A 47,753-nucleotide genomic window follows, 5' to 3' on the forward strand; every position below is an offset into this window, starting at 1 on the left:
CGCTGGTTCGTGGCGCCGGCCGCGTGGTCCGTCAGGTACGCGGTCGTGGCCGAGGCCGCGATCGTGTTCAGGAGGGCCGTGCCGATGGCGCCGCCGACCTGCTGCGAGGTGTTGACCATCGCGGAGGCGACGCCCGCGTCCCGCGCCTCGACGCCGAGCGTCGCGAGCGACATGGCAGGCATGAACGCCGTACCCATGCCAAGGCCGAGCAGCAGTTCGGCGGGCAGGATCAGGCCGGCGTACGAGGTGTCCACCGAGAGCTGCGTCAGGAGCAGCATGCCGAGCGCCGCGAGCAGGAAGCCGGGGCCCATCAGCAGCCGGGGACGTACGCGGGTCATCAGGCGGGCGCCGATCTGCGTGGAGCCCGTGATCATGCCCGCGATCATCGGCAGGAACGCGAAGCCGGTCTTGACCGGCGAGTACCCCTTCACGATCTGCAGGTAGTAGGTCAGGAAGAGGAACAGGCCGAACATGCCGATCACGGCGAGGCCGAGCGAGGCGTAGACACCGCCGCGGTTGCGGTCGGCGACGACGCGCAGCGGCAGCAGCGGGTGCTTGACCCTGGCCTCGACGACGACGAAGGAGACCAGCAGGACGGCCGCGGCGACGAACATGCCGAGGGTGGTGGCGTCCGACCAGCCGTTGGTCTCGGCGCGCGTGAAGCCGTAGACGAGCGAGACCAGGCCGAGCGTGGAAAGCAGCACGCCGGGAACGTCGAGCGGCGAGCGGTTGCGGCCACCGGCCGGCTCACGGATGACGAAGTACGCGCCGGCGGCGGCGATGATCGCGAACGGGATGTTCACGAAGAACGTCCAGCGCCAGTTCAGGTACTCGGTGAGGAAGCCGCCGAGGATCAGGCCGACGGCGCCACCGCCACCGGCGATCGCACCGTAGATGCCGAACGCCTTGGCGCGCTCCTTGGCGTCGGTGAACATGACGGCAAGCAGCGACAGGGCGGCGGGCGCCAGCAGCGCGCCGAACAGGCCCTGCAGCGCACGGGCGCCGAACATCATGGCCTCGCCCCCGGCCGCGCCGCCGAGCGCCGAGGCGAGGGCGAAGCCGATCAGGCCGGTGACGAAGGTGCGCTTTCGGCCCCAGAGGTCCGCGATGCGTCCGCCGAAGAGCAGCAGGCCACCGAAGGCGAGCGCGTAGGCCGTGATGACCCACTGCTTGTTGCCGTCGGATATGCCGAGGTCCTGCTGTGCGGCGGGCAGGGCGATGTTCACGATGGTGGCGTCGAGGACCACCATCAGCTGGGCGAGCGCGATGAAGGCGAGTGCCTTCCAGCGCCGTGAATCAGGTGCCGTATTCGGCAAGGGGGTACCCACAGCGGGACTCCAAGTCGTGAATAAGCGTGAGAAATCGGGTTGGTACGAAGCTGGGTGTTCTACGAAGAGGTGGAGGGGGCCGGACGTCAGTCCTGGCGGAGGTCCTCCAAGGTCGCGGGCGCGCCCGGGAGTTCCGAGCGGGCGGGTGCCATCAGACCGTCGAGGAACAGCTGCAGATGACGGTGGACGTACCGGTCGAAGTCCAGACAGCCGGTGCCGGGCAGCGGACGGGTGAGCTGGGAGAGGGCGATCATCAGGTCCCCGACGCCGACGTCGGGGCGCAACTCACCGGCCGTACGGGCCCGTTCGGTGAGCTGCTCGACGGCCCCGGTGAGCCGGTCGCGGGAGGCGATCAGCTCCGGATGGTCCTGGTCGAAGGTGGCATTGAGCATCGGGCACAGCGCGCCGATCCGCTCCTCGGCCGCGGCGTGCACGAACGTCCGCAGCGCGCCGAAAGCGGTCGCCTCGCCGGCGTCCTCGGCGGCGAGGCCCCGTTCCGCGTGCCCCGTGATGGTGTCGGTGACCGTGAGGACCACGTGGTGCATGAGCTCACCGCGGTCCTTGAAGTTCCGGTACAGCGTGGCGTTGCCGACGCCGGCCCGGCGCGCGACCTCGTCGAGCGGCAGGACCGGGCCGTGCTCCACGAGCAGCTCGCGCGCGGCGGCGACGATCCGCTCCCGGTTGCGCACAGCGTCGGCCCGCGGGCGCGGGACGCGGCGCTGCGGCTTCTCGGTCGCGGTGGTCACGGCGGTCTCCTTCACGGGTCTGTGTGCAACGGGACTGTGTGCAACGGGTCTGTGTGCACGGGCTCCGGGTGAAGCGGGGAGCTGGTCCCCGGTTCGTGCGGACACGGGTCTAAACGGGGAGACCATCCCCGGTTATTTCCCAGCCCCCATGTGACCTGCCTCACACGCCCCTGACCTCGGAAACCCACGATCGGCGCACCCAGCGAGCGGCCCGCCACGCCTCGACACAGGGTGATCGAAAGGGATCCGAGCGTGAGGCGGTGCGGATGCGAGTGCGTCGGATAGGCAGGGGCCGGCGGGGTGTGCTGCTCGCCGCGAGCACGGCCGTGGCGCTCACCGTGACGATGACCGCGAGCACCGGCAGGCTCCTCGACGACTCGACGACCGCGGCCGGTCCCGTCGCCGTCTCGCGTACGACCTCCCTGGCCCCCTGCATGATCCGCGGCTCGTTCGGCGTCCAGATGTCGGAGGGCCTGCCCACCGCCCCCGGCTACGCCCGCTCCACCGGCACCGTGCGGGCCCTCAACCTCATGGTCGACTTCCCGGACGCGCCGGGCCAGGGCTCCGCGAAGGACCGGCTCGGCGAGTTCTTCCCGCAGACGCAGAACTGGTTCCGCACCGGCAGTTACGGAAAGCTCGACTACGTTCCCGAGGCCCCGGTCGACCACTGGCTGCGGATGCCCAAGCCGTTCACCGCGTACGGGATAGACCGCGGCGCCCCCTTCGACCCCGGCTACCGCAAGCTCGCCGACGACATCGCGGCGGCGGCCGACCCCGAAGTGGACTTCCGCCGGTACGACGTGGTGAACATCCTGGTCACCCCGAACGCGGGGCCCTCCGCGCTGGACACGGTGCTGTCCGTGACGTTCGCGGGCAACCACGAGGCGCCGGTCGCGGACGGGGTGCCGCTCTCCAACGCCTCGTTCGTGTACTCGCGGCAGGACGACGGCTCCGGGTCGTACGCGAAGACCGGATACCGGGTGCTGCCGCACGAGAACGGGCACGTGTTCGGGCTGCCTGACCTCTACACGCAGGACGGCGGTGCGGCCGCCGGGCACTGGGACATCATGAGCGAGGACTGGGGGGCCGGGAACGACCTGCTGGGCTGGCACAAGTGGAAGCTCGGGTGGCTCGACGACAGTCAGGTCGGCTGCGCCGCGCAGCCCGGCACGACCGAGTACCGGCTGTCGCCGCTGGCCCGGAACGACGGCGGGTCGAAGCTGGTGTTCGTGCCCCTGACCCGGAAGACGGGGTACGCGATCGAGGTGCGTACGCAGGAGGGCAACGACGAGGCGGTGTGCCGGGCCGGGGTGCTGGTCTACAAGGTCGACGCGGATGTGGACACGGGTCAGGGGCCCATCAAGGTCGAGGATGCGACGCCGGACAGTGGGGGGTGCACGCGGCAGCCCAACGTCCATGCGGAGCTCTCCGATGCGGCGTACCAGTCGGGTGACGTCTTCCGCGACAAATCCGCGGGTGTGCGGGTGACGGTTGGCGGGATCAGTGGTTCCGGCGCCTACCAGGTCTACGTCACCCGCAGTTGACGCCACGGGGCTCCGCCCCGGACCCCGCTGGCGGAGCCCCGGTCTTTTACGACCCGCCGGGGAACGTTGCGCGCAGCTCTCGCTTCAGGACCTTTCCCGTCGCGTTGCGGGGGAGTTCGGATTCCTGGAGGAGCACGTGTGCCGGGACCTTGAAGGCCGCCAGGGACTTCGCCGTGAAGGTGCGGATGTCGTCCGGGGTGACCGTGGAGCCGGGGCGGGTGCGCAGGACCGCCGCGACCTCCTCGCCGAGGACAGGGTGCGGGACGCCGACGACCGCCGCCTCCAGGACGTCGGGGTGGTCGTGGAGGATCGCCTCCACCTCGACACAGTGGACGTTCTCGCCACCCCGGATCACCAGATCCTTGATCCGGTCGACCACACTGACCCGCCCCTCGGAGCACACCGCCAGGTCCCCCGTCCGGAACCACCCGTCCGCCGTGAACACCGCCCCGGTGGCCTCCGGAGCGTTCCAGTAACCACGGATCATCGGCTGGCCCCGCAGACAGAGCTCGCCCACCTCCCCGTCGGGCAACGGCTCGCCGAGCGGATCCGCGATCCGTACCTCCACGGCGGGCGCCGGACGGCCCACGCTCCCCGGCCAACTCCGGTACTCCTCACCGGCGTTGGAGAGCACCCCGCCGAGCGTCTCGGTGAGCCCGTACCCGTTGCGGGGCTCGATGCGCTCGCCGTACCGGTCGGTGAGGCGGGCGACGATGCCGGGAGGGGCCGCGGCGCCGCCCGTGCTGAACCCCGTAAGAGAGGGGAGTTCGTCACCCAACTCCTTTGCGCGTTCCAGGAGTTGGAGGGCCGTGGCCGGAACGCCGCCGAAGCTGGTGATGCCGTGTTCACGGATCATGGCGAGCGCGACGTCCGGGTCCCACTTGCGCAGCACCACGATCGTGCCGCCCACCCCCATCGCCGCGTAGAAGCCGGTGAACGCCGCGACGTGGAAGAAGGGGAAGGTCAGGAGGCCGATGGGGGTCGGACCCTGGCCGGGCACGATGCCGCGGGCCAGCGCCGTGCGGGCCGCGGCGTAGCGGGGTCCCGTGACGGCGCCCATGTGGGCGTGGTGGGTGGCGACGGCGCCCTTGGGGCGGCCCGTCGTACCGGAGGTGTAGAGGATCGTGGCATCGGCGGACGGGTCGATGTCCACGTCGGGCGGGCCGAGTTGGGGGTCGGGCGTGGGCAGATCCGCGTACCGCTCGACCCGGTCACCGCTCGCCTCCCGGCCCTCCTCGTGGCAGACCAGGGTCCAGGGGCGGGGCTCCCGCGCCTCGGACAGCCACGGCAGGACCCGCTCGTAACGCTCCCCGTCGACGACCAGCACCGCGGGCCCGCAGTCGTCGAGGGCGAACGCGAACTCGTCGGCGGTCCACCACGCGTTCAGCGGCACCGCCACCAGGCCCGCCAACTGCGCGGCCCAGAAGGCGACCTGCCACTCCGGGTGGTTGCGCATCGCGATGACGGCGCGGTCGCCCGGCCGCAGCCCGTAGCCGCCCGCGCTCTCGTCGTCGGCGAAGCGGCGGGCCAGCGCGCACGCCGCCGCGAAGAACTCCCCGTAGGTCATGCGCCCGTTCTCGGAGATGACGAAGGGGGTGTCGCCGAACGCCCACGTCGTCTCGCAGAACTCGCGCAGCGTACGGGGCCCGTCGGCATAGGAAAGGCGCCCGTCCTCGCCGCGTACGACGGCGAAGGGGGCGCCCGGAGCGGTCAGCAGCGCTTCCACGGAATCCACGGCATCAGCGTCCATGGTCGGACGGTACGTCCGTCGGACCGACCCCCGTCAAGGTACGTGCACCGGCCAACGGCCGGACAGGGCACCCGCACAACGCGACGGAACGCGACTCCGCGGCTACTCCGCGGCCTTCGCGTGCTCCGCCACCCGCTTACGGGTCAGGAACCAGCCGATCACAAGGCCGACCACGATCAGCGGCGAGCAGTACACCGAGACCGCCGAGTCACCGCCGCCGACCACCATCAACACCACGACCGCGACCAGGAAGACCATCGTCAGCCAGCTCGTGAAGGGCGCGCCCGGCAGCCGGAACGCGGGGCGCTCCACCTCGCCGCGCAGGGCCTTACGGCGCAGCACCATCTGGCAGACCATGATCATGGCCCAAGTGCCGATCATGGTGATCGCGGAGAAGTTGATGACGATCGAGAACGCCCGCTCGGGCACGATGTAGTTGAGGATGATGCCCGCGATGTAGCAGGTCGCCGTCAGCAGCACGCCACCGTAGGGCACGCCCCTCTTGTTCATCTTCGTGGTGAACGCGGGCGCGGATCCCGCAAGGCCCATCGAGCGCAGCACGCGACCGGTCGAGTAGAGGCCGGAGTTGCAGCTGGACAGGGCGGCCGTGAGGATCACGAAGTTCATGATGCCGCTGATGCCGGGCACGCCCAGCTTGCCGAGCAGCGTCACGAACGGCGACTCGCCGGCCTTGTACGCGCTCCACGGCAGCAGCAGCACGAGCAGCAGCACCGACCCGACGTAGAACAGCACGATGCGCCACGACACGGAGTTGATGGCGCGCGGGATCACCTTGCGCGGATTCTCGGTCTCGCCGGCGGCGATGCCGACCATCTCGATCGCCGCGTACGCGAAGACGACACCCTGGATCAGGACGATCGCCGGGAGCAGCCCGTTCGGCAGCATGCCGCCGTGGTCGGTGATCAGCTGCGGGCCCGTGCTGTGGCCGTCGACGGGGTGGCGGCTCGCGAGCAACCAGCAGCCGATGGCGAGGAAGCCGAGGATCGCGGCGACCTTGATGATCGAGAACCAGAACTCGAACTCGCCGAACCAGCGCACCGAGATCAGGTTGGCGCCGAGCACCACGAGCAGCGCCACCAGGGCGAGCGTCCACTGGGGGATGTCGCGGAAGGCGGCCCAGTAGTGCAGGTACATCGCCACCGCGGTGATCTCCGCGATGCCGCTGCACACCCAGTGCAGGAAGTAGACCCAACCCGCCGTGTACGCGGCCTTCTCACCGAGGAACTCACGCGAGTACGAGACGAACGAGCCCGAGCTCGGCCGGTGCATCACCAGCTCGCCCATGGCGCGCGCGATGAAGAAGGCGAACAGTCCCGTGATGGCGAAGATGATCACCAGGGACGGGCCCGCGGTGTGCAGCCGCTCCCCCGCACCGAGGAAGAGGCCGGTGCCGATGGCGCCGCCGACCGCGATCATCTGGACCTGACGGTTGCGCAGGCCGGCCGAGTAACCCCCCTCACGGAGGGCTCCCGTCGTGGCCTTGCCGCCCGTGGTCACACTGCCCTCGGTCGCAGCCGCAGGGGCGGTCGCGGGCCGAGTCGTCTCCGACTCGGCTTCTGCTGTGTGCTCCATGGTTCTCCGACGTACGTGCAAAACGGCATGCCGCACACACGCGAGCGCGAAGACGCGCAGGCGTGTGCGACGTACCTGTTGGACAGGACTGGTCCGCCGGATCCGGCGAACACCGAGATCGGAACGGATCCCGGTGGAGTGTGCCGCGGCAGTAACGCGCGACGACACGCCACCTTAAACCGTTCGCGGGGGCAACTAATCCACGAGGCCCGAGTCGAGCTCCGAGCCGAGCCCGAGCAGCGAACCGGCGTACTGGGCACCGGACTCGGCCAGCACCTCGTCGAGGGACTGCGCGGACCGCACGGGGGCGAAGGTCACATCGCCCGCTTCCGCCCCACCCTCATCTCGGACATATCCATACACAGCGGGACGAGGAAGGCTGTTGTAGTGGAAGTGAGTTGAGAAGTAGTACGCGCCGGTGTCGTACAGCGCGACGAGATCGCCGGGCGCCAGCTCGGGCAGCTCCCGGCCGCGCGCCACGAGGTCGCCCGCGAAGCAGCAGGGCCCGGCCACGTCCTGCACCAGCGGCGCGCCCGTCCGCGGCCGGCCCTCGGCGTCGTACGCCCCGACCCGCAGCGGCCACGACTCGGGCGCGAAGACGGTACGGGTCGCCACCTGCGCGCCCGCGTGCGTCACGGCGATCCGGCGGCCGCCGGAGGTCTTGGTGTACTCGACGTGCGCGGCGATGAACCCCTGCTTGGCGAGGAGCGAGCGCCCGAACTCGGTGACGAGCGTGTACCGGCCGTCGAAGAGCCCGGGAACGGTTCGGCGCAGGATGCTCGCGTACTCCTCGAAGCCGGGTGTGACGTCGTCCGACTCGAAGTTCACCGGCAGTCCGCCGCCGATGTCGAGGGTGTCGATCTGCTGCCGCCCGACATGCGCGTTGATCTTCTCGGCCAGGTCGTACGCGGCCCGTACCCCCTCGGCCATCAGCTCCAGGGCGACGCCCTGGGAACCGGTGTGGGTGTGCAGGCGGGTCATCCACGGCCGCGCCTTGTACGCGCCGAGGACCCACTGCTCCGCGCCCTCGTCACGCAGGGCGACACCGAACTTCGAGGTGGCGGTCGCGGTGCTCATCGCGCCGATCGACCCGCTGCCGACCTGCGGGTTCACGCGCAGCCCGACGGGCGAGGCGGTGGGGTTCGCCGCGAACTCGGCGACGATCTCGTCGATCCGGTCCAGCTCCTGCGGGTTGTCGGCGTTCACGGCGATGCCTGCCGCGAGCGCGTCCCGCAGCTCCCCGACCGTCTTGGCGGGCGAGTCGAAGACGATCCGCTCCGCGGGCACCCCGGCCGCCCGCGCGAGCGCCAGCTCACCGGGGCTCGCGACCTCCGCGCCGATGCCCTCCTCGTTCAGGAGCGCGAGCACGGGGACGAGCGAGGCCGCCTTCACGGCGAAGGTGTGCCGCGCGTCGACCCCCTCGAACGCCGCCTTGAGCGCACGCGCCGCCTCCCGGACCCCGGCAACGTCGAGCAGCCCGAGCACGGGGGCGTCGGGCCCGACGAGCCCCTGCCCGACGGCGGCCCGCAGGGCGGCGTCGCGGCGGGCGGCGGAGACGTGGGCGGAGGCGGCGGGCTGCGGCATCGGGGGGTGTCCTGCCTTTGGCTTCGTATGGCTTCGTACGGGGTGGTGCGCGGGGCACTCGTGCACTCGTCACTGTGCAGCGCGGCGGGGCGGCGTGTCTGCGTGCGCCGACACGAAGTACGGCGGGTGGACGCTGTGGCCAGGCACAAGGAGCGGCAGGCGACGGCGCCCGCGTAGTGCGTACGCACGAAGACCACCCGCCCGACATGGTGGCGGCGCACCACCCACCGTCAGGTCACCGCAGCGGAATCAGCCCGGCCCGCCGCAGCCCGAGCTCGACGACGAGACGTACGTCGGGGTCCGCCAGGTCGAATCCGCCCAACTCGCGGGCCCTGCGCAACCGGTACCGCAACGTATTCACGTGGATCCCCAGATACCGGGCGGTGGCCCCGGCGTCCCCGAAGAACGCCAGATGCGCGGCCACGGTGCGCGGCAGATCCGTCCCGTGCCGCTCGTCGTGCGCGAGGAGCGCCGCCACGGCGTCCCCGACCGAGGGCACCTGCGCGGCGACGGCGTCCGACACCCGCAGCGCGTCCAACGCGAACCGCACGTCGTCGGCGCCCGCCACCTCGGGCTCCCCGCGCTCGCACAGCACCCGCAACACCTCGACGGCCCCGACCCGGGAGTCCACCACGTCCTTCAGGCCACCGACGACCGGCCCCACCGCGACCAACGGCTCGACCCCGGCGCCCCGCAATACGGCCGCGAGATCCCGACCGAGCCGCTCGGCGGCGTCGGACCGGGTGTCAGCAATCAACACGTCGAACCGGTCACCAAATTCAGCCCCGCCGGCGCTCGCATCTCCAGCCCCGCCGACGCTCGCATTTCCAGCCCCGCCGGCGATTGAGGCGCGGGGTCCGGGGCGGAGCCCCGCGTCCTGGGCACGGGCTGCCGCCCCACCGACGCCTGCATCTCCAGCCCCGCCGACGTTCGCATTTCCAGCCCCTCCGGCGATTGAGGAGCGGGGTCCGGGGCGGAGCCCCGCGTCCTGGGCACGGGCTGCCGCCCCACGCGCCTGGGCCAAACCACCCTCCACCCGGTAGGCAAACGCGGGCACGCCAGCCGCAGCAACCCGCAACACCCCCGCCCGCACCGCCCTCTCCCGCACCTCCGCCGCCACAACCCCCACAACCCCCACGGCAAGCACCGCACACGGCCGACCCGGATCCACACCAAGCGCGGCAGCCGCCGCACCCACATCAGGCGCCCCGTCCTCGAACAACGCCCGCACCGCATGCCGACGCCGCCCCTCCGCGGACCGCGACCGCAACCGGTGATGCAGCAGATGCGGCACCGCAATGGTGGCGGCCTGCCGCAACGCCTCCCGCGCCCCCTCCGGCAACGGCTCCCCGTCGGCGGCGGCCCACAGCGACCCGAGAACCTCCTCCCCTGCCCGTACGGCAACAGCCAGCCGCTCAGGAAACCGCCCATCAGCCGGCCGATGCACAACGTCCCCCGCCCACAACGCGGCGAGGAACCCGCTCTCCGCGAGCTCGGCGACCCGCCACCGCGGCACCCGCCGCCCGAGGATGGTGAGCCGCCGCAGCGGATCGGCGGTATCGGCGGTCGGCGAGTACGCCAGCACGTTGGACTCGGGGTCCTCGACGGTGATCGCACCCCCGACGAGCGCGGCGAGCGCGGACGCCAGGGCCGGCAGATCCCCGAGCCCCACGTCGACCCCGGGCTCCGGCACCCGCGCCCCACCGGCCGCGAGCGCGGCCCGCAGCAACCCGATCAGCTCGCCCCAGTCGACCCAGGGGGCACGGGCGAGCAGCGCGGTGGACACACCGTCGGCCACTTCCCCGAGCAGCGGCGCGACCCCTTCGGCCCCCCGCCGCACCACGAGCGCCGCGGCCCCCGCCCGGTCGGCGGCCCGCAACACCTCAGCAGCAGCCGGATCGGACGTATCGACCCCCACCGCGATAAGCACCCGCCCCCGCTCCTGCAGGCTCTCCCCCGCGTCGAACACCCCGACCCCGCCCACGGTCAGGTCCGTCCCGCACGGCGCCCGTACGACCTGGACGATGTCCCGCCCAACGACGTCGACGACCTGCGCCAACGTGGGGCCCCCGCCCGAAGCGGGATTCTCGGGCTGCGGCCTGCCGGACGCGGAAAACTCCATGCCCCCAGTCTCACCGATCACGTAGACCCCACCGATGCGACGAGGGGTGTGACGAACAAGTCACCACAAACAGGGCGCTTGTGAGCAACAGCACCCACCAGTCACCGCCAATCGCCCGCCTTCGCCCATACGTTGGACGGATGTCCCCTCTTGCCCGGGTGAGCGAGGCGTACGGTCCGCGCTTCGCCGAATTCGCCTTCGAGCCCGCCTTCCTGGCCGCGGTGGACCAGCATGTGGCGGAGGTCCGCGACCGCCTGGAGGCCGGCTCGGCCGCGCTGCACCCGCCGGCACCCGACGCCGAGGCCCTCGGCGACTACGCGCTCGGCTTCATCGACGCGCTCTCCGAGACCGGCTGGCTCGAACCCGTGGGCCACGACTACGCGGTGTGCCGCCTCACCGCCATCAGCTGGCTGGTGAGACGGCACGACCTGCTGGACCTGGTGTAGCTCACGGGCTCACGGGCTCACGGGCTCACGGGCTCACGGGCTCACGGGCTCACGGGCTCACTGATTGTCGAACCGCTCCCGCTCCTGCACGGGCTGATGGGTCAAGGCATCCTCACGCCCCGCCTGATAAGCGGTTGCGCCCGCGCCACCGTTCCCGACCTTCCCCTTCGCCTTGGCGGTCTCCTCCTCGGCCGTGTTCAGCCACCGCTCCCAGCGCTGTCGCATCGGCCCGATGAGCCCGCCGCCGACACCGACGACCAGGATCCCGGCCGCGGCCGCGAGAGCGGCGATGAGCACCGGCTGCGTGACGGTCGTGGCGATACCCGCCTGCCCGAGCGCGGCGAAGGCGCCCAGGACCACGATGCAGGCCCACACGATGGTGCCGATGGTCTTCCCGTACGAGACGGAGGACAGGGCGTTGGTGATGATGTCGCGCACCAGGTTGGCGACGGCCATGGCCACCACGATCAGGACCACCGCGACGATGCCGCGCGGCAACCAGGCGACGATGGCGTTGATCATGTCCGACACGGGGTTGGGGCCGAAGACCCCGAAGCCGAGCTGGAGCACGATCAGCATCAGGGCGACGTAGACGACCTTGCAGAGGATCGCGGTCGTGTCGTACTTCGACCCTTCGAGCATCTTCGCCGAACCGGCCCGTTCGGCGAGCTTCTCCGACCCGATCTTCCGAAGGCCCCGGTCGAGGAGCTTGGTGATCATCTTGGCCACGAACCAGCCGATGACCATGACGACGATGAAGCCGAGCAGCTTCGGTACGAACTGGGCGACCTTCGACCACGCGTCGTTCAGCCCTTGAGTGAAGTTGACGGCCAGGATGCTTGCGCCGTCCGGAGAACTGAGATTCTGGATCATGAGTGGACCTCCACTCGTGGGGCCGGACGCCGCGAGGCCGCGCCCGACGAGACGTGTCCCCCCTCGTTTTCCTGCGTCCCTCCGGCTTAACAGCCCCAGCCGCCCCCGGCCGCCCTACGTCCCCCATTGGCGTGACCCACGCCCCGAACCCGATCCGCTACGCTGTTCACGCGCCTTCGTAGCTCAGGGGATAGAGCACCGCTCTCCTAAAGCGGGTGTCGCAGGTTCGAATCCTGCCGGGGGCACCAGTTCAGAAGGGCCCCACCTCCGGATTTCCGGAGGTGGGGCCCTTCTGACATCACATCCAGACCTGACCTCACCGACGCAGCGTCCCCCTGAGTGTCAGCCGTGGAGCGGCTGACGCCCCCACGGGGCGGTCAAGCACATGACCGACGTCGACTCTGTCGGGTGCGGGTCCGCGGGTGGTCGCGATGGTCAGGCAAGCGACGACCGGATCCGGCCGATGACACGCAGAACCTCATTCCTGTTCTTCGCACTCTTGATCCAGGTTGGTAGCCGAGCGACGAGCGTCATCTTCTTGACTTGCGCATCCCAAGGGGCTCGCTCCCGCAACGGCGCCTGCACGAACTGCCGGATCAACTCCAGGTGCTCCGGGCCATAAGCCCACAGCCGGCCATGTCGCGTCTCCGCCTGCAACCACAGCGGCAAGCGGAAGTAGGGATCTGTCGCTTCACCTCGCCCCCGATAGAGACTGAACCCACCTCCGGCCGCATCTCGCGACAGACCGCACGACCGACAGACAAAGCGTCGACGCGCGAACACCGAAATACCCGCGTCCTGCGCCGCTGGCACCACCGGGGCAACATGAGCAATTCCAGTGCACTTCGGACAGCGCACGAGAATATGATCAATGAAGTGGTACTTCGTGTGCCGGGCGTCTCGAAACCTCTGCGGCGAGGGCATGACGCCAGTATGCGACCCCTCCGCCTGCCCCTACTCGGATCAGCCGTGCCACATCCGTGCCGGATGGACGAGGGGCCACGGGGAACAGTAGGTACGAAGTCGGCCACATCGAGGAGCCGTTAAGACGCTCTCTCGCAGGTCAGACTCCCAACTCCCCCTAGATCAACTGCGTTTCCCAGGCTTGGAGCGTGAGTCGGGCTCCCTCACCCGTTGGGCGCTCTAGGGTCAAGGCATGGATCATGACCCGATGCGGCAGGTCGCCGAATTCCGCGAAGTGTTCGACGGTGAGGCCAAGGCCGAAAGCCCCGAACTGCCGGCACACCGAAGGACGTTGCTGGTCGAAGAAGCACACGAAGCCGCCGAGGCCCTCGCCAACCTTGCTGAGGCTCTGCAGACCGACGATGACCCGCTCACTGCGTACCAGGCGGTGGCCAAGGAACTGGCAGACGTCCTCTACGTCACTTATGGCGCCGCTGATGCGCTGAAGATCGATCTGCCGTCCGTCTTCACAGAAGTCCATCGGTCCAACATGAGCAAGCTGGACGCGGATGGCCGGGTCCTTCGCCGAGCCGACGGCAAGGTACTCAAAGGCCCCAGCTATCAGCCACCGGTCCTCGACGGCATCGTGGGGTGGCCGCCTACCGGCTCGATTTCAGAACCGGGCGGACAGCAGTGAACGGTATGGGCACCACATAGAGCTACGGAACAGATGCTGTCTCCTGAAGCGGGTGTCGCAGGTTCGAATCTGCCGGGGCACAACGCCAAGGGCCGGGCCACAGGGGCAATCCCCCTCCGACCCGGCCCTTCGCTCTGACCACAGCCCGCTCCTACAGGCCCCTCCACGGAACGTCATTTGGTCGACGGAGCCTCCGTGGCAGGCGTGCCCTCAGAGATTTCCGAGACATGGATGTCGACCTCGCACCCCTTGGGCATCTTGTCGGCGGAGGTCGCGCACTTCGACGGATCGACCTCGGGCTTGGCCCTGCCCGACGGGTGCTGACTCGAATTCTCCTCGGCCGGTGTCGAGCTTCCGGTCGACGGAGCGCTCTCGGAGGACGCTGAGCAGCCCGCCGAGCCCAACACGGCGCACAGGACCAGAACGGCAGAGGCCACGGCGGTGCGAGTACGCATGAAAGCCCTCCTTGCACGGACGCCGGAACGTCCGGCTCGCCAGTCGATCCACATGCGTACAGGGGGAATCCGGCATTCAGCAGGGTTCGGAGCGACAACCATGCCGACGATCCCAGCGCCCAGAATCCCCGTTGTTGCGACCGATGGCCGCCTACTTCGGTGGCCGGGAGTAGCGCTCCACCACGGCCCTTGCCGTCGACGTGTCGAGCAGCCGCAGTTCCCACGGGCCCGTGTTCACGTCGAAGTCCTTGCCGAAGCCGACCCACTTGCCGGCCATCCGGCGCCCGGTCGGCTCGATGAGCATTTGGATCGCTCCGTGGTAGCGGGCGCCCCGGTAGTAGCCATCGGTGGCCGTCTGCTCGATCCAGGACCCGGTGACGATGTTCCGGTCCGTCGTGAGGTCGAGGTGCAGAGGGCTGTCGGGGTTGCTGGACGCACCTGGCAGCGACTCCGCCGTGAGCCGGTTGCCCCGGTGTACGACGAGGACGTGGTGTTGGCCCTCGTACGTGGTGTCACGGCCCGACGAGTAGAACTCCTAGCGGCTCAGCCAGATCCCCGAGTAGTCCACCTCCTGAGCATCCGGCGCCGTCTCGGGCGCTCCGGACGCCTCCGCGACACCGGACGCCCCGGCTTCCATGTCGTGGCCGCCTGCGCCGTCCTCGTGGACGCGGGAGGACTGCACGGCGAGCGCGAACCCGAGCGACTCAATGGGGGCGGCCCGTGACGGCCGAGGCCGCCACGTTCGACGTTGTGCTGTCCATCTTCGGCGCGGTCTGGTTCATGGACCCCGACGAGCTGCTGCCCCTCGTACGGGCCCGCCTCAATGACGGCGACGCGCTCGCCTTCTCCCACCTTCCGGCCGCCGGCCAGGAACTCGAGCCGGGCAAAGCGGGTATGCGTCACGACCACACAGCCGACGAGTGGACCGGGTTGCTGCACGACTACGGGTTCCGGGACGTTCAGGCCGAGATCATCGAACCCCCCGAGGGGCAGAACGTCGGCACGATGCTCGTCCGCGCGACGACGTGACACCAAGCGTCAACCGTGTCTCGGCAGTCGGGTACGGGTAAGGCACACGTCACGCTGCGGAGCCTTCCAGGTCAGCCCCCTCGTCGGTGGCCCGCGCGACCTCGTCCATACGGTCCGGGAACAGATGGCCGTGCGTATCGAACGTCAAGGTCGCGGGCTCGTGAAGCTTCCGCAACACTCTGAGCGCCATCTGAGTCCGAGCCGATACGGTGCGGCGTGCCTGAGTTCACGAAGCAATTGCCCGCGCTGATCGGCGTGGTGATCGGAGCCCTGGGTTCGTACGCGGCGGTCATGCACGGCGAGCGGGTGCGGTTCCGCCGTGAGCGCACCATCCGTTGGGAGGACCGACGCCTTGCCACGTATCAGGCTTACGCCCGGTCGGTGAAGATGACCGTCAGTCTCCTGTTCAGAGTCGCTGCCCACGTCGGCAACGACAGCAACCCCAATCCGCTGTCACCGCAGGAAGCGGGTCATCGACTGGGCGACGCCTCGGAGGCCCGCGACCTGGCCTGGGAGGAGATGCTGTTACTCGGCTCCCTGGAGGTAGTGGAAGCGGGCCGTGCCTGGGCAGAGACAGTCGCCACGATGGAGCGGTTTGTCCGAGACCGGACCCACGATCCGATCGCATGGTCGGCTCTTGTCGGAAACCAGCGCGCGTCACGCGAGGCGTACTACGCGGCGACTCGACGAGATGTGACGCTCGGGCCCGGCCACTCGGGCCGATGGCAGCGCGGCTCCTTGTGAGTGGTCCACAGCCTGAGCTGGGAGTCCTCGCTTCCAAAGGCGACGGCCACTCCCGCGCCGGAGCTCCTGTGCTGCGGGGGATCCGCCGGCCCGGGGCCGGGGTGGTCGCATCGGGGTGGCCCGCGGGTCAGCGCGTGTGAGGGACGACCACGATCTGGACATCGTCTTCGTAGATCACGCGCCCCGGGTCGGTCGACTTCACCTCGTGACACTCCACGTCATGCGTGGCCAGAATCTCCAGGTAACCCGCCACACGCTCCACGAGATGAGCCGCCGAGGGCTTGAACCAGGCCGTGGCCCCGGGATTCACAGCTGGGTCGTACACGCTCGGGTCGACGGTGGACGGGTCCGTGTACGCGGCGTCGTACCAAGCGTTGCTCTCGCTTCGGAACCGTTCCTGGTCAGCCGTCAGTCGTCCGTCGCGGGCAAGGTTGTTGACCAGCCCGAACACGCCCTTGAACTGATTCCGCTCGTCGGGCAAGGCCGACTGAAACCGCACGTACTCGTTCGCCATCACGCGATATTGCCACGCACTTCCCGAGGTCGGGAGGTCTCCTCGGAGCTGTGCCGCAAGCGCTCAGCCGCGTCATGGGCTCGGCCTCGTCGGCAACCACGCTCGGAGAACCACGTAGCACCTCGCAGCACACCTCGCTATCGTGGTCAGAATGCCGGCGCAGCCCGAGGTCACTCAGCGCGATCTGCGCACTCGCTCCAAAGAGATCATGGACGCCGTCCAGGGAGGACAGGCGTTCACCGTCACCCGCGACGGGCATCGTGTCGGCGAGCTGATCCCGCTCCGTAGCCGTCGCCGCTTCGTTCCCCGTGCCGAGTTCGCGGCCATGTCACGCACTGCCCCTGACATCTCGCCGGACGCCTTCCGCGAGGACCCGTAGGCCCGTTGAGCACAGGCAAGGCCTGCTCGACCAGGCGCCGTTGGTACGCCCACCAAAAGATCGCCCGGGCCGACGTCATCCGAGCGGGTGTCGGTCGGGGGCCACGGGCCCGGCGCCCAGGTGAGCTGCGATGCGCGCGACGGTCCGTGTGTTGTCCTCGAACAGATGCGCCTGCATACCGGCGGCCCGGGCCGCGTCGACATTGACTGCGAGATCGTCGATGAACAGACAGTTCTCCGGGCGCACGGCCAAGTCGGCACATGCGGTCTCGAACGCTCGCGAGTCGGGCTTCTCGATGCCGATCTCGTGTGAGTAGACGATCTGTTCCACCAGTTCGTCGAAGTGGTAGAGCGCCGTCTCCCGTTCCCGGGCGCCGACGAAGCTGTTGCTCAGGATGCCGAGCCTGCAGGTTCCACGCAGCCCTCGCACATAATTGATGAGCTCATCGTTCGACGTCCCCAGATACTCCGCCCAGAAATCCGCCATGAAGGCTTCGCCCAGCGAGGCGTCGAGCCCCAAGCGAGCCGACACCTGCTGGTGCACCTCTCGCTCGCCGATGCTCCCGACATTCCCGGCCCGCCACACGTCGCGCATCCGCTCATGAACAGTGCCCTGCGGCAACTCCAGCCGCTGTTCCCACCGTTGCGCCCACCCCGTCTCCGGAGTGATTTCCAGTACGCCGCCGATATCGAGAATGACGCAGGAATCAGTCACGCAAGCTCCCCCTCCTCAGGTGTCCACCCCCACTCTTCCAACGAGCCGGAGCTACGGCCGCCGGAAGTACACAGCCACCGGATTGGGAGTGCACCCGACCTGTTCGTACAGGGCCCTGGCGCGCTGCAGCTCAGCAAGAAGTAGCCGAGGCAAGAAGCAGCCCCCAGCCGGAACACCCGCCTACGGCCTCTGTCGCAGTGAGCCCACCGTCCGTAGCAGGCGGTCCGCCCGTTCCCGGAGTTCCGGGTGGGCGAGCACCGTGTTGCGGAGGCCGCGGACCGGGCGGCGCCAGAGGCGGTGGGCGGTCGCGGCCGGGTGGGGGCGGGTCGCGAAGCCCTCGGAGACCCGGAGTTCGCGGGTCTTGAGCCAGTCCTTGTACTCCTTCTCGCCGCGGCCCCAGTCCATCAGCCGGATCCCCTGGCGGCCCGCCGCCTCGACCATCCGCAGATGCATGAGGAGGCCGGGCGAGTAGTAGCTGAACTCCGGGTCATACGCGGTGAACCAGGCCGCGAAGACGGTCTTGGACGTCGGGCCGAAGTGGGCCGCCACCGGGCGGTCACCCGCGTAGATCACCGAGAGGACGCCGGTGAAGTGGTCCTCGCGGACCTTGAACAGGTGGTCGGTCAGGTGCACGATCCACGGGCGGGCGAACCGGTCCATGCGGCCGGTGCGGCGGTACTGGGCCGATTTCCAGCGCATCAGCTGGCGCAGGACCGCCGGGTCGCGCTCGTCGTAGACGAAACGCATCTCCCCGACGTTGCGGGTCAGGCGGCGTTCCTTCTTGAGCGTCGTCTTGGCCTGGCCCGGGTACGTCGCCTTCAGCCATTCCTCGTACGTCTCGTGGCTGCCGTCCTTCAGGTCGAGGACGGGAGAGGCGAAGGTTCCTGTGACGTAGCGGCCGAAGGGTCTCTGTTCCTCGACGAGGTGGTCGAACTCGAAGACCGACAGGCCGCAGGCGCGCAGGAGTTGCCGCGTGTCCCAGGTGACCCCGGGCCGGTGCACCAGGGCCTGGCAGTCGGACAGGCCCATGCCGATGGCACGGCCGATGCCCGCGGGCCCCTTCTCGTACGGGAAGAAGCCGACGGGTTCGGTGCCCTCGCGCAACACCGCCACGTGCGCGCGGCCCCTGAACCTGGCGACGCCCGCCGCGAACTCCGGTGACAGGAACGGGTTCTGGAAGTCCGGAGCGTGCTCCATCGTCTCGTGCCAGGCCGTACGCAGGGACGTGCTGAGCTCATCGGCTCTGTACGTCGTGATGTTCAACGTCGGTTCGACCGCCCTTCGCCGCAGGTGCATGGGCCGGCGCTCGGACCGGTAACCGGACAGGTGCGTTGATACGCGAGCATGCAGCTCATGGGCCCCCCTCTTCCCCCATGGGGCTCAAAGGTCGCGAAACAGTACGCACGCTGTCAAGAGTCCTTCGGGCAGTTCGGGCACTCAACATGGGGATTTGGTCTACGAGTTGATCCGGACGTGCACATGCATGTCGTGCCAGCCGTCCGTGTGCAGCGCCGAGCTGCGGCGGGTGCCCTCCAGCGGGTAACCGGACTTGAGTGCCACCCGGCACGAGGGTTCGTTGCGGGTGGAGTGCTGGAGGTCGAGGCGGTGGAAGCCCAGGGCGAACGCCCAGTCCGTGAGCGCTTCCAGGGCCCTGGGCGCCACGGACACACCACGGGCCTCGGGCATCACCCAGTAGGCGACCTCGGCCACCCCGTCCAGGAAGTTGAGCTCGCGCAGCGCCATCCGGCCGAGCGGGGCGTCGTCGCTGGCCCGCGCCACGATCCACTGGGCCGTCTTCTCCTCCCGCCAGCCCGTGTGCGTCGCCCCGATCCAGTCGCGCGCTTCCTCCAGGGACTCCATGCTGCGGCTGTGCCAGTAGCGCAGGGCCGGGTCCTGGAAGGCGTCGTGGACGGCCCGGGCGTCGCCGAACTCCGCGGTGCGGAGGCGAAGTTCGCCGTCGGATGAGTGGAGCGTCGGTTGTGGGGCCGAGGACAGGGAGCCGGGCTCGATGGCGGGTTTGGTGTCGAAGGGCATGGTCCGCATCATGACCGGATCCGGATGTGTCGTGCATCTGGATTCCCATGCCATGGGCACAGGCAGGGCAGGTGTTGCAGCATATGCACGTCTGTTGCGTAGCTGCTGTTACTGTTCCTCGTGGCCCCAGTGGGGTGCCAACGAACGTCATGGGAAGGGCGGCGAATGTCCGGCAAGACTGTCTGCCTCGGCGAGACGATGGCGCAGGTCACCCCCGCCGACGGCGAAGGACTCGAGCGGAGCCGCGAGCTGCGGCTCACGGTCGCCGGTGCCGAGTCGACCGTGGCGCAATACCTCGCGGACCTCGGGCACGAGACCGCCTGGGTGAGCCGGGTCGGGGACGATCCGTTCGGGCGGCGGATCGTCGCGGCGGTCGCCTCGCGCGGCGTACGCGTCGACGGGGTGCGCGCCGATCCGGCCGCCCCCACCGGCGTGTACTTCAAGGATCCGGGCCCCGACGGCACGCGCGTGCACTACTACCGGGCGGGCTCGGCCGCGTCCCGGATGACGTCGGCCGACGCGGACCGCGTCGACCTGACGGACGTACGGCTGCTGCACCTCACCGGGATCACCCCGGCCCTGTCGGACAGCTGCGCCGCGCTCGTGGACACCCTCGTGCAGCGGGCCGCGGCCGGCGGGACGCTGGTGTCGTTCGACGTCAACTACCGTCCCGCGCTGTGGAGTTCGCGTGAGGCGGCGGCAGATGCACTGCTGGCACTCGCCCGCCGCGCCGACGTCGTGCTCGTCGGGCGCGACGAGGCCGAGACGCTGTGGGACACCGCCACCGCCGAGGACGTACGGGACCACCTCGCGCCGCGAGCGACGCGAACGCCACGAGCGCCACGAGCGACGCGAACGTCGCGCGGCATCCTCGTGGTCAAGGACGGGGACGTGGGGGCGACCGAATTCGCCGATGGGGGAAGCGAGTTCGTGGCGGCGCCCGCCGTCGACGTCGTCGAGGCCGTCGGTGCCGGTGACGCCTTCGCTGCCGGATACCTGAGCGGGCTGCTGGGCGGAGTCGCCCCGGCCGAGCGGCTCGCGCTCGGTCACCGGCTCGCCGGGCGGACGCTGCGCAGCATCGAGGACTACGTCCCCGCCACCGACCCCGGCACCCGCCCCGACACGACCGGCGAAGGGCGCTGATCCCATGTCACAGACCGTCCGGCGCGCCATCGACATCCTTGAGTTCATCGCCCGCCGCCCGCGCACCCAGACCGAGGTCGGCGAGCACCTCGGCGTGCACCGCTCGACCGCGCTGCGCATCCTGGAGTCCCTGACCGACGGCGGCCTCGCCCGCCGGCTCCCCGACGGCCGGTACGCGGTCGGGCACCGGCTGGCCGGGCTCGCCCATCTCGCGCTGGAACAGTTCGGTCTGAAGGACGTCGCGGACGAACATCTGCGGCTGCTCGGCGAGCGCTGCGGGCACACCGTGCACCTCGCCGCCCTGGAGCGCGAGGGGATCGTGTACGTCGACAAGGTCGACCCCGTCGACGGGGTGCGCCTCTACTCGCAGATCGGCCGCCCGGTCACCCTGCACACCGCCGGAGTCGCCAAGGCGATCCTCGCGCACGTACCGCGCGAACGGGCCGACACGCTGCTCGCCGACTGCGGCTTCGCTCCGCACACCGGCACGACGATCACCTCCGCCCGCGCCTACCGCAAGGCCCTCGATACGACCAGGGCCCGCGGCTGGGCCGTCGACGACGGCGAGTACGAGGACTACGTGAACTGCGTCGCCGTACCCGTACGGGACAGCAGCGGCGAGGTCGTCGCCGCGGTGTCCGTGACCGCGCTCAAGGCCAAGGCGGACCTGGGCGCGCTCGAATCCGACGTGCTGCCCGACCTCATGACCACCGCCGACACGATCTCCAAGGAGCTGGGATGGCGCCCGTAACGTTCGATGAGCTGTTCGCCGGGGTGCCGGTGATGGCGATCCTGCGCGGCCTGCCGGCCGACAAGTCCGTCGAACTGGCCGTACGCGCATGGGACCTGGGCATCGAGTGCGTCGAGGTTCCCGTGCAGACGGAGGAGGCGGCGCGGGTCCTTGGCGCCGTCGTCGCCGCGGGGGCCGAGCGCGGGAAGCCGGTCGGCGCGGGCACGGTCACCTCCGGTGAGCGGCTCGGGTGGGCGGTGGACGCGGGCGCCGCGTTCACGGTGGCCCCTGGGTTGGACGTGTCGGTGGCGCGGGCCAGCGTGGCGGCGGGGCTGCCGCACCTGCCGGGTGTGGCCACGGCCACGGATGTGCAGGCGGCGCGGGCGAGCGGGCTCACGTGGTTGAAGGCGTTTCCGGCGAGTGTGCTGGGGGTGGAGTGGTTCCGGGCGATGCGGGGGCCGTTTCCGGAGGTGCCGTTCGTTGCCACGGGGGGGATGTCGGCGAGGAACGCGGCGGAGTATTTGGAGGCCGGGGCGGGGGTCGTCGCGGTGGGCTCCGCGTTGGAGGACCCGGCGCAGCTCTCTTTGCTGGCGGACCTGTTGCGCCCACAGTTCTGAACGCCTCGGGGCTCCGCCCCGGACCCCGCGCCTCAAACGCCGGCGGGGCTTGATAGACCAACTCCCCGCGGGGCTTGGTATTTCAAGCCCCTGCGGCGATTGAGCAGCGGGGTCCGGGGCGGAGCCCCGAGGCCGCGGCCCGCTGGGCCGTCTACTCAATCGCCGCGGGGCTTGAAAGGCCTGCTCAATCGCCGCACGGGCTGAAAGGGCCTACCCCGTGAGTTCCTCCGGGCACGGTGTGCCCCGGGGGAGCTGGTACGGCGCCGCGAGGCGGTACGTGCCGGCCTTCGGCGCGAACAACTCCGTCCACGCGTCCCCATCCGCATCCTTCTCCGCCCCACTCAAACACCCATGCACATTGGCGAACCGCTTCGGCACCCCGTCGTCCGCCTCCCGCGCCCGCTTCGACGCCTCGGTCTCCTTGGGCGCACCCAGGCTCTTGCCCTCGGCGTCGACGACCGACAGCCACGGCGAGTACGGGACGCGGATCAGCACCCGCCCCGGCCGGGTCACCTCGATCGTCAGCTCGCCCTGTTCGGCCGCGTCCACGACCGCGTGCGGCTCGGCGAGCGGCGTCGGGTCCGTGACGGCGAACAGCTGCCAGTTGGCGTCGCCCCACACCTGCTTGAGATACGGCAGGCCGCGCCGCACCAGCTGCCGCTCGCGCTCCGCGCCCTTGCCGTCCGGCTCCCCCTTGGGCAGCACCACGTAGTGCACGGCCCAACGCCGCAGCCACTCGCGGTAGTTCGCCGAGTTGAGGGTGTCGTCGTAGAAGAGCGGGTTGCGTTCCATGTCGGCCTGCCGGTTCCAGCCGCGCGCCAGGTTCACGTACGGGGCGAGCGCGGAGGCCTCGCGGTGCGAACGCGCGGGCACCACTTCGACGCGGCCGTGCTCGGCCTTGACCTCCTGCAACTCGTTGACGAGCGGCGCCAGTTCGCGGGCCCAGGAGGCGGCCGGTGTCGTCCGCACGACATCGTCGACCGACTTGAAGCCGATCCACGCGTTGAAGGCGACGAACGCGACCACGAGGACGTACCACTTGCGCGAGCGCTTCACCGTGAACGGCAGCGCCGCGAGCAGCGCGACGCCCGCGAACAGCATCGGGAGCCGGGTGATGTTGGAACCGATCTGCGAACTGATCAGCCACACCAGGAGTACGGCCAGGGCGTAGACGGCGGACGTGATCCGCACCGTCACCCACCCCTTGGGTACGAGGACGCACACGACGACGCCATACACCATCGGCAGCAGCGCCGACCAGAACGACATCGGCTGCGTACCGGAGAACGGGAACAGCCACGCCGAAAGACCGACGACGGCGGCGGGCGCGAGCCCCAGCGCGTACGCCCCGGGCCGCCGCTTCTGAAGGAACAGGGCCACGGCGACGAGCCCCACGAACAGGCCCGCCACCGGTGAGCACGCCGTCGCGATCCCGGCCAACGGCGCCGCCACGGCCGCCTTCGCCCAGCGCTTGTAGCGCCAGCGGTACGGCCAGCAGAACACCGCGGCCGTCGCCGCGAGCCCGAACATCATGCCGAGGCCGAACGTGACGCGTCCCGACGCGGCGTTGCAGAGCAGCGCGAAGACGCCCGCGAGGGCCGGCCACAGGGGCTTCGCGACCACCCGCGTCCGGATCAGGATCATGGTCAGCAGCGCCGCCGAGAGCGTGCCCGCGCCCATCATCGTCGTGCGCACGCCGAACACCGACATCAGATACGGCGAGACCACGCTGTACGAGACCGGGTGCATGCCGCCGTACCAGGCGAGGTTGTACGCGGAATCGGGGTGCCGGCCGACGAACTCGGCCCAGGCGTCCTGCGCCGCGAGGTCTCCACCGCTGTTCGCGAAGGTGAAGAACCAGATGAGGTGGACGAGCGCGGCGGCGACCGTGGCGAGGGTGACGGGGTGCCGGACGAAACGGTTCAGGCGCGTACCGGTGGGTGGGGTGTCGGTGCTAGAAACTCCTGCGGACTGCTCGGGGAACCGTATCCGGGGGCGACCCCCGCCCGACCCGGGCTTCGCGTCGTCGGCGCGCGTCGGCCTCGCTGTGGCCACTCCCTACACTCCCGTTTACCCGTGTGCCGTTGTGAATGAACGGGTGGGCGTCCCCCGCCTGCCCGGTCTCGCGACGCTAGCACGGCGTGCGCGGACGGGCGCCGTGGGAGACCGACGGGCATCGGCCTCCCACGAGCGGAACCCGGGAGCGGTCCCGGGGCCGGTCAGCCGACGCGGGTCAGCTTCGCGCCGAATCCGGGTTCGGTGAGGCCCTTCTGGAGGGCCACCGGCACCTCCACGGCGCCGCCCTCGCCGTCGCCGACCTCGAGCACGCCGACCGTCTCCCCCGCCTTGCCCGTGTGCGGCACGGACTTGCCGTCCTGGTCCGCGAGTTGCAGGTGGACGGTCTTGCCGGCCCAGCCGACGGCCTTGACGTCCTTCGTGACCGTGACCGGGGTGCGGCCGCCGAGCTGATCGTCGACGTAGCCGACGACGTCACCCTTCTTCAGGACCGTCGACGAGGTGACGGCGTCCTGCGCGGCGAGCATCGCGGTCTTGCTGACCGCGTTGACCGTGTCGATGATCGGCGCCTTGTGCTGGCCGAGGACCGCGCCGACGACCGTGACGGTCGAGCCGCCCGCGTCCTTGGTGGCGGCGAAGAGCAGGTTGCCGCCGGCCTTGGTGGTCGTGCCGGTCTTGATGCCGATGGCGCCGTCGTAGGGCACGAGGCGGTTGTAGTTGGTCCACTTCTTGCCGGACGGGTCGGTCCAGGTGGGCAGCTTGGTGATGTCGGTGAGGGCCGGAATCTGTACCAGCTCATTCCCCAGCTTCACCTGGTCCTCGGCGGTGGAGACGGTCGTCTCCTTCAGCCCGGACGGATCGGTGTACGTGGTGTTCTTCATCCCGAGCTTCTTCGCGGTGGCGTTCATCTTCTTGACGAACGCCTCCTCGGAGCCGGCGTCCCAACGGGCCAGCAGGCGCGCAATGTTGTTCGCGGACGGGATCATGACCGCCGCGAGCGCGTCCTTCTGGGAGATCTTGTCGCCCTCCTTGACGGTGTTGAGCGTCGACTCGTTCTGCCCGTCCGCGTCGTAGCCGCCTTCCTTCTCGGCGGTGGCGTCGACGGTGATGCCGGGGCCGTCGGCACCCGCCTTCAGCGGGTGGTCCTTCAGCACGATGTACGCGGTCATGGACTTGGCGACGGAGCCGATCGGCACGGGCGTCTGCTTGCCGAAGTTGTCCATCGTCCCGATGCCCTGGACGTCCATCCAGCCCTGGCCCTCGCCGGGCCACGGCAGGGACGCCTTGTCGCCGTCGAAGCTGTACGTGGCGTCGGTGGTGAGCGAGAGGGACGGTGTCGGCAGCGGGCGGACGGCCTGGATGACCCCGAACACGATGATCAACAGGATCACGAGCGGCGTCCACACCTTGACCCGGCGCACCGCGGTACGGACCCGGGTCTCGGCGGGCGGCGGGGTGTTGGTCAGCTCGGCGAGCAGGTCCAGCGGGGGCTTCGGCGGCAACGGCTGCTGGGTCGTCCGCTCGGCCGGCTCGACGGTGGGCTGCTCGGCCTCGGGCGGCAGCTCCTTGCCCGTGACCTTCCCTTCCTCAAGCCCCTTGAGCGGCACGAACTTGCTGCTCTTGGCGGTCCCGGCGGCCTTGAGCGTGGTGGTCGGCTGATCCACGGGCTGCGACACGGCCTTGAAGACAGCGGTCTCCTGATCAACAGGCCCACCTCCCTCACGCCGGACACCGGGGCCACTCTTGGCGTCCGACTTGGCGTCGGCCTTGGCGTCGGCGTCGGCGTCCGACGTGCCGTCCGACTTGGCGTCGGCCGCGACATCGGCCGCGGCGCCACTCTTGGCGTCCGGCTTGGCATCGGCCTTGGCACCGCTCTTGGCGTCCGGCTTGACGTCGCCCTCGGCGTGCGGCTTGGCGTCGCCCTCGGCGCCACTCTTGCCGTCCGGCTTGGCGCCACTCTTGGCATCCGGCTTGGCGTCGGCTTCAGCGTTCGGCTTGGCGTCGGCCTCAGCGTCCGACTCGGCACCGGCCTCGGCGTCCGGCTCGGCGCCGTTCCTGCCGTCCGGCCTGGCGCCAACTACCGCGCCACTCTTGGCGTCAGCCTCAGCGGCCGGCTTCGCGTCCGGCTTGGCGTCGGTGTGGCCGTCCGGCTTGGCGTCGGTCTGGCCGTCCGACTTGGCGTCGGCCTCAGCGTCCGACTCGGCACCGGCCTCGGCGTCCGGCTTGGCGCCGGTCCTACCGTCCGGCCTGGCGCCGACTACAACGCCACTCTTGGCGTCAGCCTCGGCGTCCGACTTGGCGTCGGCCTCAGCGTCCGACTCGGCACCGGCCTCGGCGTCCGGCTCGGCGCCAACTACCGCGCCACTCTTGGCGTCAGCCTCAGCGGCCGGCTTCGCGTCCGGCTTGGCGTCGGTCTGGCCGTCCGGCTTGGCGTCGGCTTCAGCGTCCGGCTCGGCGTCCGCCGTGCCGTCACCCTTGGCGTCCGAGTCGGCCTCGGCCTCGGCGGCCGCCGTTTCGGCGGACTTGTTGCCGCCCGTAGCGGCCGGCTTCCCGTCGCCCTGGGCACCGGACTTGGCGTCCGCCTCAGAGGTCGGCCGCGCGTCGTCCTGGGGGCCGGTTTCGGCGTCAGCAGTCGGCTCCCCGTCGCCCTCGGCGACCGGCTCGGCGTCGGACTCGTCGTCACTGTCCGGTTCGGGGGGCGACGTGGTGTCGGCCGTGTCGGACGCGCCGTCCGACCCCGCCCCACCCGCGGAAGCGCCCGGCGGATTTGCAACCGCAGACGTTTCCGCCGGGCCGTCGTCGCCCGACACCCAGGCCGCCACGGCCGCCCGCAGGCGCTCGTCGCCGGCGTCCGGATCCGGGGTCGAGGACCCCGTCTCCCGGTCCACGCCGGACCGCTCCCGCGACACCGCGAGACGCGGATCCTCCGGAGCCGGACCTCCCGACGCCTTGTGCTCTCCCGCCCTGTCGGGGGTCCCCGCCACCGATGCCTCCTCGACCGAATGAACCACTCAACCACTTGTCTCCGGACAGACCAGCCCTGTCCGAACCATGTACCAGTGTCCTGTGTGGGGGCTTAACCCACGTGGTAGACGAGAACGACATACCTAGAGGTTCCCGTCCAAACCCCCCACGCACTCTCGACAGACCAATGTGAGAGGGGTCACCCTGTCATTCATCCACGCGGGGAGGCATGGATGGGCAGGAGCCGCAGAACACTTCCGGAGGAGCTTCTGCTGCTCGCTCTGGACCCGGCCACGGGTACCACAGCGCAGCCGCAGTCGCTCGACCTAGGTCTGGCCGGTGCACAGCTAGTAGAGCTGGCGCTGGCCGGACGGATAGCCCCAGACGGGGATCGTATCGCCGTGGTGGCACCACGGCCGACCGGAGATCCGACTCTGGACTGCGCGTTGGAGTTGCTGCGAAGGCGTGGCGCTCCCGTACGGGCCGTCCACTGGATAGGCGGGCCACGCCTTGGCCTGCGACAGACCTACCTCTCGCACCTGGAGCGGTGCGGCATGGTTCATGCCGTGGCCGGACAGATGTGCGGGGTGCTGCCGACGACTCGCTACCAGGCGACGGAGTCGGCGGTCAGCCGGGAGATCAGGGCCCGGCTGGACAGCGCGATCCGCACCGGGGTCCCACCGGACCCACGGACCGCGGCGCTCGCCTCGCTGGCCCATGCGGTCGGTCTCGGCAAGCACCTGTATCCGGGCAACGAGGGCAGGTCCTCACGCTCCCGGCTGCGGGACCTGATCAGGCACGACCCGATGGGCGGCCTCGTGGCGCACGCCGTGATGGACGTCCAGAACGGTGTGGCGGTACAGCCACGCCGCTCACCGGCCCCCTCGGCGGGTCGGGCCGCACCGGAGCCCGCACGCGGCGTTCCGATGCAGCCACGCCGCGGTTCCATGGCTCGCGCCGTGGCCCATTAGGCGAACCGCACCACCAGCACCACCCGTAGCACCACAGCGCCGCACCGTAGTCCCCAAGAACCGGTCCGGGAGCCGCTGTACCGCGCGGGGTGATGCGCCGGGCGTGAGGACGACGCCCCGGCACGTCACCCCGCGCGGTCGCGTTTGCGCTGCACAGGAGGCACGTGCGAGCCGCATGTGCGTCCCGCGCACATCCGCCATTTCCCAGCGCAGGGCCGCCTCGGGGTGGCAATCTGCTCAGCAGTAGACACGCAACGTATGCAGATCAAAGAAATGCACGTAGCCGGAGGTGCACGTCCGTGGCGTCCAACGTCAATCCCACCGTCAGGCGACGCCGGTTGGGCCAGGAGCTGCGCCGGCTCCGCGAACTCAAGGGCATGACCGCCGAAGAGGTAGCCGAGCGCCTGCTGGTCTCGCAGTCGAAGATCAGCCGCTTGGAGAACGGGCGGCGCAGCATCAGCCAGCGCGACGTACGCGACCTCTGCGGGGTGTACGAGGTCGAGGACCACCGGGTCATCGACTCGCTGATGCAAATGGCCAAGGATTCGCGCCAGCAAGGCTGGTGGCACTCCTTCGGAGACATTCCGTACAGCGTCTACATCGGACTTGAGACCGACGCGGCGTCCCTGCGCGTGTACGAGTCGCAGTGCATTCCCGGCCTGCTCCAGACCCGCGGTTACGCGGAGGCGCTGATCCAGGGCGCGATGCCCGAGGCCTCGCAGACCGACGTCGAGAAGCGCGTGCAGGTCCGCATCCGCCGCCAGGAGCGGATCAACGACGAGGCCAACTCGCTGCGCCTGTGGGTGGTCCTGGACGAGGCGGCGCTGCGCCGCACCGTCGGAGGGACCGCGGTGATGCGCGAGCAGCTGGAGCACCTCGCGGAGGTGTCCGGGCTCCCCCACGTCACCGTGCAGGTGCTGCCCTTCGACATGGGCGCGCACCCGGGGATCACGGGGCAGTACGCGATTCTCGAGTTCCCCGACGCGGCGGACTCCAGCGTCGTCTACATCGAGGGCGTCACCAGCGACCTCTACCTGGAGAAGACGCAGGACGTGCAGAAGTACAGCGTCATGTACGAGCACCTGCGCGCCCAGGCGCTGAACGTGGAACAGTCCCGGCAGTTCATCCTGGAAGCCGCGAAGCGGCACACGCGCTGAGGTCCGACGCGCGTAGCCGAAGGACCAACTCGCGTAACGGACCGCAGAGTTCAGGCCCCAGGTCCGGGCCCCGCCCGTGGGAAAGCGCCGCACGGTACACCTTTCCCACGGGCTGATGGAAGACCCGCCTGGAATATGCCATCCGGTCGAGTGAATGGCCCCACCGCCGCCCCCGGTCGGCGAGTAGCGTCGATCACGCCAACAACAGACAAGGTGTTGGCGCAAAGCCGCGGCAAGTCCGCGGCCCAGCAAGGGATCACTGGCCAGACCGGAGCAGATCATGGCAATCACCAAGGGCGCACAGCCCACGTGGATCAAGTCCTCCTACTCGGCGGGGAACGGCGCGTGCGTGGAGATCAAGTCTCCCGCGACCCACGCCGTGGACGTCCGCGACTCCAAGGACCCGCAGGGTCCGAACCTGGCGTTCGCGCCGGCTTCATGGAGCGCCTTCGTCACGGAGATGAGCCGGGTCGACAGCTGACCCCCCAGCCAACTCCGTGAGACAACCGAACACGCAACACAGCACCACGCACGAAAGCACGATGCACAACAGCAATACGCACAACAGCACCATGCACAACAGCACCACTGATAGAGCCCTCTCGACTGGTCCGCCGTCCTGGCCGAGGGGGCTCGGCGCTGTCCGGGTCAGCGCAGCTGATCGACGTACTGGTCCGTACCCGGCACCGTCGGGATGAACGGGGCCACCAGTTCCACCCGGCCGAGGCCCGACGCCGCGACCGCCTCCCCCAGGCCCCCGAAGTGGTCCTGCCAGCAGTCGCGCGGGTCGGCCTGAAGGAACCAGAGCAGGGTGAGCCGTGTGTCGACGCCCTCGACCTGCTTCACGTACGTCATCTTGTCGCCCGGCAGCGGTGTCGGGCGGAAGGCCGTGACCATCGCGGCGGGCGAGCCGGCGAGCCGCTCCGGCAGGTGCTCGGTGCGCAGCCACTCCAGCAACCGGTCGCGCTGCTCCGGGCCTTCGGAGTCGATCACCTCGACGACCAGGCCCCGGTACGGGTGGTCGAGCGCGTGGAAGTCGCGCGGCCCCTCGTCCCCGTCCCGGTACACCGTCGCCTCGTGGTCCTGGAACGACGTGAAGACGTGCGTGCGGTCCTGGTGGACGCGGTCGTCCCGGTTGAGCCGCTTGTTGATGCCGACGGTCCACTTCATGTGGTCGGCGTAGCGGCCCTCGGTGATCCAGTACGTGGAGATGTAGCAGCCCGCCGTGACCGGCTCGGCGACCGCCGACTTCTCGGGGTAGCGCAGGAGCTGGAGGTCGCGGGTGGCGACCCAGCGGCGCCCGGCGTACATCCACGGCATGGCCATGGCGCCGGCGTAGTAGTGGTCGTCCTCGTACCAGCGGTTGTACGCGTACTCACGGCCCGGATGCGGTTCGACCATCGTGATCAGGGCGTGCCCCGGGCGCACCCCGTACGGCCCGACGGCCGCCAGTTCCGCGTACGTCTCGCTGTGCGTGTCCTCCATGCGGCTCACACCTTCCATCTGCCGTTCGACGCCCATACTCTGACGCCCCGTCAGACATAACGCCAGAGCCGGGAGGCGAACCGATGGTGAATGCGGAACTGCTTGCGGGGAAGACCGTGATCGTCTCCGGGGTGGGCGCGGGGCTCGGCCGCCAGGTGGTGGAGGCCGTGCTGCGCGACGGCGGGAACGCGGTGCTCGGGGCGCGCACCGAGTCCCATCTCGCCGCTTTTGCACGGGAGTTGGACCCGGGGGGCAAGCGGACCGCGTTCCGCTCCACGGACATCGGTGACGAGGCGCAGTGCGAGGCCCTGGCGGATCTCGCGCGCGAGCGGTTCGGGGGCCTGGACGCGGTCGTCCATGTCGCGGCCTGGGACAGCTACTTCGGCGGCCTTCAGGACGCCGACTTCGAGACCTGGAGCAAGGTCATCGACGTGAACCTGCTCGGCACGCTGCGCATGACCCGCGCCTGCCTGCCCGCCCTCAAGGAGCGCGGCGGCTCGGTCGTCCTCATCGGTACGCAGTCGGCGATCGCGGCACCCTCCCAGGTCCGGCAGGCGGCGTACGCGGCGTCGAAGGGCGCCCTGACGAGCGCCATGTACTCGCTGGCGCGGGAGGTCGGGCCGGACCGGGTGCGGGTGAACACCGTGCTGCCCGGCTGGATGTGGGGGCCGCCCGTACAGGCCTACGTACAGATCACCGCGCAGACCGAGGGCGTACCCGAGGAGGAGGTGCTCGGGCGGCTCACCGAGCGGATGGCGCTGCCGGACCTCGCGACGGACGGCGACGTGGCGGACGCGGCGGTGTTCCTCGCCTCCGACCGGGCGCGCGCGATCACCGGCCAGCAGCTCCTGGTGAACGCGGGAGAACTCATGCGGTAGCCGCTCCCCTCGGGGCACCTGCCGATACCGCAGGTCAGCCAGGGTTTACCGGACCCTCCCCGAGTTGTGCCACGTTCTGAATTCTGTCCGGGGTTCATATCCATGACTACAGAACCCTTGACCGGCCCCAAGCACGGAGGTTCAATCCCCCACGTCCCCAACACCCTTACCGGGGGCAACCGTTGTGCAGCGGAACCCCTGGAGGGGGCACATGAACAGTCTCGACTGGGTCGTGCTCATCGCCTACTTCGGCGTGATGGTCGCGATCGGCGTCTGGTCCCACAAGCGCGTCGACAACGTCTCCGACTTCTTCACCGCGGGCGGCAAGATGCCGTGGTGGTTGTCCGGCATCTCGCACCACATGTCCGGCTACAGCGCGGTGATGTTCACCGGGTACGCCGGTATCGCGTACACCTACGGCGTGACGTCCTTCGTCACCTGGTCCTTCCCGATCGCGCTCGGGATCGCCATCGGCGCCCGGTTGTTCGCGCCGCGCATCAACCGGCTGCGCTCGCGCCTGCACGTCGCCTCGCCGCTCGAATACCTCAAGAACCGCTACAACCTCAAGACGCAGCAGGCCCTCGCCTGGTCCGGGATGCTGCTGAAGATCGTCGACGTGGCCGCGAAGTGGGCGGCCATCGCGACCCTGCTGTCCGTGTTCACGGGTGTGTCCCTGAATCAGGGCATCCTCATCACGGGTGTCATCACCGCGGTCTACTGCACGATCGGCGGCCTGTGGGCGGACGCGCTCACCGAACTCGGCCAGTTCATCATCCAGTTGCTGGCCGGGGTCTCGATGTTCGTCGCGGTCGTGGTCGAGCTCGGTGACAAGAACATCGGCTTCTTCGACGCCTGGAGCCGACCCGAACTCCAGGGCCACGGAAAGCCGCTGGTCGGCGAGTACGGAGCGGTCTTCCTGCTCGCCTTCCTCTTCATCAAGCTCTTCGAGTACAACGGCGGCATGCTCAACCAGGCCCAGCGCTACATGGCGACGAGCAGCGGGCGCGAGGCCAAGCGGTCCGCCTACCTGTCCGCCGCGCTCTGGCTAATCTGGCCGGTCGTCCTCTTCTTCCCGATGTGGATGTCGCCGCTGCTCGTGCAGGCGCAGAAGCCGGACGGCTCCGACTCGTACGGCCTGATGACCGAACAGCTGTTGCCGCACGGCCTGTTGGGCCTGGTCATCGTCGGCTTCTTCTCGCACACAATGGCCATGTGCTCCTCCGACGCCAACGCGATCGCGGCGGTCTTCACGCGGGATGTGGCGCCGGCGCTCTCGCGGCGGGCGCGGCAGTGGGACTCGCGCACCGGGCTGATCGCGGCGCGGCTGACGACGGTGATCTTCCTGGCGCTGTCCATGGCGGTCGCCACGCAGGTCAACTCGCCGACGTTCAAGGACATCATCACGGTCGTCATCAAGTGGGTGGCCGGTCTGATGGGGCCGATCGCGATCCCGATGATGCTGGGGCTGCTGCGCCAGTTCCGCAGGTCGGGGCCGACGGCCGCGCTCACCAGTTGGGGTATGGGCCTGCTCGCGTTCTGGCTGGTGAACTATCCGATCAGCTGGAACGTCGAGGGCGGCGTGCCACTCCAGTACCAGGTGTCGATCCCGCTCGCCGTCTCTCTCGTCCTCTACATCCTCATCGGCTACATCAAGCCCGAGGACACCCCGGAGCGCGACGCGATCATCGCGACGATCAACTCCGACGACGACGATTCGGCTGCCGCCACGGTGCCGGTTCCGTCCGGTGCGGGTGACGACGCGATCGCGTCCCGCACGCAAAGCTAGCCGCCCACCCGAAAAGACCGGGGCTCTGCCCCGTACCCCGCTGCTCAATCGCCGCAGGGGCTTGATAGACCAAGCCCCTGCGGCCTCTCCAGCCCCACCGACGACTGAGACGCAGAACCCGAGGCAGAGCCCCGACCTTCCAGCCCCACCGACGACTGAAGCGCAGGGTCCGAGGCGGAGCCCCGATCTTTTCAGCCCCGCCGGCGATTGAGGCGCGGGGTCCGGGGCAGAGCCCCGGGGTGGGGGCTACGCGCGCGGGTAGCGGGCCAACCAACCCGCCGAAGCGGCCGCAGGCCCATGCAGCGCAGCGCCCTGCGTCATCTCCATGGCGAAGTCATCCGCAAGTTCCAGGATCGTGGGCCTGCCCTCGACCTCCGCCACCCACGCCGGCGGCAACGCCGTCTCCCCGTGCAGCGCCCCGAGCAGACTCCCGCACAACGCGCCGACCAGCGCGGAAGGCCCGTCGTGATGCACGGCGAGCCCGAGCCCGTGCCGGATGTCGTCGCTGACCAGCGCGCAGTACACGGCAGCCGCGAGCACACCCGTCGCATCGCCCTCACCGACCAGCTCACCGACCCGCGCCGCGGTCGGCATACCCTGCCGTACGGCGCCGAGCGCGTGCTTGAGCGCGTCCGCGACGGGCGTATGCCCGGGGCGCGCGGCGAGCAGAGCCAGCGCCCGCTGCACGGCGGCGTCGAGCGAGTCGCCACGCGCGAGGGCGTGCACGAGAACCGCGTACGCTCCGGCCGACAGATACGCCTCCGCCGCACCGTGCGTATGCACCGCGCACTCGACGGAGAGCTGGAACACGAGCTGCGGCTCCCAGCCCACGAGGAGCCCGAACGGCGCGGAGCGCGTCACCGCCTCCGCCCCGTCCGCGTCCAGGTTCTTGGGTCGGTCGAGCGTCCCCATGACGTCGTTGCCGAGCCCCAGCAGACACGCCTGGGCGGCTCCCCGCCGCGAGTACAGCCACTCCTCGCGGGCCAGCCAGCCGTCCTCCTTGCGGCGCAGGTCGGGACCCCACTCGCGCTGGGTCGCCGCCCACCGCAGATAGGCCCGGTGCACGTCCGTCGGCGGATGCCAGGCGCCGGTGTCGCGGCGGACCTGGGCGCGGATGAGCCCGTCGACGGTGAACAGGGTCAGCTGGGTGGCGGCCGTAATGGCGCCCGTCCGCCCGTACACGGGCACCAGCTGCCCCAGCCCTTCCGCCCCGTGCTCGGCGTGGATTCCGTCGAGCGAGAGGCCGTCGAGCGGGGCGCCGAGGGTGTCACCGAGTGCGCCACCGAGCAGGGTGCCGCGCACTCTGCTGCGGAAGTCCTGCTGTTCTGTGCGACCCCATACGGCCGCCGCGTTGGACGCTGCGCCCATGGGGGACTCCTCCTGTCACGACCCTCGACCCTTCGGCTTGGAGCACTGTAATCGACCGACGTCGACCAGGAATGTTCACGAAGTGATGGGATCGTGGACGAGCGTGCGCACGCGGCCGCTCGGCTAGAGGTCGTCCGGCAGGATCCGGAAACACCCCGGCCTGCGCCCCAGCGGCCGCACCGTCCGGAAATCCCGGAGGTCCCTCGTGAGCACCGCGTCGGTGTCGTACTCCGCCGCGAGGGCGACGTTCATGGCATCCACGAGATCGAGGTCGAGGGAGTCGTAACGGGCGCGCACGGTCAGCGCCATGTCGAGCAGCGCCGGAGTGACCTCGGCCAGGACCAGCCGCGTCTCCGCCAGGCGACCCATCAACACGCGCATGACCCCGTCGGCAGCCCGCCGCCCGGCTCTGCTGGTGGCCACCTGATGGACCTCGGTGAGCGCCATCGGACTCGCGACCAGCAGACCGCACTCGTCGACCGCTTTCCGCGCGGCCAGGTGATCCGGATCCGACCTGTTGCAAAGCGTGAGAAGCCCCGAAGTGTCGGCGATCACGATCACGCAGCGCGTCCCCTGTTCTGCCGCGCGCCCGCGCCCGAGCCGCCGCCGGACCTCGCCGCACGCACGTCGTCATGCGTCACGGGTCCACCCAGGTCGATGGCCTCCTCATCGGCGATGAAGGGCTCGTCCCATACCCGGCGGGCCATCGCGATGCGATGGATGCCCTCCCGGATCATTTCGGCCTCGGACATACCCAGTCGCGCGGAGGCCTCTTTGATCAGCGCCAGATCCGCGTCGTCCGCGTAGACGTTCGTACGCTTCAATGCCATGACACCAATGGTACACAACCTGTACCACGACAGCGAGGCGGTCGTCCGGGTCATGCGGCGCGCACCATCGTCGCCGCACACTCCCGGCACTTCCCCGGCCCCGCCGCCCGGAACGCCCGGTCGCAGCCGTCGCAGTTCTGGAGCGGCAGCCGGCGTGGGGCGGGTGGCCCGGGCAAGGGCTCGACCGGGGGCTTCGGTGGGAGTTCGGGAGGCAGAGACGCGGCCAGCCGGTGTGCCAGCAGGGCCGCGGGGTGGCGGATCGGGACGGTGGGCAGGCCCGCCGTGAGGGCCCGCTTCACGTCGCCGGGCGTCATGCCCCGCGCCAGCCACTCCTCGGCGGCGGGGGCGAGGCGGCGGATGTCGCGTTCGGAGAGGAACAGGCGGGGGTCGTAGGTACGCAGGCCGACGAGGACGCCGACAGCGTCGGGGTCGGGGTCCTGGGGGTCGGGCTGCGGCGCCCGGAGCGACCGGCGCTGCGGGCGCGGTGCGCGGGGCTTCGGCTCGGTACGGGGTGCCTCGGGCGGCGCCTGGACGGCAGGAGGCTCCGGCGGTGCCTGGTCGCGCAGGTGCGGCGGCTTGTTGTACGAGATCGTGCGCGTGACGATCCGCCCGGACGGGAGCCGTTCCTTGATCCGCTCCAGGTAGCCGTGCGCCTCCAGTTCCCGCAGCGCGGCGGCGACCCTGACCTCCCCTACGGGGAACTTCGCGGCGAGGTCCTTGATGCCGACCTTCGACCCGTCGGGCAGCGACTGGATGTGCGTGGCCAGGCCGATCGCGGTGAGGGACAGGTCGGCGTGCTGGGCCAGGTGATGCCCGACGACGGTCAATTCGGACATGTGGCGATCCCTGGATCGGTGAAGCCCACGTGAGGGTGTGGCCGAACGGCCTGAATGGACGCGCGAGGGCGCGCTAGTCTGATTCGTAGACATCGGGAAGCGCTTCTTCCTTGATCGTCAGGCCCTCGTCCGGGATTGCCGTCCCGGCGGGGGCCGATTTGCATATGCGGCAGAGAGTGCACCACGAACTCGCCTGTTCGCCAGTCGAGTTGGCGATCGTCACTCTCGCGAGTGACGCCCCTCCGGTGGCTTACGTCCGGAGGTGAGGTGGGGGGGTTGGTTTTTCCCAACCCTTTCTTTGGTGGTTGGCGTACCGGATCACCGGATCACGCCAACTCGGGTCCCGGAGCGTCTTTCTCGACGCGATCCGGTAGGAGCTGCCCGGAAACGGCCCGCCGCTCCACCCGTTGGAGGATCCTGAGGTCACACGTCTTCTGGCGCTGAGGGGCACTGGGAAAGGCGGGACATCATGGATGCGGGCAAGGGACAGGGCCTTGTGACCGCGGCCAACCGCTTCACCACGCGTTCCGTGGACGAGGCGCGTGCCGTGCTGTCGCAGCAGTTCTACGACATGAAGCTGGACACGCCCGCAGCGGACGACTTCGACCTCGACGCCGACGTCGTGCTGCTGGGTGGCGTGACGATCGGACGCATGTCGTTCGGCGCGTCCATCAGGGCCTACATCCCTGAACTGGACTGCTACCACGTCGTGGCGCCCACGACGGGATCCTTCAGCATCGGCCAGGGCCCGGCGGCCGACACCCAGGTGTCGGCCCGCACAGGGGGCATGCTGAACCCCACGGGCAGCTTCCGAGTCGGCGATTTCTCGCCGGACTGCGACACCCTCACCATCAAGGTCGACAAGGCGGCGGTGCACCGGCAACTGGAGATCATGCTGGGCAGGCCCGCGCACCGTCTCGCCGACTTCAAGCCCGCGTTCGACATCTCCCAAGGCGCGGGCCGCAGTTGGGCGGGCCTGGCCCGCTGGACCGCACTCGACTCGAACAGTCCCGACGGGCTGTTGCAGAGCCCCATGATCTGCGGTCGGCTCGAACAGACCCTGCTGGAAGGGCTGTTGCTGGCGACCGATCACCGCTACCGCGAGGCGCTGGCCGCTCCCCCGCCCGCGCTGCCCGCAGCCGCCGTGAAGCGCGTCATGGACGCCGTGCGCGACAGCCCGGCCGACCCCTGGGACGCGAACCGGCTCGCCGCCGTCGCCCAGGTCAGCCTGCGCACGCTGCAGGAGTCGTTCCGCAAGCAGCTGCGGATGACGCCCATGGGGTACGTGCACGAGGTGCGCCTTCAGCACGTACGGATGCTGCTGCGTGTCGCCGAACCCGGCGAGACCACAGTCACCGTGGTCGCCTACCACTGGGGCTTCGCCCACCTGGGCCGGTTCGCCCGGCGCTATCAGGACCGGTTCGGCGAACCCCCCTCCCGTACGCTCGCCACCGCCGCCGCGCGAACCGGACAGCGGTCGCGCGCGAAGCGGCGAGACCGGACCCCGGCCCAGGACGTACGTTCCTGATGCCGCCCCGTTCACGGGATGTCGCGGTGATGGGCGGTGTCGGCGCCGCCCACCCGCCGCTCCCCTCCATCCCCATGTCCGGCGGCGGACCGAGTCGCAGACAATGCGGGAGCGTCTGCGCAACCTCGGGCCCGGCCGCCCACCCTGTCAGCGGCGCCGGGCCCGGGATCCCGAAAGCGTAGGCCCTACGGCTCCAACACCGGCAACAGCTCCGGGAGATGGCCGTCCGATGCCTGCGCGGACCGGACCCGTTCCTCGGCCACCTCCCCGTACAGGGTGGTGCGCGGCTTGGCCGGGCGGCCCGCCGTGTCGGCGACCTCGATCAGGTCCTTGACCGACTTGTACGAGCCGTAGGAGGAGCCCGCCATCCGGGAGATGGTCTCCTCCATGAGCGTGCCGCCGAGGTCGTTCGCGCCCGAGCGCAGCATCTCGGCCGCGCCCTCCGTGCCGAGCTTCACCCAGCTGGTCTGGATGTTGGGGATGTGCGGGTGGAGGAGGACGCGCGCCATCGCCGTCACGGCCCGGTTGTCCCGCATCGTCGGGCCGGGGCGCGCGATGCCGGCGAGGTAGACCGGCGCGTTGGTGTGGATGAAGGGGAGGGTGACGAACTCCGTGAAGCCGGCCACGTTTTTGGACAGTGCAGCCTGCTGGATGGACGCCAGGGTCCGGAAGTGGCCGAGCCAGTGGCGGGGCTGGTCCACATGCCCGTACATCATCGTCGAGGACGAGCGGATGCCCAGCTCGTGCGCGGTCTTGACGACCTCGATCCAGGTCGCCGTCGGCAGCTTGCCCTTCGTGAGGATCCAGCGGACCTCGTCATCGAGGATCTCGGCCGCCGTACCGGGGATGGAGTCGAGGCCCGCCTCGCGCGCGGCGGTCAGCCACTCGCGGATCGACATGCCGGTGCGGGACGCGCCGTTCACGACCTCCATCGGCGAGAAGGCGTGCACGTGCATGCCGGGCACCCGCTCCTTGACCGCCTTCGCGATGTCGAAGTACGCCGTGCCGGGCAGGTCCGGGTGGATGCCGCCCTGCATGCAGACCTCGACCGCGCCCACGTCCCAGGCCTGTTGGGCCCGGTCGGCGACCTGGTCGAGCGAGAGCGTGTACGCGTCGGCGTCCGTGCGGCGCTGGGCGAACGCGCAGAAGCGGCAGCCGGTGTAGCAGACGTTCGTGAAGTTGATGTTCCGTGTGACGATGTATGTGACGTCGTCACCGACCATCGACTTGCGGATGTCGTCGGCGATGCCGCACAGCGCGTCGAGGGCGGGCCCGTCGGCGTGCAGGAGGGCGAGGGCCTCGTCGTCGGTGAGCTTCGTCGGGTCGTCGGCGGCCTGCTTCAGAGCGGCGCGTACGTCGCCGTCGATGCGGGACGGCACCATTCCGGGGGCGGCCTGCTCGCGCAGCGCCTCCCAGTCGCCGTACACGACGTCGAAGTCGTCGCGGCGGTCCGACGTCCGGCCCTCGGTGTCGATGGTGCGGTGCAGGTCGGTGCGGCCCGACGACGCCACGTATCCCTCGTCCGGCTCCTGCCAGGGGCGGCCGACGACGGGCGCGTCGGCCACGGCGAGGCCGTCGGCGTCGGCCAGGGCGCTGACGTGCGGGAGCAGCCGCGGGTCGAGCCACGGCTCGCCGCGCGTCACGAACTCCGGGTAGACACACAGCCGTTCACGCAGCTCGAAGCCCGCCTCAGCCGACTGACGCGCCAACTCATCCAGCTTCGGCCACGGCTTCTCGGGGTTCACATGGTCGATGGTGACCGGGGAGACGCCGCCCCAGTCGTCGATCCCGGCGTCGATGAGGCGCGCGTACTCGCCGTCGACGAGGTTCGGCGGGGCCTGGATGTTCCCCGCCGGGCCCATGATGTGGCGGGCGACGGCGACCGTCGCGATCAGCTCGTCCAGCTCCGCGTCGGGCATCCCGCGCATCGCCGTGTCCGGCTTGGCGCGGAAGTTCTGGATGATGAGTTCCTGGATGGCGTGGTACGAGCGGGCGGTGCGGCGCAGCGCGAACAGCGAATCGGCGCGCTCCTCGTATGTCTCCCCGATCCCGATCAGCAGCCCGCTGGTGAACGGCACGGACGAGCGGCCCGCGTCCTCCAACACCCGCAGCCGCACGGCCGGTTCCTTGTCGGGCGAGCCGTGGTGCGGCATCCCCGGCTCGGACCACAGCCGCTCGGCGGTCGTCTCCAGCATCATGCCCATGGAGGGCGCGACAGGCTTCAGCCGCTGGAAGTCCGTCCAGGACAGCACCCCCGGGTTGAGGTGCGGGAGCAGCCCCGTCTCCTCCAGGATCCGGATCGAGATGGCGCGTACGTAGGCGATGGTGTCGTCGTACCCGTGCGCGTCGAGCCACTCGCGGGCCTCGGGCCAGCGGTCCTCCGGCTTGTCGCCGAGGGTGATCAGGGCTTCCTTGCAGCCCAGTTCGGCACCCTTGCGCGCGACGTCGAGGACCTCGTCGGGCGACATGAACATCCCGTGGCCCTCGCGGCGCAGCTTGCCGGGGACGGTCACGAACGTGCAGTAGTGGCACTTGTCGCGGCACAGCCGGGTGAGCGGAATGAACACGCTCTTGCTGTACGTGATGACACCCGGCCTGCCCGCCGCCTCAAGGCCCGCGTCGCGCACACGGGCGGCGGAGGTGGTGAGGTCGGCCAGGTCGTCGCCGCGTGCCTGCAACAGCACGGCGGCCTCCGTGACATCGAGCGCGACACCGTCTCTGGCCCGTTTCAGAGCGCGGCGCATCGCGTTGGCGGTGGGACGTTCTGCCTTGGTCTCTGCTACGGCGTCCGGATCACTCATGAACCGAGCATACGAGCGGATCTCTCCAGCGGGTCTTCCGGGAGCCGCCGAGGGGCACTAGTCTCGCCGGGTCCTGATCGACGCGGGACCGACGGGGGCTTGTCATGATTCTTCGCACGCGTCCCATGACCGTGCTGCTACTGCTGGTCGGCCTGCTGCTCGGCGGCGCACCGGCGACGGCATCGGCGTCGCCGTCGACATCCACCAGTAGCCACATCTCCGCGACTTCCGGGACGCTGCTGAAGACGACCTCCAAGGTCGACGTGAGCAAGAACGTCAGCCAGAGCGTCAGCAAGTCGAAGAAGTACAAGACGAAGAAGTACAAGACGAAGAAGAAAAAGAGGGGCAAATCGCTCAGCTGGATCTTCATCATCCTCATCGTGATCGTGGTGCTGGTCGTCGTCGGCCTGTTCCGCAAGCGCCGCCAGTAGTAACCCCTGGGGAGCCCCGACATGTGCACCGGCGAGAGACACGAGGACGCCCAGGCGGGCGAACACGGCATCGGCAGACGGGCGTTGCTCGTGACCGGTACGGCCACCGCGCTTACGCTCACGACCATGAGCTTCGCCAGCGCCGCCGACGGCGCGCAGTCCACCAAGACGCTCAAGGGCACGCTGCCACCGGGCGCGCCCGACTACGTCTACCTTCCCGTCGATGTCCCCTCGGGCGTACGCGAGATCAAGGTCTCGTACACGTACGAGAAGGCCACCGGGCTCCCCGCCGGAACCCAGAACAACGCCCTGGACATCGGCGTCTTCGACGAGCGCGGCACGGCGCTCGGCGGCGAGGGCTTCCGCGGCTGGTCCGGAGGCGCCCGCACCGAGTTCTTCATCCGCGCCGACGACGCGACGCCCGGCTACGTCCCGGGCCCCGTCCGCCCCGGCCGCTGGAACATCGCGCTGGGTCCGTACACGGTGGCCCCACAGGGCCTGCCGTACGAGGTGACGGTGACGCTCACGCACGGCCCCACCGGCGAGACGCCGCGCCCGAGTTATCCGCCGCAGCGGGCCCGCGGCCGGGGCCGCGCCTGGTACCGCGGGGACTGCCACCTGCACTCCTGGTACTCGGACGGCCGCCGCACACCCGCCGAGATCGGCGCGCTCGCCCGCGCCGCGGGCCTGGACTTCATCAACACCTCCGACCACAACACGCACTCCGCGCACGCGCACTGGTCGGACGTCGCGGGCGACGACCTGCTCGTGATGATCGGCGAGGAGATCACCACCCGTAACGGCCACGTCGTCGCGCTCGGCACCGAACCCGGCACGTTCGTCGACTGGCGCTACCGGGCCCGCGACAACCGCTGGGCCAAGTACGCGCAGCAGATCCGCCGCGCGGGCGGCCTCGTCGTCCCCGCGCACCCGCATGCGACGTGCATCGGCTGCGGCTGGAAGTTCGGCTTCGGCGAGGCGGACGCGGTCGAGGTGTGGAACGGCCCGTACACCCCGGACGACGAGGTGTCCCTGGCGGACTGGGACAACACCCTTGTCTCCTACGCCCGTTCAAAGGGCCGCACGGGGTGGATCCCGGCGATGGGCAACAGCGACGCGCACCGCGACCCGGACCGCGTCGGCGGCCCGCAGACGGTGGTCCTGGCGGACGACCTGACTCGCGAGGCCATCCAGGCGGGCATCAAGGCGGGCCACTCCTACGTCGCCGAATCCTCATCGGTCGAGCTCACCTTCACGGCGACCGGCGGCAAGGGCGAGACGGCGGGCATCGGCGACCGCCTCGCGGTCTCCCCCGACACTCCGGTCACCCTCACCCTTACGGCCAAGGCGTCCGCCCCCGACTGCACGCTCCACATCGTCACGGACCAGGGCACGCTCTTCACGACGACCGAGGCCACGGCGACCTGGCGCACCACCCCGGCGTACGCGTCCTACGCCCGCGCGGAACTCAGACACCCCCCAACGACCCCGGGCCTCCCCGGCCCCCTCGCGGCCTTCACGAACCCGATCTTCCTGGGGCCCCTTTAAGTTAAGCCCCATCCAAGCCCCTGCGGCGATTGAGGCGCGGGGGCTCAATTGGGCGCGGACTTCCGGAAGCGGATGAAGGCTGCGGGCACGATGTAGATCAGGGCGAGCGCTTCGAAGGCGAGAAGCATCGCGATGAGGCTGCTGACCAGGTCCATGAGGTTCTGGTACATGGACGGCTGCCACCTCGCCTCGCCCAGGTGCTGCACCTCGAGACCGGTCACGCTGTATCCGCCCACCCCCCACCAGGAGTGCAGGACCAGGACCGCGAGCCCGAGCCAGTACAGCAGAAACCGCTGGTTGGGGCCGCCGCTCCTGGTCAGCATGAACGCCAGGCCGATCAGCGCCGCCGCACCCGTCACCCGCGTGAAGCCCATGAAGGTCGCGTCGGCGAAGAAGACGAGGAGCGAGCCGAAGCCCGCGGGCACCAGCCACAGCAGCCCGAGCAGTGGCCGGCCCAGCAGCCTGCCACGGTCACCCCCGGCTACCGAGGCGCCCGGCCCGGACCGGGCTGCCGCCGCTCCCCAGGGCTGAGGAGCGGGGCCGTACGAGTACCGGGGCGGCGGCGGGGCGGCCTGCGTGGCGGACCCGTGGAAGCCGCCGGATCCGCCGGCGGGGCCCGGCGGGGTCGAGGGCGGCGGCGGGGTCGGGGCGCCCGGCGACGCCCCGGCCGGCTGCGTCGCGGCGCCGTGGAAGCCCGCCGGGGCTCCGGGGTCGTACGCGGTGTGGCCGGGACCGAAGCCCGGCTGCGGCCCCTGTTGCGGGAGCTGTCCGTGCAGCTCCGTGTCGACCCGCGCCTCCAGGTTCAGGAGCTGCCCCGACGTACGGGCGATCAGCGAGACGACCTGCGCGGGCAGCCACGTGTCGCTCGTCGCGTCGTGCGTGCGCGCCCGGCCCACGAGCTGCCCCGCGTCCGGCCGCGCCTCCGGCTCCGGGTCGAGGCACTGCCGGATGAGGTTCCGCAACTCCTCGTCCACGCCCGGGAGTTGCGGGTCGAGGCTGCCCCGGTGCGGCTGGACGCCGGTGGCGGCGAAGGCGAGCGTGAGCCCGAAGCTGTAGACGTCGGTCGCGGCGGTCACCCGCTCGCCGTACGCCTGCTCCGGCGACATGTAGGCCGGAGTACCGATCCGCGCCCCGGTCGAGGTCAGCCCCGCCGCGCTGAGACCCGCGTCGAGCGCGGCGTGCACGATCCCGAAGTCGATGAGGCGCGGCCCGTCGGCGGACAGCAGCACGTTGGACGGCTTGAGGTCACGGTGCACGAGCCGGTCCCGGTGCACGTGCTCCAGGGTCTGCGCGAGATCGGCCGCGAGCCGCCACAGCGATTCGGCGGGCAGCGGCCCGAACCGGTCGACCGAGTCCTGGAGGGAGGGCCCCGACACGTACTCCGACGCGTACCAGGGGTGCCGCTCCTCCAGACCGGTGTCCACGACCGGCACCGTGCCCGGCGCCCCGACCCGCCGGACGACGTCCGCCTCGCGCCGGAACCGCTCACGGAACCCCGGCTGCGCCGCCATGTCGGCGTGGATGAACTTCAGCGCGACGGAGCGGCCTCCCGCGTTGCGGGCCAGATAGACCCGCCCCATGCCGCCCTCACCGATCCTCCGCAACACCCGGTATGTACCGACCGTGCGCGGATCCTGCGCCTCCAGCGCCTCCATGGAACCCCCGGTTCCGCCGTAGTGACCGTCTGCAACTGTGCAGGCTGACCTGCTTGTTGTAAAGACGCACTAAAGGGGCCCGTGGGTTCCGTGAGGCGACAGATACCCTCCTCCTGCGGCCTGCCCAGCTAGCCCGGCCACACGATCGACTGCCACTCGCTGTACGCGTGCAGGGCGTACGAGCCGACGTCCCGGCCCACCCCGCTCTTCTTGAAGCCGCCGAACGGCGCCTCCATGTTCCGGCCGATCGTGTTCACGCCGACGCCACCGGCCCGCAGCCGCCGCGCGACCCGGAAGGCCCGTGCGACATCGCCCGACCACACGTAGTCGATGAGGCCGTAGTCGGAGTCGTTCGCGAGGGCGATCGCCTCGTCCTCGTCGCCGTCGAAGGGGACCACGGCGACGACGGGCCCGAAGATCTCCTCGCGCACCACCCGCATGTCGTTGGTGCAGTCGGCGAGCAGGGTGGGCGATATGTAGAAGCCGTTCTCGAACGCGGGGCGCTCGCCGCCCGCGACGACCGTCGCGCCCTCCTTCCGCCCCAACTCGACGTACGACTCGATCCGTTCCCGGTGCGCTGCCGAGATGACGGGCCCGACGACGGTCCCCTTCGCGCGCGGGTCGCCGACCTTCATGTAGCCGATGTACGCGGTGAGCTTGGCGACGAACTCGTCGTACACGGACCGGTGCACGATCGCCCGCGTCGGGGCCGTGCAGATCTGCCCGCTGTAGAAGGCGTACGTGGTGCCGATGCCGGCCACCGCCGAGTCCAGGTCCGCGTCGTCGAGGACGACCGCGGCGCCCTTGCCGCCCAGCTCCATCAACTGCCGCTTCATGGACCGTCCGCACACCTCGCCGATGCGCTGCCCGACGGCGGTGGAGCCGGTGAAGCTGACCATGTCGACGTCGGGCGAATCGACCGCGGCCTCGCCGACGCCGACCTCGGTCCCGCTCACGACGTTCACGACACCGGCCGGAACTCCCGCCTCCTCCAACGCCGCCGCCATCCGGAACACGGACAGCGGATCCTGCGGCGCGGGCTTCACGAGCACGGTGTTGCCCATGGCGAGCGCGGGGGCGACCTTGCCGGCCGGGTTGGCCCACGGGTTGTTGTATGAGGTGATGCAGGTGACGACGCCGACCGGCTGCCGCACGGCGAGCGCGCCCGTCACGCCCGCCTTGCCCATCGGCCCGGCCTCGTTGATCTGCGGCGCCATCGCCTCCTCGACCGGTTCCAGCGCCCCCTTCGCGTACCGCCGGAACCGCGCGACGCCGACACCGACCTGCATGCCGCGCGCGGTCCCGGTCGTCGCCCCGCTCTCCTCCTGGGCCAGCTCGGCGTTGCCGGCGAAGTCCCGTTGCATGAGGTCGGCGGCCCGGTGGAGGATCGCGGCCCGCTCCTCCGGCTTCGTACGCGACCAGGGCTCGAAGGCATCGCGGGCCGCGCGCGCGGCGTCGTGCACCTGCTGCCGCGAGGCCTCGGGAGCGTGCCCGACGACGGCCTCACTCGCCGGATCGACCACGTCATAATGCCCGCCCTCGGGCTCGACCCACTCACCCCCGACGAACAGCCTTTGCCCTTCGCTCACTTGGTACTCACCGTCCGGGTGTCGGCGCCCGACCGCAGCACCTTGCCGGGTACCACGCCGCTCACGACATCCCCACGCATGGCCTCAACTCCATTGACCCACACGGCAGTTATGCCGATCGCCTTCGAGTCGAGGCGCGGGCTGTCGCCGGGCAGATCGTGCACGAGAGTGGCTTTCCCGGCATCGATGGTCTCGGGGTCGAACAGCACCAGGTCGGCGTGGAAGCCCTCCTGAATCCGCCCCCGCTCCCGAAGCCCGAACAACTGCGCCGGATCATCGGTCAGCATCTTGACGGCCTCCTCCAGGCCGAGCAGCTTCCGCCCCCGCAGACAGTCCCCGATGAACCGGGTCGTGTACGGCGCACCGCACATCCGGTCCAGGTGCGCGCCCGCGTCGGACCCGCCGAGCATGACGTCCTCGTGGTTCCAGGTCTCGGCCCGCAGCGCCCAGGAGTCCGGGTCGTTATCGGTCGGCATGGGCCACAGCACGGTCCGCAACCCGTCATTGGCACAGATCTCGACGAGACACTCGAACGGCTCCTGCCCCCGCTCAGCGGCAATGTCCTTCACGACCCTCCCCGACAGCCCCTCATTGGCCTCGGAGTACGTGTCACCGATGACATAGCGCCCGAAGTTCGCGAGCCGCCGGAAGACGCCGGCCTCCTTGCTGTCGGCGCGGCGCAGCATCTCGCCCCGCACCTCGGGGTCACGCAACTTGGCGATACGTTCCTCAACAGGCAGCGCGAGCACCTCGCCCCACCCGGGTATCAGATTGAGCGCGCAGAACGTCCCGAGGCTCATGTTCATCGGCGTCAGGATCGGCATCGTCAACGCGACGATCCGCCCACCCGACTTCCGGGCCCGCTCACTCGCCTCCAACTGCCGCGGCACGCGCTCGGGCACGGAGGCGTCGATGGTGAGCACGTTCCAGTTGAGCGGCCGCCCCGCGGCAGCGCTCATCTCCACGAACAACTCAATCTCATCATCACTGAACTGATCGAGACACCCGGCGACGATGGCCTCGATCTGCGTCCCCTCGTGCTCACCGACCGCGTTGCTGAGCGCGATCAGCTCAGCGGGCTTCGCATGCCGGGAGGCGACGGGCTCGCCGTCCCCATCCGAGTGCGAGGACGACTGAGTAGTGGAAAGCCCCCAGGCCCCGGCCTCCATCGCGTCCTTCAACAGCCCAACCATCCGGTCGAGTTGCTCGGGCGTCGGCTGCCCACCGACAGCATCCGCCCCCATCACGTACCGCCGCAGCGCGCAATGCCCCACCATGAAACCGGCATTGACGGCGATCCGCCCGTCAAGGGCCCCCAGATACTCCCCGAACGAATTCCACGTCCACGGCGCCCCTTCCTCCAGGGCGACCAGCGACATCCCCTCCACCCTGGACATCATCCGCCGGGTGTAGTCGGCGTCACCGGGCTGCGCCGGGTTCAACGGGGCGAGCGTGAACCCACAGTTGCCTCCGGCGACGGTGGTCACGCCGTGATTGAGCGAGGGCGTGGCATACGGATCCCAGAACAACTGGGCGTCGTAGTGCGTGTGCGGATCGACGAACCCGGGCGCGAGCACGAGCCCCGAAGCATCCTCACTGCTCCGAGCCTCCTCGCCGACCTTCCCGACTTCGGCGACAACGGCAATCCGCCCGTCCCGAATCCCGACATCAGCCACGAAGGCGGCCCCACCGGTCCCGTCGACAACGGTGGCACCCTTGATGAGATGGTCGAGCATACGAGTTCGTCTCCCTCCAACGATCAAGCCGACAATCAAGCCCTTGCGGCGATTGAGCAGGCCTTTCAAGCCCGTGCGGCGATTGAGCAGACCTTTCAAGCCCGTGCGGCGATTGAGCAGACCTTTCAAGCCCGTGCGGCGATTGAGCAGGCCTTTCAAGCCCGTGCGGCGATTGAGCAGACCTTTCAAGCCCGTGCGGCGATTGAGCAGACCTTTCAAGCCCGTGCGG

Annotated in this window: 43 protein-coding genes and 1 tRNA gene (1 of these 44 cut by a window edge); 18 read left to right on the plus strand and 26 right to left on the minus strand. The window is 70.0% G+C overall.

Annotated elements, in window-relative coordinates; genetic code table 11:
• Both ACWD2L_RS27155 and ACWD2L_RS27160 read right to left on the minus strand, forming a co-directional pair.
• Window positions 1-1,328 carry the 5' portion of an MFS transporter gene (locus ACWD2L_RS27155; protein ID WP_351335877.1) on the minus strand. The gene continues 193 nt to the left of window position 1, outside the view, so the window shows 1,328 of its 1,521 coding nt (coding positions 1-1,328); the start codon lies at window positions 1,326-1,328; the stop codon falls past the left edge of the window.
• A gap of 86 nt (window positions 1,329-1,414) precedes the next feature.
• The gene (locus ACWD2L_RS27160; protein ID WP_351335875.1) at window positions 1,415-2,074 is read right to left on the minus strand and encodes a TetR/AcrR family transcriptional regulator; all 660 of its coding nucleotides are present in this window, start codon (window positions 2,072-2,074) and stop codon (window positions 1,415-1,417) included.
• Between the two features lie 266 nt (window positions 2,075-2,340).
• On the opposite strand from ACWD2L_RS27160, the gene ACWD2L_RS27165 reads away from it, so the two are divergent.
• On the plus strand, window positions 2,341-3,618 hold the full coding sequence (locus tag ACWD2L_RS27165) for a M6 family metalloprotease domain-containing protein (RefSeq protein ID WP_351335872.1): 1,278 nt from the start codon (window positions 2,341-2,343) through the stop codon (window positions 3,616-3,618).
• 46 nt (window positions 3,619-3,664) lie between these two features.
• Here the strand turns inward: ACWD2L_RS27165 and ACWD2L_RS27170 are convergent, their stop codons facing one another.
• The 4 genes from ACWD2L_RS27170 to ACWD2L_RS27185 all read right to left on the minus strand — a co-directional run bounded on the left by ACWD2L_RS27170 (window position 3,665) and on the right by ACWD2L_RS27185 (window position 10,667).
• Window positions 3,665-5,368, minus strand: a complete 1,704-nt coding sequence (locus ACWD2L_RS27170; protein ID WP_351335869.1) for a class I adenylate-forming enzyme family protein — start codon at window positions 5,366-5,368, stop codon at window positions 3,665-3,667.
• Window positions 5,369-5,470: 102 nt separating this feature from the next.
• Window positions 5,471-6,961: an amino acid permease gene (locus ACWD2L_RS27175; protein ID WP_351335867.1), complete on the minus strand. Its 1,491-nt coding sequence runs from the start codon at window positions 6,959-6,961 to the stop codon at window positions 5,471-5,473.
• 195 nt (window positions 6,962-7,156) lie between these two features.
• Window positions 7,157-8,545, minus strand: a complete 1,389-nt coding sequence (locus tag ACWD2L_RS27180) for a type III PLP-dependent enzyme domain-containing protein (protein ID WP_351335866.1) — start codon at window positions 8,543-8,545, stop codon at window positions 7,157-7,159.
• A gap of 235 nt (window positions 8,546-8,780) precedes the next feature.
• Window positions 8,781-10,667, minus strand: coding sequence for a PucR family transcriptional regulator (locus tag ACWD2L_RS27185; protein WP_351335863.1), 1,887 nt, complete (start codon window positions 10,665-10,667; stop codon window positions 8,781-8,783).
• Window positions 10,668-10,807: 140 nt separating this feature from the next.
• Here ACWD2L_RS27185 and ACWD2L_RS27190 point away from each other — a divergent pair, with 140 nt between their 5' ends.
• Window positions 10,808-11,113, plus strand: coding sequence for a DUF6401 family natural product biosynthesis protein (locus tag ACWD2L_RS27190; protein WP_351335860.1), 306 nt, complete (start codon window positions 10,808-10,810; stop codon window positions 11,111-11,113).
• Window positions 11,114-11,170: 57 nt separating this feature from the next.
• On the opposite strand, the gene ACWD2L_RS27195 is transcribed toward ACWD2L_RS27190, so the two are convergent.
• Window positions 11,171-11,986 (minus strand): mechanosensitive ion channel family protein, encoded by an 816-nt coding sequence (locus ACWD2L_RS27195; RefSeq protein WP_351335857.1) that lies wholly within the window; start codon window positions 11,984-11,986, stop codon window positions 11,171-11,173.
• 172 nt (window positions 11,987-12,158) lie between these two features.
• Between ACWD2L_RS27195 and ACWD2L_RS27200 the strand changes: the two genes are divergently transcribed.
• Window positions 12,159-12,234: transfer RNA gene (locus ACWD2L_RS27200), tRNA-Arg, on the plus strand.
• A 187-nt stretch (window positions 12,235-12,421) separates the two neighbouring features.
• Here the strand turns inward: ACWD2L_RS27200 and ACWD2L_RS27205 are convergent.
• A complete protein-coding gene (locus tag ACWD2L_RS27205) occupies window positions 12,422-12,910 on the minus strand; it encodes a hypothetical protein (protein ID WP_351335854.1) in 489 nt (162 codons plus the stop codon).
• Between the two features lie 232 nt (window positions 12,911-13,142).
• On the opposite strand from ACWD2L_RS27205, the gene ACWD2L_RS27210 reads away from it, so the two are divergent.
• Window positions 13,143-13,586, plus strand: coding sequence for a pyrophosphohydrolase domain-containing protein (locus ACWD2L_RS27210; RefSeq protein WP_351335853.1), 444 nt, complete (start codon window positions 13,143-13,145; stop codon window positions 13,584-13,586).
• Window positions 13,587-13,759: 173 nt separating this feature from the next.
• Here the strand turns inward: ACWD2L_RS27210 and ACWD2L_RS27215 are convergent, their stop codons facing one another.
• From ACWD2L_RS27215 to ACWD2L_RS27225, 3 genes are all read right to left on the minus strand, one after another.
• On the minus strand, window positions 13,760-14,041 hold the full coding sequence (locus tag ACWD2L_RS27215; RefSeq protein WP_351335850.1) for a hypothetical protein: 282 nt from the start codon (window positions 14,039-14,041) through the stop codon (window positions 13,760-13,762).
• Window positions 14,042-14,192: 151 nt separating this feature from the next.
• On the minus strand, window positions 14,193-14,345 hold the full coding sequence (locus ACWD2L_RS27220; protein WP_451192010.1) for a hypothetical protein: 153 nt from the start codon (window positions 14,343-14,345) through the stop codon (window positions 14,193-14,195).
• Between the two features lie 231 nt (window positions 14,346-14,576).
• The gene (locus ACWD2L_RS27225) at window positions 14,577-14,723 is read right to left on the minus strand and encodes a hypothetical protein (RefSeq protein ID WP_451192013.1); all 147 of its coding nucleotides are present in this window, start codon (window positions 14,721-14,723) and stop codon (window positions 14,577-14,579) included.
• Between the two features lie 38 nt (window positions 14,724-14,761).
• Between ACWD2L_RS27225 and ACWD2L_RS27230 the strand changes: the two genes are divergently transcribed.
• On the plus strand, window positions 14,762-15,070 hold the full coding sequence (locus ACWD2L_RS27230; protein ID WP_351335848.1) for a class I SAM-dependent methyltransferase: 309 nt from the start codon (window positions 14,762-14,764) through the stop codon (window positions 15,068-15,070).
• Window positions 15,071-15,286: 216 nt separating this feature from the next.
• Window positions 15,287-15,814, plus strand: coding sequence for a hypothetical protein (locus ACWD2L_RS27235; RefSeq protein ID WP_351335845.1), 528 nt, complete (start codon window positions 15,287-15,289; stop codon window positions 15,812-15,814).
• A gap of 127 nt (window positions 15,815-15,941) precedes the next feature.
• Here ACWD2L_RS27235 and ACWD2L_RS27240 read toward each other — a convergent pair whose 3' ends face one another.
• Window positions 15,942-16,328, minus strand: a complete 387-nt coding sequence (locus ACWD2L_RS27240; RefSeq protein ID WP_351335843.1) for a hypothetical protein — start codon at window positions 16,326-16,328, stop codon at window positions 15,942-15,944.
• Between the two features lie 151 nt (window positions 16,329-16,479).
• On the opposite strand from ACWD2L_RS27240, the gene ACWD2L_RS27245 reads away from it, so the two are divergent.
• Entirely contained in the window at window positions 16,480-16,707 is a 228-nt protein-coding gene (locus tag ACWD2L_RS27245; RefSeq protein ID WP_351335840.1) for a type II toxin-antitoxin system Phd/YefM family antitoxin, read from the plus strand.
• Window positions 16,708-16,782: 75 nt separating this feature from the next.
• Here the strand turns inward: ACWD2L_RS27245 and ACWD2L_RS27250 are convergent, their stop codons facing one another.
• The 3 genes from ACWD2L_RS27250 to ACWD2L_RS27260 form a co-directional block, all read right to left on the minus strand.
• A complete protein-coding gene (locus ACWD2L_RS27250; protein WP_351335837.1) occupies window positions 16,783-17,421 on the minus strand; it encodes an HAD-IA family hydrolase in 639 nt (212 codons plus the stop codon).
• Window positions 17,422-17,601: 180 nt separating this feature from the next.
• Window positions 17,602-18,717 (minus strand): GNAT family N-acetyltransferase, encoded by a 1,116-nt coding sequence (locus ACWD2L_RS27255; protein WP_351335834.1) that lies wholly within the window; start codon window positions 18,715-18,717, stop codon window positions 17,602-17,604.
• Between the two features lie 159 nt (window positions 18,718-18,876).
• Window positions 18,877-19,455, minus strand: a complete 579-nt coding sequence (locus ACWD2L_RS27260; protein WP_351335831.1) for a GNAT family N-acetyltransferase — start codon at window positions 19,453-19,455, stop codon at window positions 18,877-18,879.
• A 165-nt stretch (window positions 19,456-19,620) separates the two neighbouring features.
• Between ACWD2L_RS27260 and ACWD2L_RS27265 the strand changes: the two genes are divergently transcribed.
• Genes ACWD2L_RS27265 through ACWD2L_RS27275 form a run of 3 tightly spaced genes read left to right on the plus strand, consistent with a single transcriptional unit; the run spans window position 19,621 to window position 21,945 of the window.
• Window positions 19,621-20,598, plus strand: coding sequence for a sugar kinase (locus tag ACWD2L_RS27265; RefSeq protein ID WP_351335828.1), 978 nt, complete (start codon window positions 19,621-19,623; stop codon window positions 20,596-20,598).
• A gap of 4 nt (window positions 20,599-20,602) precedes the next feature.
• Window positions 20,603-21,349: an IclR family transcriptional regulator gene (locus ACWD2L_RS27270; protein ID WP_351335825.1), complete on the plus strand. Its 747-nt coding sequence runs from the start codon at window positions 20,603-20,605 to the stop codon at window positions 21,347-21,349.
• On the plus strand, window positions 21,337-21,945 hold the full coding sequence (locus ACWD2L_RS27275) for a bifunctional 4-hydroxy-2-oxoglutarate aldolase/2-dehydro-3-deoxy-phosphogluconate aldolase (RefSeq protein WP_351335822.1): 609 nt from the start codon (window positions 21,337-21,339) through the stop codon (window positions 21,943-21,945). The genes ACWD2L_RS27270 and ACWD2L_RS27275 overlap by 13 nt, the downstream gene beginning before the upstream one ends.
• A gap of 210 nt (window positions 21,946-22,155) precedes the next feature.
• Here the strand turns inward: ACWD2L_RS27275 and ACWD2L_RS27280 are convergent, their stop codons facing one another.
• Window positions 22,156-24,000, minus strand: a complete 1,845-nt coding sequence (locus ACWD2L_RS27280) for an MFS transporter (RefSeq protein WP_451192020.1) — start codon at window positions 23,998-24,000, stop codon at window positions 22,156-22,158.
• A 164-nt stretch (window positions 24,001-24,164) separates the two neighbouring features.
• Window positions 24,165-26,945, minus strand: a complete 2,781-nt coding sequence (locus ACWD2L_RS27285; protein WP_351344939.1) for a D-alanyl-D-alanine carboxypeptidase — start codon at window positions 26,943-26,945, stop codon at window positions 24,165-24,167.
• A gap of 213 nt (window positions 26,946-27,158) precedes the next feature.
• On the opposite strand from ACWD2L_RS27285, the gene ACWD2L_RS27290 reads away from it, so the two are divergent.
• The 3 genes from ACWD2L_RS27290 to ACWD2L_RS27300 all read left to right on the plus strand — a co-directional run bounded on the left by ACWD2L_RS27290 (window position 27,159) and on the right by ACWD2L_RS27300 (window position 29,534).
• Complete coding sequence (locus ACWD2L_RS27290) at window positions 27,159-27,896, plus strand: GOLPH3/VPS74 family protein (RefSeq protein WP_351344942.1); 738 nt, start codon at window positions 27,159-27,161, stop codon at window positions 27,894-27,896.
• 299 nt (window positions 27,897-28,195) lie between these two features.
• Complete coding sequence (locus ACWD2L_RS27295) at window positions 28,196-29,053, plus strand: helix-turn-helix domain-containing protein (RefSeq protein ID WP_351344945.1); 858 nt, start codon at window positions 28,196-28,198, stop codon at window positions 29,051-29,053.
• 280 nt (window positions 29,054-29,333) lie between these two features.
• Window positions 29,334-29,534, plus strand: coding sequence for a DUF397 domain-containing protein (locus ACWD2L_RS27300; protein ID WP_351344948.1), 201 nt, complete (start codon window positions 29,334-29,336; stop codon window positions 29,532-29,534).
• 167 nt (window positions 29,535-29,701) lie between these two features.
• Here the strand turns inward: ACWD2L_RS27300 and ACWD2L_RS27305 are convergent, their stop codons facing one another.
• Window positions 29,702-30,538 carry a hypothetical protein gene (locus ACWD2L_RS27305; protein WP_351344951.1) on the minus strand — a complete coding sequence of 279 codons (837 nt, stop codon included), beginning with the start codon at window positions 30,536-30,538 and terminating at the stop codon, window positions 29,702-29,704.
• Window positions 30,539-30,621: 83 nt separating this feature from the next.
• On the opposite strand from ACWD2L_RS27305, the gene ACWD2L_RS27310 reads away from it, so the two are divergent.
• A complete protein-coding gene (locus tag ACWD2L_RS27310) occupies window positions 30,622-31,416 on the plus strand; it encodes an SDR family oxidoreductase (protein WP_351344954.1) in 795 nt (264 codons plus the stop codon).
• 211 nt (window positions 31,417-31,627) lie between these two features.
• Window positions 31,628-33,202: a sodium:solute symporter family protein gene (locus ACWD2L_RS27315; RefSeq protein WP_351344957.1), complete on the plus strand. Its 1,575-nt coding sequence runs from the start codon at window positions 31,628-31,630 to the stop codon at window positions 33,200-33,202.
• Window positions 33,203-33,448: 246 nt separating this feature from the next.
• On the opposite strand, the gene ACWD2L_RS27320 is transcribed toward ACWD2L_RS27315, so the two are convergent.
• The 4 genes from ACWD2L_RS27320 to ACWD2L_RS27335 all read right to left on the minus strand — a co-directional run bounded on the left by ACWD2L_RS27320 (window position 33,449) and on the right by ACWD2L_RS27335 (window position 36,236).
• The gene (locus ACWD2L_RS27320) at window positions 33,449-34,570 is read right to left on the minus strand and encodes an ADP-ribosylglycohydrolase family protein (protein ID WP_351341216.1); all 1,122 of its coding nucleotides are present in this window, start codon (window positions 34,568-34,570) and stop codon (window positions 33,449-33,451) included.
• Window positions 34,571-34,693: 123 nt separating this feature from the next.
• Window positions 34,694-35,131, minus strand: coding sequence for a type II toxin-antitoxin system VapC family toxin (locus ACWD2L_RS27325; protein WP_351341213.1), 438 nt, complete (start codon window positions 35,129-35,131; stop codon window positions 34,694-34,696).
• Window positions 35,128-35,400 (minus strand): ribbon-helix-helix domain-containing protein, encoded by a 273-nt coding sequence (locus ACWD2L_RS27330; protein WP_351341211.1) that lies wholly within the window; start codon window positions 35,398-35,400, stop codon window positions 35,128-35,130. The genes ACWD2L_RS27325 and ACWD2L_RS27330 overlap by 4 nt, the downstream gene beginning before the upstream one ends.
• Window positions 35,401-35,450: 50 nt before the next feature.
• Window positions 35,451-36,236 carry a helix-turn-helix domain-containing protein gene (locus ACWD2L_RS27335; RefSeq protein WP_351341208.1) on the minus strand — a complete coding sequence of 262 codons (786 nt, stop codon included), beginning with the start codon at window positions 36,234-36,236 and terminating at the stop codon, window positions 35,451-35,453.
• Between the two features lie 469 nt (window positions 36,237-36,705).
• Here ACWD2L_RS27335 and ACWD2L_RS27340 point away from each other — a divergent pair, with 469 nt between their 5' ends.
• Complete coding sequence (locus tag ACWD2L_RS27340) at window positions 36,706-37,764, plus strand: AraC family transcriptional regulator (protein WP_351341205.1); 1,059 nt, start codon at window positions 36,706-36,708, stop codon at window positions 37,762-37,764.
• 185 nt (window positions 37,765-37,949) lie between these two features.
• On the opposite strand, the gene ACWD2L_RS27345 is transcribed toward ACWD2L_RS27340, so the two are convergent.
• Window positions 37,950-40,565, minus strand: a complete 2,616-nt coding sequence (locus tag ACWD2L_RS27345; RefSeq protein WP_351341203.1) for a bifunctional FO biosynthesis protein CofGH — start codon at window positions 40,563-40,565, stop codon at window positions 37,950-37,952.
• 104 nt (window positions 40,566-40,669) lie between these two features.
• On the opposite strand from ACWD2L_RS27345, the gene ACWD2L_RS27350 reads away from it, so the two are divergent.
• On the plus strand, window positions 40,670-40,996 hold the full coding sequence (locus ACWD2L_RS27350) for a hypothetical protein (RefSeq protein WP_351341201.1): 327 nt from the start codon (window positions 40,670-40,672) through the stop codon (window positions 40,994-40,996).
• Window positions 40,997-41,017: 21 nt separating this feature from the next.
• A complete protein-coding gene (locus tag ACWD2L_RS27355; protein ID WP_351341198.1) occupies window positions 41,018-42,544 on the plus strand; it encodes a CehA/McbA family metallohydrolase in 1,527 nt (508 codons plus the stop codon).
• A gap of 44 nt (window positions 42,545-42,588) precedes the next feature.
• Here ACWD2L_RS27355 and ACWD2L_RS27360 read toward each other — a convergent pair whose 3' ends face one another.
• The 3 genes from ACWD2L_RS27360 to ACWD2L_RS27370 all read right to left on the minus strand — a co-directional run bounded on the left by ACWD2L_RS27360 (window position 42,589) and on the right by ACWD2L_RS27370 (window position 47,524).
• The gene (locus ACWD2L_RS27360) at window positions 42,589-44,199 is read right to left on the minus strand and encodes a serine/threonine-protein kinase (protein WP_351341195.1); all 1,611 of its coding nucleotides are present in this window, start codon (window positions 44,197-44,199) and stop codon (window positions 42,589-42,591) included.
• Between the two features lie 128 nt (window positions 44,200-44,327).
• Window positions 44,328-45,788 carry an aldehyde dehydrogenase family protein gene (locus ACWD2L_RS27365; RefSeq protein ID WP_351341193.1) on the minus strand — a complete coding sequence of 487 codons (1,461 nt, stop codon included), beginning with the start codon at window positions 45,786-45,788 and terminating at the stop codon, window positions 44,328-44,330.
• Window positions 45,785-47,524 carry an N-acyl-D-amino-acid deacylase family protein gene (locus tag ACWD2L_RS27370; RefSeq protein ID WP_351341221.1) on the minus strand — a complete coding sequence of 580 codons (1,740 nt, stop codon included), beginning with the start codon at window positions 47,522-47,524 and terminating at the stop codon, window positions 45,785-45,787. The genes ACWD2L_RS27365 and ACWD2L_RS27370 overlap by 4 nt, the downstream gene beginning before the upstream one ends.
• Between the last annotated feature and the right edge of the window lie 229 nt (window positions 47,525-47,753).

This window comes from Streptomyces sp. NPDC002754 (assembly GCF_053592315.1).

What these genes read in the sequence shown, in the direction of transcription:
- ACWD2L_RS27315 (WP_351344957.1), top strand. Translation starts at nt 31,628, where the DNA reads ATGAACAGTCTCGACTGGGTCGTGCTCATCGCCTACTTCGGCGTGATG.
- ACWD2L_RS27170 (WP_351335869.1), bottom strand. Translation starts at nt 5,368, where the DNA reads ATGGACGCTGATGCCGTGGATTCCGTGGAAGCGCTGCTGACCGCTCCG.
- ACWD2L_RS27265 (WP_351335828.1), top strand. Translation starts at nt 19,621, where the DNA reads ATGTCCGGCAAGACTGTCTGCCTCGGCGAGACGATGGCGCAGGTCACC.
- ACWD2L_RS27340 (WP_351341205.1), top strand. Translation starts at nt 36,706, where the DNA reads ATGGATGCGGGCAAGGGACAGGGCCTTGTGACCGCGGCCAACCGCTTC.
- ACWD2L_RS27350 (WP_351341201.1), top strand. Translation starts at nt 40,670, where the DNA reads ATGATTCTTCGCACGCGTCCCATGACCGTGCTGCTACTGCTGGTCGGC.
- ACWD2L_RS27335 (WP_351341208.1), bottom strand. Translation starts at nt 36,236, where the DNA reads ATGTCCGAATTGACCGTCGTCGGGCATCACCTGGCCCAGCACGCCGAC.
- ACWD2L_RS27210 (WP_351335853.1), top strand. Translation starts at nt 13,143, where the DNA reads ATGGATCATGACCCGATGCGGCAGGTCGCCGAATTCCGCGAAGTGTTC.
- ACWD2L_RS27260 (WP_351335831.1), bottom strand. Translation starts at nt 19,455, where the DNA reads ATGCCCTTCGACACCAAACCCGCCATCGAGCCCGGCTCCCTGTCCTCG.
- ACWD2L_RS27270 (WP_351335825.1), top strand. Translation starts at nt 20,603, where the DNA reads ATGTCACAGACCGTCCGGCGCGCCATCGACATCCTTGAGTTCATCGCC.
- ACWD2L_RS27185 (WP_351335863.1), bottom strand. Translation starts at nt 10,667, where the DNA reads ATGGAGTTTTCCGCGTCCGGCAGGCCGCAGCCCGAGAATCCCGCTTCG.
- ACWD2L_RS27190 (WP_351335860.1), top strand. Translation starts at nt 10,808, where the DNA reads ATGTCCCCTCTTGCCCGGGTGAGCGAGGCGTACGGTCCGCGCTTCGCC.
- ACWD2L_RS27220 (WP_451192010.1), bottom strand. Translation starts at nt 14,345, where the DNA reads ATGCTCATCGAGCCGACCGGGCGCCGGATGGCCGGCAAGTGGGTCGGC.
- ACWD2L_RS27305 (WP_351344951.1), bottom strand. Translation starts at nt 30,538, where the DNA reads ATGGAGGACACGCACAGCGAGACGTACGCGGAACTGGCGGCCGTCGGG.
- ACWD2L_RS27275 (WP_351335822.1), top strand. Translation starts at nt 21,337, where the DNA reads ATGGCGCCCGTAACGTTCGATGAGCTGTTCGCCGGGGTGCCGGTGATG.
- ACWD2L_RS27180 (WP_351335866.1), bottom strand. Translation starts at nt 8,545, where the DNA reads ATGCCGCAGCCCGCCGCCTCCGCCCACGTCTCCGCCGCCCGCCGCGAC.
- ACWD2L_RS27360 (WP_351341195.1), bottom strand. Translation starts at nt 44,199, where the DNA reads ATGGAGGCGCTGGAGGCGCAGGATCCGCGCACGGTCGGTACATACCGG.
- ACWD2L_RS27345 (WP_351341203.1), bottom strand. Translation starts at nt 40,565, where the DNA reads ATGAGTGATCCGGACGCCGTAGCAGAGACCAAGGCAGAACGTCCCACC.
- ACWD2L_RS27300 (WP_351344948.1), top strand. Translation starts at nt 29,334, where the DNA reads ATGGCAATCACCAAGGGCGCACAGCCCACGTGGATCAAGTCCTCCTAC.
- ACWD2L_RS27370 (WP_351341221.1), bottom strand. Translation starts at nt 47,524, where the DNA reads ATGCTCGACCATCTCATCAAGGGTGCCACCGTTGTCGACGGGACCGGT.
- ACWD2L_RS27290 (WP_351344942.1), top strand. Translation starts at nt 27,159, where the DNA reads ATGGGCAGGAGCCGCAGAACACTTCCGGAGGAGCTTCTGCTGCTCGCT.
- ACWD2L_RS27310 (WP_351344954.1), top strand. Translation starts at nt 30,622, where the DNA reads ATGGTGAATGCGGAACTGCTTGCGGGGAAGACCGTGATCGTCTCCGGG.
- ACWD2L_RS27320 (WP_351341216.1), bottom strand. Translation starts at nt 34,570, where the DNA reads ATGGGCGCAGCGTCCAACGCGGCGGCCGTATGGGGTCGCACAGAACAG.
- ACWD2L_RS27215 (WP_351335850.1), bottom strand. Translation starts at nt 14,041, where the DNA reads ATGCGTACTCGCACCGCCGTGGCCTCTGCCGTTCTGGTCCTGTGCGCC.
- ACWD2L_RS27355 (WP_351341198.1), top strand. Translation starts at nt 41,018, where the DNA reads ATGTGCACCGGCGAGAGACACGAGGACGCCCAGGCGGGCGAACACGGC.
- ACWD2L_RS27195 (WP_351335857.1), bottom strand. Translation starts at nt 11,986, where the DNA reads ATGATCCAGAATCTCAGTTCTCCGGACGGCGCAAGCATCCTGGCCGTC.
- ACWD2L_RS27240 (WP_351335843.1), bottom strand. Translation starts at nt 16,328, where the DNA reads ATGGCGAACGAGTACGTGCGGTTTCAGTCGGCCTTGCCCGACGAGCGG.
- ACWD2L_RS27255 (WP_351335834.1), bottom strand. Translation starts at nt 18,717, where the DNA reads ATGCACCTGCGGCGAAGGGCGGTCGAACCGACGTTGAACATCACGACG.
- ACWD2L_RS27205 (WP_351335854.1), bottom strand. Translation starts at nt 12,910, where the DNA reads ATGCCCTCGCCGCAGAGGTTTCGAGACGCCCGGCACACGAAGTACCAC.
- ACWD2L_RS27165 (WP_351335872.1), top strand. Translation starts at nt 2,341, where the DNA reads ATGCGAGTGCGTCGGATAGGCAGGGGCCGGCGGGGTGTGCTGCTCGCC.
- ACWD2L_RS27245 (WP_351335840.1), top strand. Translation starts at nt 16,480, where the DNA reads ATGCCGGCGCAGCCCGAGGTCACTCAGCGCGATCTGCGCACTCGCTCC.
- ACWD2L_RS27330 (WP_351341211.1), bottom strand. Translation starts at nt 35,400, where the DNA reads ATGGCATTGAAGCGTACGAACGTCTACGCGGACGACGCGGATCTGGCG.
- ACWD2L_RS27175 (WP_351335867.1), bottom strand. Translation starts at nt 6,961, where the DNA reads ATGGAGCACACAGCAGAAGCCGAGTCGGAGACGACTCGGCCCGCGACC.